This window comes from Streptomyces composti, from assembly GCF_012034205.1.
GTDB lineage: Bacteria > Actinomycetota > Actinomycetes > Streptomycetales > Streptomycetaceae > Streptomyces > Streptomyces composti.
Map to the genome: position 1 here is coordinate 55,301 of NZ_JAATEM010000022.1, position 55,708 is coordinate 111,008.

General features: G+C 72.8%; 51 protein-coding genes, 3 tRNA genes and 1 pseudogene (2 of these 55 cut by a window edge). 27 read left to right on the forward strand and 28 right to left on the reverse strand.

Features of this window, described 5'->3' with window-relative positions; all coding sequences use genetic code 11:
* The 5 genes from HCJ93_RS18905 to HCJ93_RS18925 all read left to right on the forward strand — a co-directional run.
* A protein-coding gene (locus HCJ93_RS18905; RefSeq protein WP_167996964.1) for a lysylphosphatidylglycerol synthase transmembrane domain-containing protein crosses the window boundary here: on the forward strand, positions 1-357 show its final stretch. It extends 543 nt beyond the left edge of the window; only the last 357 of its 900 coding nucleotides appear in the window; its start codon lies off the left edge, out of view; it ends in the stop codon at positions 355-357.
* 103 nt (positions 358-460) lie between these two features.
* The gene (locus HCJ93_RS18910; RefSeq protein ID WP_167996902.1) at positions 461-1,225 is read left to right on the forward strand and encodes a crotonase/enoyl-CoA hydratase family protein; all 765 of its coding nucleotides are present in this window, start codon (positions 461-463) and stop codon (positions 1,223-1,225) included.
* 168 nt (positions 1,226-1,393) lie between these two features.
* Entirely contained in the window at positions 1,394-2,494 is a 1,101-nt protein-coding gene (locus HCJ93_RS18915) for a mechanosensitive ion channel family protein (RefSeq protein WP_167996903.1), read from the forward strand.
* A gap of 214 nt (positions 2,495-2,708) precedes the next feature.
* Positions 2,709-4,928: an NADP-dependent isocitrate dehydrogenase gene (locus HCJ93_RS18920; RefSeq protein WP_167996904.1), complete on the forward strand. Its 2,220-nt coding sequence runs from the start codon at positions 2,709-2,711 to the stop codon at positions 4,926-4,928.
* Between the two features lie 149 nt (positions 4,929-5,077).
* Positions 5,078-5,884 carry an N-formylglutamate amidohydrolase gene (locus HCJ93_RS18925; RefSeq protein WP_167996905.1) on the forward strand — a complete coding sequence of 269 codons (807 nt, stop codon included), beginning with the start codon at positions 5,078-5,080 and terminating at the stop codon, positions 5,882-5,884.
* 29 nt (positions 5,885-5,913) lie between these two features.
* Here the strand turns inward: HCJ93_RS18925 and HCJ93_RS18930 are convergent, their stop codons facing one another.
* From HCJ93_RS18930 to HCJ93_RS18940, 3 genes are read right to left on the reverse strand one after another with little or no spacing between them, the layout of a single operon-like run.
* A complete protein-coding gene (locus HCJ93_RS18930) occupies positions 5,914-6,486 on the reverse strand; it encodes a hypothetical protein (RefSeq protein ID WP_240967694.1) in 573 nt (190 codons plus the stop codon).
* 5 nt (positions 6,487-6,491) lie between these two features.
* Positions 6,492-7,067, reverse strand: a complete 576-nt coding sequence (locus tag HCJ93_RS18935; RefSeq protein WP_167996906.1) for an RNA polymerase sigma factor — start codon at positions 7,065-7,067, stop codon at positions 6,492-6,494.
* A 59-nt stretch (positions 7,068-7,126) separates the two neighbouring features.
* Positions 7,127-8,557 (reverse strand): S8/S53 family peptidase, encoded by a 1,431-nt coding sequence (locus HCJ93_RS18940; protein ID WP_167996907.1) that lies wholly within the window; start codon positions 8,555-8,557, stop codon positions 7,127-7,129.
* 169 nt (positions 8,558-8,726) lie between these two features.
* Here HCJ93_RS18940 and HCJ93_RS18945 point away from each other — a divergent pair, with 169 nt between their 5' ends.
* On the forward strand, positions 8,727-11,294 hold the full coding sequence (locus HCJ93_RS18945) for a CHAT domain-containing protein (protein WP_167996966.1): 2,568 nt from the start codon (positions 8,727-8,729) through the stop codon (positions 11,292-11,294).
* A gap of 193 nt (positions 11,295-11,487) precedes the next feature.
* Positions 11,488-13,197 (forward strand): hypothetical protein, encoded by a 1,710-nt coding sequence (locus HCJ93_RS18950; RefSeq protein WP_167996908.1) that lies wholly within the window; start codon positions 11,488-11,490, stop codon positions 13,195-13,197.
* A gap of 1,452 nt (positions 13,198-14,649) precedes the next feature.
* Here the strand turns inward: HCJ93_RS18950 and HCJ93_RS18955 are convergent.
* Positions 14,650-14,723 (reverse strand) — tRNA-Pro (locus HCJ93_RS18955).
* Between the two features lie 147 nt (positions 14,724-14,870).
* On the opposite strand from HCJ93_RS18955, the gene HCJ93_RS18960 reads away from it, so the two are divergent.
* Positions 14,871-15,221 (forward strand): cupin domain-containing protein, encoded by a 351-nt coding sequence (locus HCJ93_RS18960; RefSeq protein WP_167996909.1) that lies wholly within the window; start codon positions 14,871-14,873, stop codon positions 15,219-15,221.
* Positions 15,222-15,263: 42 nt separating this feature from the next.
* On the opposite strand, the gene HCJ93_RS18965 is transcribed toward HCJ93_RS18960, so the two are convergent.
* Complete coding sequence (locus HCJ93_RS18965) at positions 15,264-16,271, reverse strand: LacI family DNA-binding transcriptional regulator (protein WP_167996910.1); 1,008 nt, start codon at positions 16,269-16,271, stop codon at positions 15,264-15,266.
* A gap of 151 nt (positions 16,272-16,422) precedes the next feature.
* On the opposite strand from HCJ93_RS18965, the gene HCJ93_RS18970 reads away from it, so the two are divergent.
* On the forward strand, positions 16,423-17,583 hold the full coding sequence (locus HCJ93_RS18970) for a Gfo/Idh/MocA family protein (protein ID WP_167996911.1): 1,161 nt from the start codon (positions 16,423-16,425) through the stop codon (positions 17,581-17,583).
* A 3-nt stretch (positions 17,584-17,586) separates the two neighbouring features.
* On the opposite strand, the gene HCJ93_RS18975 is transcribed toward HCJ93_RS18970, so the two are convergent.
* Complete coding sequence (locus HCJ93_RS18975) at positions 17,587-18,198, reverse strand: TMEM175 family protein (RefSeq protein WP_206317631.1); 612 nt, start codon at positions 18,196-18,198, stop codon at positions 17,587-17,589.
* Positions 18,199-18,248: 50 nt separating this feature from the next.
* Entirely contained in the window at positions 18,249-19,295 is a 1,047-nt protein-coding gene (locus HCJ93_RS18980) for a LacI family DNA-binding transcriptional regulator (protein WP_167996912.1), read from the reverse strand.
* Between the two features lie 108 nt (positions 19,296-19,403).
* Between HCJ93_RS18980 and HCJ93_RS18985 the strand changes: the two genes are divergently transcribed.
* From HCJ93_RS18985 to HCJ93_RS18995, 3 genes are all read left to right on the forward strand, one after another.
* Complete coding sequence (locus tag HCJ93_RS18985; RefSeq protein ID WP_167996913.1) at positions 19,404-20,540, forward strand: phytanoyl-CoA dioxygenase family protein; 1,137 nt, start codon at positions 19,404-19,406, stop codon at positions 20,538-20,540.
* On the forward strand, positions 20,540-21,316 hold the full coding sequence (locus tag HCJ93_RS18990) for an SDR family oxidoreductase (RefSeq protein ID WP_167996914.1): 777 nt from the start codon (positions 20,540-20,542) through the stop codon (positions 21,314-21,316). Before HCJ93_RS18985 ends, HCJ93_RS18990 begins: the two co-directional genes overlap by 1 nt.
* A gap of 73 nt (positions 21,317-21,389) precedes the next feature.
* Positions 21,390-22,394 carry a Gfo/Idh/MocA family protein gene (locus HCJ93_RS18995; RefSeq protein ID WP_167996915.1) on the forward strand — a complete coding sequence of 335 codons (1,005 nt, stop codon included), beginning with the start codon at positions 21,390-21,392 and terminating at the stop codon, positions 22,392-22,394.
* 64 nt (positions 22,395-22,458) lie between these two features.
* Here the strand turns inward: HCJ93_RS18995 and HCJ93_RS19000 are convergent, their stop codons facing one another.
* From HCJ93_RS19000 to HCJ93_RS19020, 5 genes are all read right to left on the reverse strand, one after another.
* Positions 22,459-23,478 (reverse strand): Gfo/Idh/MocA family protein, encoded by a 1,020-nt coding sequence (locus HCJ93_RS19000; protein ID WP_167996916.1) that lies wholly within the window; start codon positions 23,476-23,478, stop codon positions 22,459-22,461.
* 91 nt (positions 23,479-23,569) lie between these two features.
* A complete protein-coding gene (locus tag HCJ93_RS19005; protein WP_167996917.1) occupies positions 23,570-24,472 on the reverse strand; it encodes a sugar phosphate isomerase/epimerase family protein in 903 nt (300 codons plus the stop codon).
* A 1-nt stretch (position 24,473) separates the two neighbouring features.
* The gene (locus HCJ93_RS19010; protein WP_167996918.1) at positions 24,474-25,385 is read right to left on the reverse strand and encodes an ATP-binding cassette domain-containing protein; all 912 of its coding nucleotides are present in this window, start codon (positions 25,383-25,385) and stop codon (positions 24,474-24,476) included.
* Between the two features lie 5 nt (positions 25,386-25,390).
* Positions 25,391-26,467, reverse strand: a complete 1,077-nt coding sequence (locus tag HCJ93_RS19015; RefSeq protein ID WP_167996919.1) for an ABC transporter permease — start codon at positions 26,465-26,467, stop codon at positions 25,391-25,393.
* The gene (locus tag HCJ93_RS19020) at positions 26,467-27,486 is read right to left on the reverse strand and encodes a sugar ABC transporter substrate-binding protein (RefSeq protein WP_167996920.1); all 1,020 of its coding nucleotides are present in this window, start codon (positions 27,484-27,486) and stop codon (positions 26,467-26,469) included. Before HCJ93_RS19020 ends, HCJ93_RS19015 begins: the two co-directional genes overlap by 1 nt.
* 341 nt (positions 27,487-27,827) lie before the next feature.
* Between HCJ93_RS19020 and iolC the strand changes: the two genes are divergently transcribed.
* From iolC to HCJ93_RS19045, 5 genes are read left to right on the forward strand one after another with little or no spacing between them, the layout of a single operon-like run.
* Positions 27,828-28,820 (forward strand): 5-dehydro-2-deoxygluconokinase, encoded by a 993-nt coding sequence (gene iolC / locus HCJ93_RS19025; protein ID WP_167996921.1) that lies wholly within the window; start codon positions 27,828-27,830, stop codon positions 28,818-28,820.
* A gap of 13 nt (positions 28,821-28,833) precedes the next feature.
* Positions 28,834-29,709 (forward strand): Cgl0159 family (beta/alpha)8-fold protein, encoded by an 876-nt coding sequence (locus HCJ93_RS19030; RefSeq protein WP_167996922.1) that lies wholly within the window; start codon positions 28,834-28,836, stop codon positions 29,707-29,709.
* A 27-nt stretch (positions 29,710-29,736) separates the two neighbouring features.
* Positions 29,737-30,630, forward strand: a complete 894-nt coding sequence (gene iolB, locus HCJ93_RS19035) for a 5-deoxy-glucuronate isomerase (protein ID WP_167996923.1) — start codon at positions 29,737-29,739, stop codon at positions 30,628-30,630.
* A complete protein-coding gene (iolD, locus tag HCJ93_RS19040; RefSeq protein WP_167996924.1) occupies positions 30,627-32,504 on the forward strand; it encodes a 3D-(3,5/4)-trihydroxycyclohexane-1,2-dione acylhydrolase (decyclizing) in 1,878 nt (625 codons plus the stop codon). Before iolB ends, iolD begins: the two co-directional genes overlap by 4 nt.
* A gap of 32 nt (positions 32,505-32,536) precedes the next feature.
* Positions 32,537-33,322: a GntR family transcriptional regulator gene (locus HCJ93_RS19045; RefSeq protein ID WP_167996925.1), complete on the forward strand. Its 786-nt coding sequence runs from the start codon at positions 32,537-32,539 to the stop codon at positions 33,320-33,322.
* A gap of 30 nt (positions 33,323-33,352) precedes the next feature.
* On the opposite strand, the gene HCJ93_RS19050 is transcribed toward HCJ93_RS19045, so the two are convergent.
* The 3 genes from HCJ93_RS19050 to HCJ93_RS19060 form a co-directional block, all read right to left on the reverse strand.
* The gene (locus tag HCJ93_RS19050; protein WP_167996926.1) at positions 33,353-34,189 is read right to left on the reverse strand and encodes a DUF427 domain-containing protein; all 837 of its coding nucleotides are present in this window, start codon (positions 34,187-34,189) and stop codon (positions 33,353-33,355) included.
* Between the two features lie 86 nt (positions 34,190-34,275).
* Entirely contained in the window at positions 34,276-34,947 is a 672-nt protein-coding gene (locus HCJ93_RS19055) for an NUDIX domain-containing protein (protein WP_167996927.1), read from the reverse strand.
* Positions 34,948-35,049: 102 nt separating this feature from the next.
* Positions 35,050-35,123 (reverse strand) — tRNA-Pro (locus HCJ93_RS19060).
* Positions 35,124-35,235: 112 nt separating this feature from the next.
* On the opposite strand from HCJ93_RS19060, the gene HCJ93_RS19065 reads away from it, so the two are divergent.
* Positions 35,236-35,808 (forward strand): DUF309 domain-containing protein, encoded by a 573-nt coding sequence (locus HCJ93_RS19065; protein WP_167996968.1) that lies wholly within the window; start codon positions 35,236-35,238, stop codon positions 35,806-35,808.
* Between the two features lie 91 nt (positions 35,809-35,899).
* Positions 35,900-36,673 carry a precorrin-6A synthase (deacetylating) gene (gene cobF / locus HCJ93_RS19070; protein WP_167996928.1) on the forward strand — a complete coding sequence of 258 codons (774 nt, stop codon included), beginning with the start codon at positions 35,900-35,902 and terminating at the stop codon, positions 36,671-36,673.
* Positions 36,674-36,697: 24 nt separating this feature from the next.
* Here cobF and HCJ93_RS19075 read toward each other — a convergent pair whose 3' ends face one another.
* On the reverse strand, positions 36,698-37,450 hold the full coding sequence (locus HCJ93_RS19075; RefSeq protein ID WP_167996929.1) for a cobalt-precorrin-6A reductase: 753 nt from the start codon (positions 37,448-37,450) through the stop codon (positions 36,698-36,700).
* A gap of 85 nt (positions 37,451-37,535) precedes the next feature.
* Between HCJ93_RS19075 and HCJ93_RS19080 the strand changes: the two genes are divergently transcribed.
* The gene (locus tag HCJ93_RS19080) at positions 37,536-39,005 is read left to right on the forward strand and encodes a diacylglycerol/lipid kinase family protein (protein WP_167996930.1); all 1,470 of its coding nucleotides are present in this window, start codon (positions 37,536-37,538) and stop codon (positions 39,003-39,005) included.
* 12 nt (positions 39,006-39,017) lie between these two features.
* Here HCJ93_RS19080 and HCJ93_RS19085 read toward each other — a convergent pair whose 3' ends face one another.
* Complete coding sequence (locus tag HCJ93_RS19085) at positions 39,018-39,785, reverse strand: sulfite exporter TauE/SafE family protein (protein WP_167996931.1); 768 nt, start codon at positions 39,783-39,785, stop codon at positions 39,018-39,020.
* A 167-nt stretch (positions 39,786-39,952) separates the two neighbouring features.
* Positions 39,953-41,140, reverse strand: coding sequence for a thiolase family protein (locus HCJ93_RS19090; protein WP_167996932.1), 1,188 nt, complete (start codon positions 41,138-41,140; stop codon positions 39,953-39,955).
* A gap of 149 nt (positions 41,141-41,289) precedes the next feature.
* Between HCJ93_RS19090 and HCJ93_RS19095 the strand changes: the two are divergent.
* From HCJ93_RS19095 to HCJ93_RS19115, 5 genes and pseudogenes are all read left to right on the forward strand, one after another.
* Positions 41,290-42,125: pseudogene (locus HCJ93_RS19095) on the forward strand (alpha/beta hydrolase).
* 56 nt (positions 42,126-42,181) lie between these two features.
* Positions 42,182-42,664 carry a Dps family protein gene (locus HCJ93_RS19100; RefSeq protein ID WP_167996933.1) on the forward strand — a complete coding sequence of 161 codons (483 nt, stop codon included), beginning with the start codon at positions 42,182-42,184 and terminating at the stop codon, positions 42,662-42,664.
* Between the two features lie 50 nt (positions 42,665-42,714).
* Positions 42,715-43,044, forward strand: coding sequence for a DUF3140 domain-containing protein (locus HCJ93_RS19105; RefSeq protein ID WP_167996934.1), 330 nt, complete (start codon positions 42,715-42,717; stop codon positions 43,042-43,044).
* 219 nt (positions 43,045-43,263) lie between these two features.
* A complete protein-coding gene (locus HCJ93_RS19110; RefSeq protein ID WP_167996935.1) occupies positions 43,264-44,091 on the forward strand; it encodes an SAM-dependent methyltransferase in 828 nt (275 codons plus the stop codon).
* Positions 44,092-44,199: 108 nt separating this feature from the next.
* Positions 44,200-44,736, forward strand: a complete 537-nt coding sequence (locus tag HCJ93_RS19115) for an NUDIX hydrolase family protein (protein ID WP_206317632.1) — start codon at positions 44,200-44,202, stop codon at positions 44,734-44,736.
* A 56-nt stretch (positions 44,737-44,792) separates the two neighbouring features.
* Here the strand turns inward: HCJ93_RS19115 and HCJ93_RS19120 are convergent, their stop codons facing one another.
* From HCJ93_RS19120 to HCJ93_RS19150, 7 genes are all read right to left on the reverse strand, one after another.
* Entirely contained in the window at positions 44,793-45,980 is a 1,188-nt protein-coding gene (locus tag HCJ93_RS19120; protein WP_167996936.1) for an ABC transporter ATP-binding protein, read from the reverse strand.
* A gap of 25 nt (positions 45,981-46,005) precedes the next feature.
* On the reverse strand, positions 46,006-46,839 hold the full coding sequence (locus HCJ93_RS19125; RefSeq protein ID WP_167996937.1) for a carbohydrate ABC transporter permease: 834 nt from the start codon (positions 46,837-46,839) through the stop codon (positions 46,006-46,008).
* The gene (locus HCJ93_RS19130) at positions 46,839-47,747 is read right to left on the reverse strand and encodes a carbohydrate ABC transporter permease (RefSeq protein ID WP_309141448.1); all 909 of its coding nucleotides are present in this window, start codon (positions 47,745-47,747) and stop codon (positions 46,839-46,841) included. Before HCJ93_RS19130 ends, HCJ93_RS19125 begins: the two co-directional genes overlap by 1 nt.
* Positions 47,744-48,991: an ABC transporter substrate-binding protein gene (locus tag HCJ93_RS19135; protein WP_167996938.1), complete on the reverse strand. Its 1,248-nt coding sequence runs from the start codon at positions 48,989-48,991 to the stop codon at positions 47,744-47,746. Before HCJ93_RS19135 ends, HCJ93_RS19130 begins: the two co-directional genes overlap by 4 nt.
* A gap of 184 nt (positions 48,992-49,175) precedes the next feature.
* Entirely contained in the window at positions 49,176-49,880 is a 705-nt protein-coding gene (locus HCJ93_RS19140) for a response regulator (protein WP_167996939.1), read from the reverse strand.
* A gap of 16 nt (positions 49,881-49,896) precedes the next feature.
* Positions 49,897-51,126 carry a sensor histidine kinase gene (locus tag HCJ93_RS19145; protein WP_309141449.1) on the reverse strand — a complete coding sequence of 410 codons (1,230 nt, stop codon included), beginning with the start codon at positions 51,124-51,126 and terminating at the stop codon, positions 49,897-49,899.
* A gap of 536 nt (positions 51,127-51,662) precedes the next feature.
* Positions 51,663-51,736 (reverse strand) — tRNA-Pro (locus tag HCJ93_RS19150).
* Between the two features lie 126 nt (positions 51,737-51,862).
* Between HCJ93_RS19150 and HCJ93_RS19155 the strand changes: the two genes are divergently transcribed.
* Entirely contained in the window at positions 51,863-52,570 is a 708-nt protein-coding gene (locus tag HCJ93_RS19155) for a thiamine pyrophosphate-binding protein (RefSeq protein ID WP_167996940.1), read from the forward strand.
* Between the two features lie 68 nt (positions 52,571-52,638).
* On the forward strand, positions 52,639-53,559 hold the full coding sequence (locus tag HCJ93_RS19160) for a transketolase family protein (RefSeq protein ID WP_167996941.1): 921 nt from the start codon (positions 52,639-52,641) through the stop codon (positions 53,557-53,559).
* A gap of 14 nt (positions 53,560-53,573) precedes the next feature.
* On the opposite strand, the gene HCJ93_RS19165 is transcribed toward HCJ93_RS19160, so the two are convergent.
* The 3 genes from HCJ93_RS19165 to HCJ93_RS19175 form a co-directional block, all read right to left on the reverse strand.
* The gene (locus tag HCJ93_RS19165) at positions 53,574-53,954 is read right to left on the reverse strand and encodes an MmcQ/YjbR family DNA-binding protein (RefSeq protein WP_167996942.1); all 381 of its coding nucleotides are present in this window, start codon (positions 53,952-53,954) and stop codon (positions 53,574-53,576) included.
* Between the two features lie 30 nt (positions 53,955-53,984).
* Entirely contained in the window at positions 53,985-54,899 is a 915-nt protein-coding gene (locus HCJ93_RS19170) for a LysR family transcriptional regulator (protein ID WP_167996943.1), read from the reverse strand.
* Positions 54,900-55,023: 124 nt separating this feature from the next.
* On the reverse strand, positions 55,024-55,708 hold the 3' portion of the coding sequence (locus tag HCJ93_RS19175) for a glycine C-acetyltransferase (RefSeq protein ID WP_167996944.1). 512 nt of this gene lie beyond the right edge of the window; 685 of the gene's 1,197 nt are visible here — the last part of the coding sequence; its start codon lies beyond the right edge, outside the window; its stop codon occupies positions 55,024-55,026.

The window sequence follows — 55,708 nt, forward strand, 5'->3', positions numbered from 1 at the left end:
GCACGGTCGGTGCACACCCGGCCGGCCAGGGCGCTGGCGCTGTGGGGCGGGGCACTGGCCTTCCCGGCGCTGCAGGCGACCGCGCTGGTGCTGGTGGGCGTGTCCCTGGGGCTGCAGGTGCCGCCCGGGCACATGGCGCTCGCCTATCTGGCGGCCACGGTGGCGGTCGCGCTGGTGCCGACGCCGGGCGGGCTCGGCTCCGTGGAGGCGGCGCTGATCGTGGCGCTGGTGGCGGCCGGCGGCGCGCCGCCGGTGGCCACGGCGGTGGTGCTGGCCTTCCGCGTCATCACGGTGTGGCTGCCGCTGCTTCCCGGCGCGCTGACGCTGGCGGCGCTGGTGCGGCTGAAGGTGATCTGAGCGTAGGGTGCCCCTTCTCCGCGCCGCGCAGCCGCACGCCTCGCAGAGCCGCGGAACCGCACGCCGCCCAGGACCTCGAAATCACGGAGAGGGGCTACTCGCCATGCCGGTCCGGACCGAACGCCAGGGAGCCGTCACCACCGTCGTCCTGTCCCGCCCCGAGGTGCGCAACGCGGTGGACGGGCCGACCGCCGCCGAACTCGCCGACGCCTTCCGCGCGTTCGAGGCGGACGAGGAGGCGCGGGTCGCGGTGCTGTGGGGAGAGGGCGGCACCTTCTGCGCGGGCGCGGACCTCAAGGCGCTCGGCACGGAGCGCGGCAACCGGGTCGCGCCGGACGGGGACGGGCCGATGGGGCCCACCCGGATGCGGCTGTCCAAGCCGGTGATCGCGGCGGTCGCCGGACACGCCGTGGCGGGCGGCCTCGAACTGGCCCTGTGGTGCGATCTGCGGGTCGCCGAGGAGGACGCGGTGTTCGGCGTCTTCTGCCGCCGCTGGGGTGTCCCGCTGATCGACGGCGGCACCGTCCGCCTCCCCCGCCTGATCGGCACCAGCAGGGCCCTCGACATGATCCTCACCGGCCGCCCGGTGACCGCCGCGGAGGCCCGCGAGATGGGCCTGGCCAACCGCGTGGTGCCCACCGGGCAGGCGCGCGCCGCGGCGGAGGAGCTGGCTGCCTCGATCGCCCGGTTCCCGCAGGACTGCCTGCGCTCGGACCGCGCCTCGGTGCTGGACCAGGAGGGCCTGGACGCCGAAGCGGCCCTGCGCGCCGAACTCCGGCACGGCATGAACGTGCTGACCGGGAGTCTGAAGGGCGCAGCGCGCTTCGCCTCCGGCGCCGGGCGGCACGGCTCGTTCTCGGACATGTGACCGTCGCCGGTGCGAAGTGGCCCCGCGGATACGGCAGGATGATCGATCGTGCCTGACGGCGGACCCCGCCGGGCGGCACGACGTACTTCCCGGAACTTCGAACAGGTGACGAGACGTGACACGACTTCACATACGGTCGTCGGCACAGGTGTTCGGCGGAGGTGAGCGGTGACCCGCGAACTGACCGTGGACGACCTGGTGCGTGCCGGTATCGCCGTGGCCGCCGGCCTGCTGGCGGCCCTGGCGCTGCGCATGCTGCTGCGCTGGCTCGGCCGGAAGGCGGAGCTGACCCGCTGGCGCGGGGACGACGTGATCGTGGACGCGCTGCGCATGGTCGCACCGCTGGCCGCCGTCGCGGGCGGCATCGCCTCGGCGGCCGCGGCGCTGCCGCTGGCCCGCGGGGTGCAGCACACTGTCAACCAGGTGCTCACCGTGCTGCTGATCTTCGCCGCGACGGCGTCGGTGGCCCGGGTGGTGTCCGGCCTGGTGCAGTCCGTCACCCAGTCCCGCTCCGGTGTGGCGGGATCCGCGACCATCTTCATGAACATCACCCGGATCCTGGTCCTGGCCATCGGGATCCTGGTGGCGCTGCAGACGCTGGGCATCTCCATCGCCCCGCTGCTCACCGCCCTCGGCGTCGGCGGTCTGGCGGTCGCACTGGCTCTGCAGGACACGCTCGCCAACCTCTTCGCGGGCATCCACATCCTCGCCTCCAAGACCGTGCAGCCCGGTGACTACATCCGGCTGAGCAGCGGCGAGGAGGGATACGTCGAGGACATCAACTGGCGGCAGACCACGGTCCGCGAGCTGTCCAACAACCTGGTGGTCATCCCCAACGGGCAGCTCGCCAAGACCAACATGACCAACTACATGCGGCCCGAGCAGAAGCTGACCGTGCTGGTGCAGGCCGGCGTGTCCTACGACAGCGACCTGGAGCATGTGGAGCGGGTGACGACGGAGGTCGTCGCCGAGACCATGAAGGAGATCACCGGGGCGGTGCCCGAGCACGAGCCGGCGGTGCGCTTCCACACCTTCGGCGACTCGCGGATCGGCTTCACGGTGATCCTCGGCGTGGGCGAGTTCAGCGACCAGTACCGGATCAAGCACGAGTTCATCAAGCGCCTCCACCGCCGCTACCGCGAGGAGGGCATCCGCATCCCGTCCCCGGCCCGCACGGTCGCCCTCCAGCAGGGTTCGGTGGTCATCCCGCAGCAGCGGGGTGCGGAGAACCCGGATCCGGCCGACATGACGGCCGCCCGGCCGGTCTGAACCCGCCGGGACGGCCGCCCCCGCCCATGAGAGGCGCCCCCGGACGGCCGTTCCCCTCGGTGACCGGCCCGTGCCGGCGTGTGTTCTTCCGCCATCAGCGGTGCCCGCATGGCGGAAGATCACCGCTCATCCGGCGTGGACCCCTGTCGAGCGCGGGTCGATCACGAGATATCTTGATGTCGAGCAATGTTGCAGACGTGGAGCGGAGCACCCGGTGACTGACTCGACCATCATCTATACGCACACTGACGAGGCCCCGGCCCTGGCGACGTATTCCTTCCTGCCGGTGGTCCAGGCGTACGCCTCGCAGGCGGGTGTCACCGTGGAGACGCGTGACATCTCGCTGGCCGGGCGCATCATCGCCGTGTTCCCGGAGTACCTGACCGAGGACCAGCGCATCCCGGACGCCCTCGCCGAGCTGGGCGAGCTGGCCAAGACGCCCGCGGCCAACATCATCAAGCTGCCGAACATCTCGGCCTCCATCCCGCAGCTCAAGGCCGCGATCGCGGAGCTCCAGGGCAAGGGCTACGCGCTGCCGGACTACCCGGACGACCCGAAGACCGACGAGGAGCGCGAGATCCGCGCCCGCTACGACAAGGTCAAGGGCTCCGCGGTGAACCCGGTGCTGCGCGAGGGCAACTCCGACCGCCGCGCCCCGGCCTCGGTGAAGAACTACGCCAAGACCCACCCGCACCGCATGGGCCCCTGGTCCCCCGACTCCAAGACCAACGTGGCGACGATGGGCGTGGACGACTTCCGCTCCACGGAGAAGTCGGTCGTCATCGAGGAGGCCGGCTCGCTGCGCATCGAGCTGAAGGGCGACGACGGCTCCACCACCGTGCTGCGCGAGTCCGTGCCCGTGCAGGCCGGTGAGGTCGTCGACGCCGCCGTGATGCGGGTCGCCGCGCTGCGCGAGTTCCTGGCCGAGCAGGTCGCCCGCGCCAAGCAGGAGGGCGTGCTGTTCTCCGTGCACCTGAAGGCCACGATGATGAAGGTCTCCGACCCGATCATCTTCGGCCACGTGGTGCGCGCCTTCTTCCCGAAGACGTTCGCCAAGTACGGCGACAAGCTCGCCGCGGCCGGGCTGAGCCCGAACGACGGTCTGGGCGGCATCTACAAGGGGCTGGAGAACCTGCCCGAGGGCGAGGAGATCAAGGCCTCCTTCGACGCCGAGCTCAACGAGGGCCCGGACCTGGCCATGGTCGACTCCGACAAGGGCATCACCAACCTGCACGTGCCCTCGGACGTCATCGTCGACGCCTCCATGCCCGCCATGATCCGCACCTCCGGCCACATGTGGGGCCCGGACGGCCAGGAGCACGACACCCTGGCGGTGCTGCCGGACTCCTCCTACTCCGGCGTCTACCAGGCCGTGATCGACGACTGCCGCGCCAACGGCGCCTACGACCCGGCCACCATGGGCTCCGTGCCGAACGTCGGTCTGATGGCGCAGAAGGCCGAGGAGTACGGCAGCCACGACAAGACGTTCGAGATCCCCACCACCGGCACCGTCCGCCTGGTGGACACCAACGGCAACGTGGTCCTCGAGCAGGCCGTCTCGGCCGGCGACATCTTCCGCGCCTGCCAGACCAAGGACGCCCCGATCCGCGACTGGGTGAAGCTGGCCGTCACCCGCGCCCGCGCCACGGGCGACCCGGCCGTCTTCTGGCTGGACGAGACCCGCGCCCACGACGCCAACCTGATCGCCAAGGTCAAGCAGTACCTGCCGGAGCACGACACCGAGGGCCTGGACATCCGGATCCTCAACCCGGTCGAGGCGACCAAGCTGTCGGTCGAGCGCATCCGCCGCGGCGAGAACACCATCTCGGTCACCGGCAACGTGCTGCGCGACTACCTGACCGACCTGTTCCCGATCCTGGAGCTGGGCACCAGCGCCAAGATGCTGTCGATCGTCCCGCTGATGGCGGGCGGCGGCCTGTTCGAGACCGGCGCCGGCGGGTCCGCGCCCAAGCACGTCCAGCAGCTGATCAAGGAGAACTACCTGCGCTGGGACTCCCTCGGTGAGTTCTTCGCGCTGGTGCCGTCCCTGGAGCAGTACGCGAAGGTCACCGGCAACGCCAAGGCCAAGGTCCTGGCGGACGCCCTGGACCGCGCCACGGCGACCTTCCTCAACGAGGACAAGTCGCCGACCCGTCGCCTCGGCGGCATCGACAACCGCGGCAGCCACTTCTACCTGTCGCTGTACTGGGCGCAGGAGCTGGCCCGCCAGACCGAGGACGCGGACCTGGCCAAGGCCTTCGCCCCGCTCGCCGAGACACTCACGGCCAACGAGCAGAAGATCGTCGACGAGCTGATCTCCGTCCAGGGCAAGCCGGCCGACATCGGCGGCTACTACCAGCCGGACCCGGCCAAGGCCTCCGCGGTCATGCGCCCGTCGGCCACCTGGAACCAGGCCCTGGCCTCGCTGGCCTGACGCCGCAAGCCGGTCGTCACACGGGCAGTGACCGGGCGCCCCGTCTCCGTCCCCGCGGAGCCGGGGCGCCCGTCCGTTGCGGCACTGTCAGCGGCGTGTGGCACGGTGATCTTCCGGTGCGGCACCGACCACGACCCTGGAGCGCCCGTATGACCGATGTCCCCCCGTCCTTCGCGTCCTTCGCATTGCTTCCCGGCGCCGGCGACTCGCCCGTGATCCTTCATGTGCCGCACTCGGCGCGGGCGATACCGGACGCGGTCCGGGCCGGGATCGTGCTGGACGATGCGGAGCTGGAGCGGGAGCTGGACCACATCACCGACGCGCACACCGCCCGGCTCGCCGAGGAGGCCGCGAGCGCGGCCGGCCTCACCCCCTGGCGGTTCGAGAACCGGCTGTCCCGGCTGGTGGTCGACCCCGAGCGCTTCCCGGACGAGCGGGAGGAGATGCTGGCGGTGGGCATGGGGGCGGTGTACACGCGGACCACGCACAAGGACATGCTGCGGGACGAGGACTTCGACCCCGCCCCGCTGATCGAGCGCTATTTCCGGCCCTACGCCGAGGCCATGACGGAGGCGGTCGCCGGACGTCTCGCCGCCACCGGCCGCGCCGTGATCATCGATGTGCACTCCTACCCGAGCGCACCGCTCCCCTACGAGCTGCACGGCGACGGACCGCGCCCCGCCGTCTGCCTGGGCACCGACTCCTTCCACACCCCGCCCGAGCTGCTCGACGCCGCACGGCGGGCCTTCGCCCCCTGCGGGGACACGGGCCTGGACAGCCCGTTCGCGGGCGCCTATGTGCCGCTGGAGTTCCACCGCCGGCGGCCGGAGGTCACGGCGCTGATGGTGGAGATCCGCCGGGACACCTACATGACCGAGCCGGGCGGCCCCGCCGGCGGGGGCCTGGGCGGCCTCGTCTCGGCCCTGGCCGAGCTGGTGGACGCGGTCTCGCGCTGACCGGCGGATGAGGCGGGCACGGGCCCGGCTCAGGCCCGCAGCCACTCCGTGGTGATGACGTCCGAGCCGGTGCGCAGACGGAGTGCGAAGGGGCCGGAGGGCGGGCGGTCAATCGTGAAGCGGCCCATCTCGTCGACCGTCACCGGGGTGCCGGGCTGCGGTCCGCTCAGGATCTCGATGCCGGCCGGGCGGGGCGGCAGCAACTGGCCGAGCAGGCCCTCGGAGGTGACCTCGACGTCCACCGTGACCTCGCCCGCGGTGAAGGTGAGCATCCGGGGCGCGTCCGTCACGCCCCTCACCGGCAGCGCGTCGACCAGTGAGTCGAAGGTCAGCTCCGCCACCCGGGCCTCGAGGTCGTGCAGGGCGTAGGCGTCGACCGCGATCTGCAGCAGCTCCGGCGGCATCGGGTCCAGGACCGCGGCGGCCTGCCGCAGCTCCTCCTCCAGCGCCGTCGTGAAGCCGTCGTCCGGTTCCCCGCCGGCGGGTCCGTCGCCGAGTTGCCCGTCGAACGCGCCGCCGGGCTCGCCGTCCGGCTCGCCGCGGACTTCCTCGCCGTGGAGTTCCTCGCCGTCGAAGCCTTCGCCGTTGAGTGCGTCGTCCATGCCGTTCACGCTGTCCCCCGTGATTCGAGCCGGGCCCGTAGCCGGCGCAGGCAGCGCTGGCGCAAGGGTCCGATGCTGCCCACCGCGATACCGAGCGCGGCGGACACCTCCTGATAGCTGGGCGGCGGGGAGGCGATCAGCACCCTGAGCAACTGGCGGCAGCGCTCGCCCAGTTCCTCGAACTCCTGCCACAGCCGCCGCACCCGCTCGTTGCGCGCGGCCGCCTCCTCCTGCTCCAGCAGCGCCTGTTCGGGTACGCCCTCCTCGCTCACCCGGTCAAGCAGCAGCGGATCGTCGGTCAGCGTCAGCCGCCGCTGGTTGCGGATCACCTTCAGGCACTCGTGCCGTGCCGTGCGGGCCAGCCAGGCGCCCGCCTTGTCCGGTTCCCTGAGCCGGCCCAGATGCTGGGCGAAGCGGAACCAGACGGTCTGACTGACCTCGTGCGCGTCCGCCTCGGAGAGCCGATGGGCGCGCACCACCGACCAGACCAGGGGGCCGAGCCCCTCCACGATCGCCTTCCAGGCCGCCGCGTCCCCGTCGGCGGCGGACTGGACCAACGCGCCGACATCAGTACGGTCCACGGTCCCACCCCTCGTGTACGACACGTCATCGTACGCCGCGGAGGGGAGCGTTCCGGTCCTCATGGGCGGGCGGACGGTTGCACGACCGGCGCAGGCCGCCAGGTCGGCGGCAGCAGCGCGGGAACGCGGGCGCCGCGGACCTCGGCGAACTCGGTGACCGCGTCCAGCAGTTGCCGCCGGGCCTTGCGCGGGTCGGTCTCCGCCTGCGCGGTCATGTGCGCCGCGATCAGTCCGGCCACGACCGGGGTCGCGAAGGAGGTGCCGCTCCACTGGGCCAGCCCCTCGAACATCACCTGGTCCGGTTTGGCCGAGCCGTTCTCCTCGCTGAGCACGCCGGTGTGCCGCGGGTGGCTGCAGGTGCAGGCGTAGGAGAAGCCGTAGCGGCACTCCTCGTAGGTGGAGTGCTGGTACACGTACGGCACGGGGGTGTCGAATCCGGTGAGCGGACCGGTCAGGCGCTCGCCCGGCGCGTACACCCGCACCCAGGGGCCGTGGTTGGTGAAGCAGGCGCCGTACTCGCCGTCGCTGCGCAGCGCGCCCACCGACAGCACGGCGTTCTCGTAGCCGGGCAGGGTGGCGTAGGCGGCGGGCCAGAACGGCATGGCGCCGGCGTTGTTGCCCGCGGCGGCGACCAGCAGGGTGTGCCGCTCGCGCAGCTCCTCCATGAACGCGTCGACGCCGAGCAGTCCGTCGGTGCGGCCGTTGGCGGTGCCGGCCGAGAGGCTGATGATGTCGGGCCAGCCGTCCCGTTCGACGGCCTCGAAGAGCTTCTCGCCGAACTCGGACTCCAGGACGGCGCCGGCGTCGTTGAGCGTATTGCGCACCGTGATCTCGGTGTGGGGGGCGACGGCGGCGACGAGACCGGCGATGAACGTGCCGTGGCCGCAGTACTGCCGCAGCACGCCGTCCTCGTCGCACTCCTGGACCTGGGCGTCGCCGCGGGTGTGGGCCAGTGGCGGGTAGGAGCGGTAGTCGTGCATCAGCCCGGTGTCGATCACCAGCACGCCCACGGCGGTGCCGGGGTCGTGCGGGCCCTCCGCGGGGGCCGGGTTGGGCTGTCCGGAGGCGGGGACGGGCACCGGTTCGTCGCCCGGGCAGGCATTGACGGCGATGTGCACCACGTGGTTGCGGCTGATCAGCCGGCGTCCGGCCCGGCCCTCGGTCGCGGTGAGCGCCCGCAGGGCGTTCGCGACCGCCGGGTCGCCGCTGCCGTCGCCCTCCCCCGGGTCGGCGACCCGGATCCGGGTGATGCCGGAGCGGTTGGTCTCCGGGCTCACCCGCTCCACCCGGTCGGCGGGGAGTCCCGCGAACGTGGCGAAGTGCTGCCGCACGGTGTCCTCGACGATGCGGGCGTCCTCGCCGTCGCGGGCGAGCACGACGCCCTTCTCGTAGAAAAACTGGCCCGCGTCGTCGGGGCCGATCGCCAGGGGGACGTCGGGCATCGAGCGCTGGATCTGGGCGAACTGCTCGCGGAATCGCTGTGGTGCCATGAGATGTCCTCCGCAGGGGCGACGGCGGCATGACGGCCGCCGGGCTTTTCGTCAATCAGAGCCGGCGGGCGGCCGTTTGATACAACGTCGAATCTGTGGGCCGCGGTTGCGGAGCACTACCATCCGTGGGGTGACTGCGGGAGACGACGCGGTGCAGGAACTGCTTCCGATGGTGTTCGCCGCGCCCCAGGAGGCCCTGGCCGGGGCACGCCGGGTGCTGGCCGGGCGGCCCGCGCCGCTGCACGCCTCCGTCGCCCACCAGGTCATCGGCATCTGGCAGCGGGACTTCGGCGATCTGCGGCTTGCGCTGCGGCATCTGCGCCGGGCCCGGGACTGGGCGGCGCGCGCCGGTTCCGCCGAGCGGGAGGCGGACGTCCTGGCCACCCTCGGGGTCGCGCTGGTGCACGCCGGGCGGACCCGGCAGGGCATGGACGCCCTCGGCCGGGGCGTGGAGCGCGGCACCGGGCACACCCGGGCGCGGGTGCTGTTCAGGCGGGCGTACTCCTGGTGGGTGCTGGGGCACCACCGGGAGGCCCTGGAGGACGTGCGGCGGGCGATCCCCGTGCTGCGCCAGGCCGGTGACGTGATCTGGACCGCGCGGGCGCTGACCCTGCGGGCGACGGTGCATCTGGCGCTGGGCGCGGTGGACCGGGCGGACGCGGACTTCACCGCGGCCGAAGCGCTGTGGGACACCACGGGACAGGAGCACGACAAGGCGGACGCGGTGGAGAGCCGGGGCCTTGCGGCGTTCCGCGCAGGTGACGTCCCGGCCGCGCTGCGGCTGCTCGACGAGGCGGAGGAACGCTACGCCAAGCTCGGCACGCCGACGTTCATGCTGAGCATCCGCCGCTGCGAGGTGCTGATGGCGGCCGGTCTCGCCGCCGAGGCACTGGCCGAGGCGGACGCCGCGATCAAGGTGCTGGACGGGATCGGCGGGCAGTCCACCCGCAAGGCGGAGCTGCTGCTGGCCGCGGCGCGGGCGGCCCGGCTGGCCGGCGACCCGCACACCGCGACGGACCGCGCGGGGCTCGCGGTGCGGCTGTTCGCCCGCCAGCACCGCGCCTGGTGGGAGGCGCACGCGCGGCTGGTGCTGACCGAGGCCCGGCACGCCGCGGGCCGCCGCTCCGGGCGGCTGGTGGCGGCCGCGGCGGCGGTGGCCGGGCAGCTGACGGCGCTGGGCGCCCCGGCCGCGCCGGAGGCCTATCTGCTCGCCGGACGGATCGCCCTGGAGCTCGGCCGGGCGGAGGAGGCGGAACGGCACCTCGCCGTCGCCGCCCGCAGCCGGCGCGGCGGTCCCCCGCTGGCCCGGATGACCGGCTGGGCGGCGCAGGCGCTGCGCGCCCGGGCGGCCGGCTCCGCACGGGGCGTGCTGGAGGCCTGCCGGCGCGGCCTCGACGTGCTCGACGACCACCGGATGACGCTGGGCGCCTCGGAGTTGCGTGCCCGCGCCACCGCGCAGGGCGCCGAGCTGGCGGCGCTGGCGCAGCAGGCCTGCCTGGCCTCCGGCGGTCCGCGGCGGCTGCTGGTGTGGAGCGAGCGCTGGCGGGCCACCGTCCTGTCCGCCCCGCCCACCCGGCCGCCGGCCGACCCGGCGCTGCTCAGCGGTATGACCGCCTACCGGGAGATCGCCGCCCGCGCCGAGGAGGCCCGCCAGGAGGGCCGGCCCGTGCCCGCGCTGGAACGCGAACAGCGCCGCCTGGAGCGGGAGATCCGCTCCCGTACCCTGCACATGCGCGGCGAGGCGGCGGGCGACGGCGACCGGTTCGACGTGGGCACCCTGCTGCGGCATCTGGGCGACGACAGCACGCTGGTGGAACTCGCCGTACTGGACGGCCGGGTGCAGGTGCTGGTGTGCGCGCGGGGCCGGGTGCGGCGGTTCGAGGCGGGGCTGCTCACGGCGGCGGAGACCGAGGCGGAGCACGTCCAGGCGGGGCTGAGACGGCTGGCGCATCCGGGGGCGGCGGCGCGGCTGCCGCTGGTGGAGGCCGCGGGGCGGCGCCTGGAGGAGCTGCTGCTCGGCCCGGCGGCAAAGCACCTGGGCGGCGGCCCGCTGGTGATCGTGCCGCCGGGGCGGCTGCACCGGGTGCCGTGGGCGCTGCTGCCGTCCCTGCGGGACCGGGTGCTCAGTGTGTCGCCGTCGGCGAGCAGCTGGCTGCGCGCGAAGCGGACGGTGCCGCCGCCCGGGGGCCGGCAGGTGCTGGTGCGCGGCCCGGGGCTCGCGACCGGAGGTGCGGAGGTGCCCGAACTGGCGGACCGCTACGGCGCCGCCACCGTCCTGGAGCACGACGGTGCGACGGTGCCGCGGGTGCTCGCGGAGCTGGACGGTGCGGCGCTGGCCCACATCGCGGCGCACGGCGCGTTCCGCGCAGACGGGCCGATGTTCTCCTCTCTGCGGATGGAGGACGGGCCGCTCATCGTGCACGACTTCGAGCGCCTGGACCGCAGCCCGTACCGCATCATCCTGTCCTGCTGCGACACGGCCCGCTTCGCCGCCGTCGGCGCGGACGAACTCCTCGGGCTGGTCACCGCGTTGCTGCCGCTCGGCACCGCGGGCGTGGTGGCGTGCAGCGCCCCGGTCAACGACGCGGCGGTGGTCCCGCTGATGCTGGCCCTGCACAAGGGCCTCGGCGCGGGCCTGTCCCTGGCCGAGGCCCTGCGCGACGCGCGGGCCGCCCTGCCGGGCGACGCGGTGCACCAGGCGACGGGCTGGGCGTTCACGGCGTTCGGGGCGGCCTGACGCCCCGTCCCGGGCCCCGGCCGCCTCGCGTTGCGGAGGGCGGCGTGCGGGTGAACAGTGGAGATGTAACGGCATTGCGCCGCCCGGCCCTCGTCTCGCGTCCCGTCGCAGCGCCGCCCGCGAAGGCCGACGCCCGCAGGGGCCATCGCCCGCGAGGACGCGCAGCACACCGCAGAACGCATCGGGAACCGCCATGGCCATCTCCTCCCGCCGGCCTGTCACATACCGGGTCTGCGCATCCGCGGTGGCCGCGGTGCTCGCGCTGCCGGCGGGCGTCACGACGGCCCTGGCGGCTCCGGCGGCGGAAGGGAGCGCCGCCGGCGGCGCATCCGCGCGGACGGCGCCGCCACCGTCCGCGGACGAGCCGCCGGCGGAGGCCGACAGCACCGAACCGCCGCCCGCCACACCCTCCGGCACAGCGGATCCGCCGGACACCGACCCCGGCCCCACCAGCCCCTCCGACGGTTCTTCGGACGAGGGCGAGGTCGGTCCGGGGGACGACGGGGGGACCACCGGGGGCGACGGCGACGAGGAGAAGAAGGACGGAGAAAGGGACGGCGGAGGGGACGGGGACAGCGGGGACGACGGAGGGTCCGACGGGGACGATCAGGACGGAAAGAAGAAGGACGGCACGCGGACGGCGGCCGCCGCCGTGGCGGAGCAGAAGCGGGAAGTCGACGAGGTGACCGAGGAACTGAGGAACCTCGCCGCCGAGGCGCCCGGGGAACTCACGGCCAGTGTCGAGCAGTTGACGTCTCTTCTGGAGAAGACCTCGAGCGCCCGCACCTCGCCGCAGGAGCGGGAGGGGATCGTCGGGACCGCCCGGGAACTCGCCGGCGTCCTGAAGACGATCAATGCCTCCGGCATCCCCGGTGACGTCCGCAAGGACCTCGTCGCCGCCGTCAGGCGGCTGGTCTCCGCCCTGGACGTGGCCGGCGACCCCGAGGTGCCGCCCGAGCAGCGGGCCATGGCGGTGGTGGTCCTGCGCCGGTCGGCGGCCGTTCTCGAGCTGATCGCCGATCCCGGCACGCCGGAGGATGTGCGGCAGCGTCTGGCGCGCACCATACGGCAGTTGACCGGCGCTCTGACGATGGACGGCGAGCCGAAGGCGCTTCTGACGGGTGCCCCGAGGCAAGGGCTCCGGCCCGCCGGCCGGATAGGGGTCGGCCTGAGCACCATCGCCCAGTCCGAGACCTCCGACGGGACGCGCAAGGACCTGGCCGACGCCACGGACGAGGGCAGCAGGGCCCTGGAGGAGGCCAACGACCCCACCAGGTCCGGGGAGGAGCGGGCCGAGGCGCGCAAGGAGCTGAACGAGCAGCTGCGCCGGCTGAAGAAGCTGCTCGGGGAGGAGGCCGTGGCCCGGGGTCTGCCCGACACGGGCCTCGGCGAGGCCGCCGAACGGTGCACCGACGCCGTGTTCGCATCGGTCTCCGACCGGAAGCTCGCGGGTGAGCTCGGGCAGATCGGCCCCGCGGGCTGGGCCGAGAAGGGCGTCAAGGACTACTGGAAGTCCGAACGGGCCGAGCCCGCCGCCCTCGAGGTGTACGCCCAGTTGCGCAACGACGAGCACGACGAGGCCCGGTTCGAGATCGCACGGCTCATCAGCCGGCTCGCCGAAGAGGTGGTACCGGCGAGCGATCTCATCGCGACGATCGGCACCCCGGGACTGCAGTGCCTGCAGTCGTCCCGGCTCCTCGACGGGCAGGGGGTCGGGACGGGCACCTGGTTCGCCCTGGCCCAGGAGGTGGCGGCGCAGGGACGGCAGCCGGCGTCACTCACCGGCTCCGCCCAGCAGCTCGACGACGGGTACCGACATGTCGACATGCGTGGTGGCCACGCCGTACCGGGTGTCCTCCCTCCTCTCCTCCGACCGGGCGACCGGCCCCCGGAAGTGGAATGACGAGACGGAGTACCGGGGTGACTGGTCCGGCGCCCAGACCGCCGTCACGTACCTCGGGGTGCGGGTCACATTGATGAGGTTGTTGTTGTGCCGCACCCGGCCGTGGAAGACCAGCTGCTCCCCGCACTCCTCCACCGCGCAGTAGTGCGGGCTGCTCCGGTCCCAGGACCGGTGCACCTGGCGCAGCTCCCGCGCGTCGATCCTGCCCCGGTCCTTCCTCATGAAGGTGACCTGGAGCAAGACGTTGATCTCGTCGAACTCGGCGTTCCTGGGGATCTGGACGACGCGCTGCAGCTCGAACCGCTGCCCCACGTCCAGCGAGTCGCCGGGACGGTAGAAGAGCCCGCTGCTGATCGGGGTGTACTGCAGCTGGTCCACATAGCGCTCGGCCTCGCCGGCCCCCGCCGCGTCCAGGCTCTTGCGCCACTCCCTGACCCGGTCGCTCCCGCTGCCGTACTCGGCGGTCCGCCCGTAGACCGAGTAGTCGTCGATGAGGACGTAGGCCGGGATGCCCCCGTCGTTCTTCATGGAGAGCTTCAGCGGCACGTGCACATAGGGGTGCCTGGGGTCGGGCCGTGGCGTGCCGAACTCGGCCTTCAGGGCGATGTGCACGGGCGCCGACACCGGCTGGTACATGGTCGAGTACGCCAGGCTCACCGCGGACAGCAGCGCCGTGACCACCACACCGGCGGCGAAGGTTCTGGGCCGGGGCAGCGCCTGCCAGGCGCGCTCCCTGACCAGGAGCCACAGCGCCCACATGGCCCAGCACCACAGCGGCGCGAAGATCAGCAGATACGGCGTGAACTCCGTCTCCTCGAACCACATGAACAGCAGCAGGCCGGTGGTGGCCAGCGTGATCAGCGTCCCCAGCAGCACCAGCGCCCCGGAGGCTCTGCTGCGCCGCCGCCCGCAGTGGTCCACCGCCGCCACGGTCGCCGCGCCCAGGACCACGGCGGAGAGCACGAACACGGCTCCGGTGACCCGCTGGGCGAAGGTGAGCGCGCCGAGGGCGTCCGGCCAGCCGATCAGCATGTGCAGGATCGTGGAGGCGAGCATCCCGGCGGTCATCAGGACGGTGGTGGCGCGCCGGCGCCACGGGCGGTCGGGCCAGGTGCTGCTGCCGCCGCCGCTCCAGAACACCTGGCCGGGGTCGTCGAGGTCCAGGTTCTCCGGGTATCCCAGGCGGGTGAGCAGGCGCCGCAGCTCGGTCAGGGACCAGACGCTGCCCACGGTCTCGCTGCCCACGACGATGCGGCGCAGGCCCCGGCTGTCCGGAGGCCCGACCCTCACCCAGGGACGGATGCTCATGATCCCAGGCTCGGTCCGGCATGGGTCCGCTGCATGCGCGACTCCCCCGTCCGGCCCACGGCCGGCCCCGCGGACAGCACGAAGGGCCCGTCTCACCGGAGTGAGACGGGCCCTTCGTCCGAGTTCTGGCGACTCGCTCGCCCGTCGGGACGACAGGATTTGAACCTGCGACCCCTTGACCCCCAGTCAAGTGCGCTACCAAGCTGCGCCACGTCCCGTCGCGCGGCCGGGACGCCCCGGCGAACGCGCAGGTCAACCCTACAACATCCGCGGGAGTGGAACACGACGTTGTGTCGGGCCCCGGCGTCCGATTCCGCGCACTCTGTCGCCCCTGTGTGCGCGCCGGCACCGGTTACCGTCGCCACATGACCCAGTCCAGCTTCATCGTCCACATCCCCGACGCCGAGCTCTCCCCCGAGCCGCTCGCTCCGGAGCAGATCGTCTCCGGCTCGCCGGAGGTGACCGGCAAGGTCGTCTGGGAGTCGCCGGACGGCAAGCGGATCCGGGGCATCTGGCAGATCACCCCCGGGGTCGTCACCGACACCGAGGCGGACGAGCTGTTCGTGGTGATCAGCGGCTCGGCGACCATCGAGGTGGAGAACGGTCCGACGCTGCACGTGGGCCCCGGCGACATGGCCGTGCTGCGCGAGGGCGACCGGACCACCTGGACCGTGCACGAGACCCTGCGCAAGGCGTACGACATCCACTTCGGCTGAGACCGTCCGGGGCCGGCCGCACCGGCCCTTGCCGCGGGGGAGCTACCCCGTACCGCCGGGGGCCGCCGTGGTTCCGCGGATCTGCAGCGCCGGTCCGACCAGGTGGAGTCCGCCCGGCCCGCCGGGTGACTCCAGGCGGTCCAGGAGGCAGCGGGCGGCGCGGCGGCCCACCTCGTGGCTCGCGTTGTCCACGGTGGTCAGCCACAGGTGGCGCAGCCGGGAGAGGCCGGTGTTGTCGTAGCCGGCCACGGAGACGTCCCCGGGGACGTCGAGGCCCAGCTCGCCGGCCGCGGACAGGGCGCCGACGCAGGCGATGTCGTTCACGGCGAGGATCGCGGTGGGCCGGTCGGCGCGGCTCAGCAGCCGGACGGCGGCGCGGTAGCCGCCCTCCTCGGTCATGTCGCCCGGCGTCACCAGCGCCCCGTCGGCCAGACCGTGCCGGCGCATCGTCTCCTCGAAGCTGCGCCGGCGCAGCTCGCCCACGGCCCCGTATCCGGCGATGTGCGCGACGCGCCGGTGCCCGAGCCCGATCAGGTGCTCGGTGACCAGGCGGACGCCGTGCTCGTCGTCGCCGGCGACCACGTCCACGCCGGGCGGCACCTCCTCCCGGGCGCCCGCCAGCACCACCGGGATGCGGGCGGCGACCGGCTCCAGCGCCGCCGGGTCGGGCAGCGTGCCGACCACGACCAGCCCGTCCACCCTCAGATCCAGCAGGGGGTCGGCCGGGTCCTGCCCGGTGCGGCGGTTGAGGCGGGCGTCGGAGAGCAGCATGCGCAGGCCGCCGGCGTGCAGCAGGGAGTTGAGGCCGTCGAGCAGATCGACGAACCAGGGGTTGCGCAGATCGTTGAGGAGGACGCCGACGGTGCGGGTGCGCCGCTCGCTGAGGCTGCGGGCTGCGGCGTTGGGCCGGTAGCCGAGCTCGCGGGCGGCGCGCAGCACGGCCTCGCGCCGTTCCGGGCGCACCTGGTCGGAGCCGCGCAGCACCAGCGAGACCAGCGACTTGGACACCCCGGCCCGTTCGGCCACGTCGCGGATCGTCGGCGGTCTCATGGATGGACCGTTCCATGCCACGGACCGCCCTGTCAAAGCCTCCGCAGGGCCTTGACAGAGCGGCCGAGCGGCCTCCACTGTGGCGTGGACAGCTTCTGGAACGGTCCAAACAGCGGCCCGAGGAAGCCCGGCAAGCCAGGGAAGGCGCTCAATGGTGGATACGCTCGGTGTCGCCGTCGTGGGATTCGGCTGGATGGGGCGGGTGCACACCCAGGCGTACGCGCGGGTGCGGCACCACTACCCGCAGCTCGCCGTGCGCCCGGAACTGGTGACCGTGGCGGAGGAGGTGCCCGGCCGGGCGGAGGAGGCCGCGGCGCAGTTCGGGTTCGCCTCCACGACCCGGGACTGGCGCGAGGTGGCCGCGGATCCGCGGGTGCGGGCGGTCAGCATCACCGCGCCGAACTTCCTGCACCGGGAGATCGGCGTGGCCATGGCCGAGGCGGGCAAGCACATCTGGATCGAGAAGCCGGTGGGCCTGACCAGCGAGGACGCCCGCGCGGTGGCCGACGCGGCGGCGAAGGCGGGTGTGCAGGGCGCGGTCGGCTTCAACTACCGCAACGCTCCGGCGGTGGAAGCGGCCCGGGAGCTGATCGCCTCCGGTGAGATCGGCGCCGTCACCCATGTCCGCTTCCGGCTGTTCAGCGACTACGCCGCCCATCCCGAGGGCGCGCTGACCTGGCGGTACGAGCGGGAGCGGGGCGGCAGCGGGGTGCTGGGCGACCTGGCCTCGCACGGCGCGGACCTGGCCCGGTTCCTGCTCGGGGACATCGAGTCCCTGGCCGCGGACACCGCGGTGTTCGTGCCCGAGCGGGCCCGTCCGGTGGGCGCCACGGCGGGCCACTCCCGCGCCGCGGGCGGCGAGCTGGGCCCGGTGGAGAACGAGGACTATGTGAACTGCCTGCTGCGGTTCGCCTCGGGCGCCCGGGGAGTGCTGGAGGCGTGCCGGGTGTCGGTGGGCGAGCAGAACAACTACGGCTTCGAGGTGCACGGCACCAAGGGGGCGGTGTTCTGGGACTTCCGCCGGATGAACGAGCTGGGCGTGAGCCGCGGGACCTCCTACCAGGACCAGCCGGTGAGCACCGTGTACGTGGGGCCGGGCGACGGCGAGTTCGGCGCGTTCCAGCCGGGGGCGGCCAACGCCATGGGCTACGACGACCTGAAGGTCATCGAGGCCCACCGTTTCCTGCGCTCCGTGGCCGAGGGCACGCCCCACGGCGCCACGCTCGCCGACGCGGTGCACAGCGCGGCCGCGCTGGACGCGATGATCCGGTCGGCACAGCAGGGCGGCTGGGTCGCGGTCGCGGGGGCGTGACGGTCAGCGGGCCTCCTCGGCCCGCTTGCCCAGCCAGACCTTGACGGGGATCAGGACCAGCCACCACCACATGGCCGAGGACCCGATGACCAGCGCCAGCGGGATGGTCACGACGAACACGGCCACCGTCAGGCCCATGTCGAGCGCGGAGATGGTCACATCGCCCCGCTGCTCCTCCTCGTTGCGCAGCCAGGGCCGCCTGCTGATCAGGAGCAGCAGCGCGAGGTGGACGGCGCCGAGGGCGGCGACCACCGCCGAGTAGACGACGACCGAGATGCTCTCGCGGGCGTACTCCGAGACCAGGACGGTCGGGAAGGGCACCAGCGCGGCGAGACCCAGCCCGAGCAGGGTCAGCGTGATCACCTGCGAGTCGACCTGCCGCACGGAGTTGAACAGCATGCGGTGGTCGCGCCAGAAGCCGGCCAGCACCACCAGGCTGATCGCGTAGGCGCCCAGGTTGGGCAGCAGCTCGCGCAGGGCCTCGTGGAACTGCTCGTCGCTCAGGCCCGGCTCCATGGTGAGGTCAAGGACCAGCAGCGTGATGGCGATGGCGAAGACGCCGTCGGCGAGCGCCACCAGTCGCTCGGGACCGCCGTCAGCGGTGCGTTTCCTCATGCGCACGACGTTAAGCAGCGTTTCCCCGCCGAGGCTGGTGTGACACGGCGTCAGACGGCGGGTGTCCGGGGCGGGGCGGCGGGCGGCATGTTGTAGGGCGTCACCACCTGGATCGGGGAGGGCAGGACGGGCCCGGCGGGCGGCAGGGCGCCGTGGGCGCGCATCACCAGGTGGCAGGCCTCGCGCAGGTCGTGCCTGAGGTCGTGGTGGAGGACGGCGGACAGGCGGTGCTCGCGCAGCAGCCGGGTGTTGTCGTGGTCGAGGTCGTGCGCGATGTAGACCTCGCACACGCGCCCGGCGTCCTCGAAGGCGCGCAGGGTCGCGACATTGCCGCCGCCGATGGAGTACACGGCGCGGATGTGCGGGTCCCGGTCCAGGGCGGCGCGTACGAGGTCGTACTGTTCGGCGTCCAGGCCCTGCCCCTCGGCGATCTCGACCAGGGTGTGCTCGGGGTGGCGGGCGCGCATCACGCTGCGGAAGCCCATCTCGCGCTCCTCCTCGTTGCGGAAGAAGCCGCTGCTGAGGCTGGTGAGCACATGGGCGGGACGGCCGCCGAGCCACTGGCCCATGAGGTAGGCGGCGGTGGCGCCGGCCGCGCGGTTGTCGCTGCCCACGTGGCCGACGCGGGCGCTGGCGGGCAGATCGGTCACCAGGGTGACCACCGGGATGCCCGCGGCGGCCAGGCGCGCCACGGCCTCGGACATCTCGGGGACGTCCGGGGCCTTGAGGATGACGCCCTGGGAGCCGCGCCGGGCGATCCGGTCGCAGACCGCGGTCAGCTCCGCCACCGGGCCGGTCTCCCGGAAGTGGAAGCGGGAGCGGACCACGGCCGGGTGCAGCGAGGGGAGTTCGGCCTCCAGCGCGGCCCGTACGGCGGTGGAGAAGCGCTCCGGGGCCTGCATCACGATGTCCACCATGAAGGTGCGGCCGACCAGGCGGACCTGGGTGCGCTGCCGGTCGAGGTCGGCGATCGCCCGGTGCACCTCCCGCGCGGTGCTCTCCCGCACCCCGCCCCGGTGGTTGAGCACCCGGTCGACGGTGGCCTCGCTCAGCCCGGCCTGACGTGCGATCTCCCGGATCGGGAAGGGGTGTCCCATGCGCCGGCTCCCTGAGGGGTTTTTGATGGCTCGCTGCTGGTTGTTCGAGGGGTTTGTACTGACAAGAATGACAGAACCGAGCCACTCCGTGACCCGAGGGGGACGACGATGTCCTTCACCCCTGACCTGGACGCCTTCCGCGCACTCGTCGAGCAGCCGACCGAGCTCACCGCCCATCCCCACGCCACCGAGGTGCGCGACGGGGTGCTCCTCTACGACGCCGGACGGCTGCTCGGCGCCGGCCGGGAGGAGATCAGGGCGGAGCTGGCGGCGGCCCTGGCCGACGGCCCCGGCATCGTGGTCGTCCGCGGCGCCTTCCCCGACACGGCCGTGGTGGACCGGGCCACCGCCGTGTTCGACGCCCTGATCGCCGCCCAGCGCGCCGCGGGCACCGTGGCCGGGGACCACTTCGCCGCGCCGGGCGCCAACGACCGGGTGTGGAACGCCCTGGAGAAGGCGGCCCTGCACGACCCGGAGACCTTCGCCGACTACTACGCCAACGAGGTGGTCGCCCTGGTCTCCGCGGCCTGGCTGGGGCCCGCCTACCAGATCACCTCGCAGATCAACGTGGTCAACCCGGGCGGCGCCGCCCAGACCGTGCACCGCGACTACCACCTCGGCTTCCTCTCCGACGAGGCGGCAGCGGCCTATCCGCCGCATGTGCACCGCCTCTCCCCCGTGCTCACCCTCCAGGGCGCCGTGGCGCACTGCGACATGCCGGTGGAGTCCGGCCCGACGATGTATCTGCCGCACTCGCAGAAGTACGGGCCGGGCTATCTGGCCTGGCGCCGCCCCGAGTTCCAGGAGTACTTCGCCGCACACCATGTGCAGCTTCCGCTCGCCAAGGGCGACGCGGTGTTCTTCAACCCGGCGCTGTTCCACGCGGCCGGCGCCAACCGCTCGGCGGGCGTCCGGCGCATGGCCAACCTGCTGCAGGTGTCCTCCGCGTTCGGGCGGGCGATGGAGACGGTGGACCGCGCGGCGGTGGTGAACGCGGTGTACCCGGTGCTGCTCGAGCGCAAGGCGGAAGGGGCCGGCGAGGAGTGGCTGGAGCGGGTGATCGCCGCGAGCGCGGAGGGCTACCCCTTCCCCACCGACCTGGACCGGGACCCGCCGGTCGACGGTCTCGCCCCGCCCTCGCAGGCGGACCTGGTGCGGCGGGCGCTGCGCGAGGAATGGACTGCGCAGGCGCTCCGGGAGGAGCTGCGGGCGGCCGGTGCACGGCGCGAGAGCCGAGGTGTGTGATGGGACTTCTCGACGACAAGGTCGTCCTGGTCAACGGCGGCAGCCAGGGCGTGGGCGCCGCGGTCGCGCGGGCCGCCGTCCGCGAGGGCGCGGCGGTGGCGTTCACCGGGCGGCGCCCCGGGCCGGGAGAGGCGCTGGCGAAGGAGCTGACCGCCGCGGGCGGCAGGGCGATGTTCGTGCGCGCCGACCTGGCCGACACCGCGCAGGCCACGTCGTCGGTGGCGGAGGTGGTGCGGGCCCACGGCCGGGTCGACTGCCTGGTGAACGCGGCCGGGCTCACCTCGCGCGGCACGCTGCTGGACACCACGCCGGAGCTGTTCGACCAGCACATCGCGGTCAATCTGCGGGCGCCGTTCTTCGCCATGCAGGCTGCCGTCGCCGACATGGTGCGCCGGGAGGCGCCCGGCACGATCGTCAACATCATCACCTCGTCCGCGCACGGCGGGCAGCCGTTCCTCGCCCCGTACGTCGCCGCCAAGGCCGGGCTGATGGGTCTGACCCGCAATGCGGCGCACGCCCACCGGTGGGACCGCATCCGGATCAACGGCCTGAACATCGGCTGGACCGCCACCGAGGGCGAGGACGCGACGCAGCGGACCTTCCACGGGGCCGGGGACGACTGGCGCGAGCGTGCCGCCGCCCGGCTGCCGATGGGCAGGCTCGGGCAGCCGGACGAGATCGCGGACTTCGTGGTGTTCCTGCTCTCGGACCGTTCCGGGGTGGTCACCGGGTCCGTGATCGACTGGGACCAGAACGTGCTCGGCGGTCTCGACTGAGCCCCTCCCCCGCAGCTCCGCGCCCCCCGTTCCAGGGGGCGCGGTTCACACCCCTCTCAAGGAGCAACACCTCATGCGTATCGGAATTCTCGGTCTCGGGCGGATCGGCGCCTTCCACGCCGAGACCCTGCACGGGCTCGGTGCCGTCGAGTCGCTGGTCGTCTCCGACCCGTTCGCGGACGCCGCCAAGGCCGCGGCGGAACGGTTCGGTGCCGAGGTCGCCGACTCCCCCGAGGCCGTGCTCGCGGCCGGGGTGGACGGCGTGGTGGTCGCCGCCGCCACGGACGCCCACCCGGGTCTGATCCGCGCCTGTGTCGCGGCGGGGGTGCCCGTGTTCTGCGAGAAGCCGGTGGCCCGCACCATGGCCGAGGGCGTCGAGGTCCTCAGGGCGGTCGAGGGGCACGACGTGCCGGTGCAGATCGGCTTCAACCGCCGCTTCGACGCCGGCTTCGTCGCCGCGCGCGAGGCGGTGCGGGGCGGGGAGCTGGGGACGCTGCACACGGTGCGCTCCACCACCCTGGACCCGGCGCCGCCGCCCGCCGCGTACATCGCCGCCTCCGGGGGCATCTTCCGCGACTGCGCGGTGCACGACTTCGACATCATCCGCTGGGTGACGGGCCGTGAGGTGACCGAGGTGTACGCGGCCGGCGGCAACCGGGGCGCCGACTACATCGCGGCCGCGGGCGACGCCGACACCACCGGTGCGGTGCTCACCCTGGACGACGGCACCCTCGCGGTGGTGTCCAACTCCCGCCACAACGGCCGGGGGTACGACGTGCGCATGGAGATCCACGGCTTCGAGGACTCCGTCGCGGTCGGTCTGGAGGACAAGCTGCCGCTGCGGTCGGTGGAGCCGGGGGTGACCTTCCCCTCGGGCACCCCGCACGACTTCTTCATGGACCGTTTCACCGAGGCCTACCGCGCCGAACTCGCCGCCTTCACCGAGGTCGTGGCGGGCCGCAGGACCTCGCCGTGCACGGTGGCGGACGCGCTGGAGGCGGGCTGGATCGCCGAGGCGTGCACGCTGTCACTGGCCGAGCACCGGCCGGTGCGCGTCGAGGAGGTCCGCCAGGACTGACGGCCGGCGCAACGGCTCGGGCCCGCTCCCTCGGCCGAGGGGGCGGGCCCGAGTCGTGTACTGCTCAGCGGTAGAGCGGGGGCCGGTCGACGAGGGCGACATCCACCCTGCCGCCCTGCTCCAGCGCCCGCACGCCCGCCTCGCAGACCGCCGCGGCGGCGTAGCCGTCCCAGGTGCCGGGACCTGTGACCTCGCCGCGGCGGGTGCTGTCCACCCAGGCCTGGACCTCGTCGTCGTAGGCCTGGGCGAAGCGTTCGGTGAAGTCCTGTGCGATGATGCCGCCCCAGCGGCCGGCCATGTTGGTGATCAGGGCGTGGCCGTCGCCGATGCGGGCGGTGCCGCGTTCGCAGACCACCTCGGCCTGGACCTGGTAGCCGAAACCGCAGTTGACGAAGATCTCCACGTCGGACAGGGCGCCGCCGGAGGTCTCCAGGATCACGAACTGAGGGTCGCTCAGGCCCTCGGGGGCGCCGCTCGACGGGGTGGGGCGCAGTACGGTGACCGCGGTGATCTCCTGGCCCAGCAGCCAGCGGGTGGCGTCGACCTCGTGGGCGACGGAGTCGCTGATCAGCATGGCGCTGGTGAAGAAGGGCGGGCTGGCCACATTGCGGTGCCGGTTGTGCAGCATCAGCGGCCTGCCAAGCTGGCCGGAGGTGAGCAGCGCCTTGAGTTTCACGTACTCGGCGTCGTAGCGGCGCATGAAGCCGACCTGGACCCGGCGGTGGCCGAGGGCCTGTTCGGCCTCCATCACACGCAGGGCGCCGGCCGCGTCGGGGGTGAGCGGCTTCTCGCACAGCACCGGCAGGTCGCGCTCGAACGCGGCGAGCAGCGCGGCCTCGTGGGCCGGCCCCGGGGAGGCGATGAGCACGGCGTCGACGCCGGCCGCCGCCATCGCGGCGGCCGGGTCGGTGTGGGCGGTGCAGCCGTCGACGGTGGCGGCCACGGCCTTGGCGCGTTCGGCGTCGGTGTCGGCCACGGCCACCACCCGGGCACCGCTGATGACGCGGTCGATGCGGCGTACGTGGTCGGCGCCCATGCGTCCGGTGCCGATGACGGCGACTCCGAGCGGCTCGCGACGGTTCATGGCGTGGGCCTTTCTGGTCGTCGAGCTGTGGTGGGTCCGGGTGGCCCGGCCGGGCTGCGGCCGCGGTCCCGCGGCCGGCCGGGGCCGGCGGTCAGGCGCCGCAGGAGCGGAGGAACCTGCGGGTGCGCACCGCGATCGGCAGCGGCTTGTCCGGGTCGCAGGGGTACATGTCCTGCTCGACGATGGCGAAGAGGTCCACGCCCAGGTTCTGGGCGGCGGTGAGGACGGGGCCCAGCTCGGGCACGCCGCCGGGCGGTTCGCACATCACGCCGCGCTGGACGGCGGGGCCGAACGGGATCTCGTTCTTCACCACGTCGGCCAGGATCTCGGGGTCGACCTGCTTGAGGTGCAGATAGCCGATGCGTTCGCCGTAGGTCTCGATCAGCTTGACGCTGTCGCCGCCGCAGTAGGCGTAGTGGCCGGTGTCCAGGCAGAGGCTGACCAGGTCGGAGTCGGTGGAGTCGAGGAAGCGCTCGACGTGCTCCTCGGTGTCGATGTGGGTGTCGGCGTGCGGGTGGACCACGATGTCCAGGCCGTACCGCTCCCGCACCTCGTGGCCGAGGCGCTCCATGCCGCGGGTGAGGTGGCCCCACTGCTCGGTGGTGAGCTCCGGCGGTTCGAGGATCTCGGCGGTCTTGTCGTCCCGCCAGAAGGAGGGGATGACCACCAGGTGCTTGGCGCCCATGGCCTGGGTGAGGGAGGCGACCCGGCTGACCTGCTCCCAGGTGGAGTCCCACTCGGAGGGGCCGCGGTGCAGCCCGCAGAAGATGGTGCCCGCGGACACCTTCAGGTTCCGCCTGCTCACCTCGTCCTTGAGGCGGGCCGGGTCGGTGGGCAGGTAGCCGTAGGGGCCGAGTTCGATCCACTCGTAGCCGGCCTCGGCGACCTCGTCGAGGAAGCGCTGCCAGGGCACCTGCAGCGGGTCGTCGGGGAACCAGACGCCCCAGGAGTCGGGTGCGGAGCCGACCCGGATGCGGTCGAGCGCGACTGCCATGTCAGGACTTTCCTTCCGGGGTTGCGGCCGCGGAGGCCTTGAGGTCCGTCTCCTCGGGGAGCTCCTCGACGTCGACGCCGCGGACCTGGGCGAGCTCGTGCTTGAGCGCGGCCAGTTCGGCGCCGCCCGCCATGTGGTTGGTCAGCTCCTCGAGGCTGACCTCGCTGCGGTCGGCGGACAGTTCCATGGTGCCCAGGCGCAGCACGCTGAAGTGGTCGCCGACCATGTAGGCGTGGTGCGGGTTGTGGGTGATGAAGATGACGCCGAGGCCGCGGTCGCGGGCGGCGGCGATGTACTTCAGCACCACACCGGACTGCTTGACGCCGAGCGCGGCGGTGGGCTCGTCGAGGATGAGGACGCGGGCGCCGAAGTAGACGGCGCGGGCGATGGCGACGCACTGGCGCTGGCCGCCGGAGAGCGTGCCGATGGGCTGCTCGAGGTCGTCGAGGACGATCCCCATGTTGCGCAGTTCCTCGTCGGCGGTCTTCTTCATCCGCTCGATGTCGAGGCGGCGCAGCGGCCAGGGGCCCTTGGTCATCTCCGAGCCGAGGAAGAAGTTGCGCCACACCGGCATCAGCGGGACGACGGCGAGGTCCTGGTAGACGGTGGCGATGCCCCGGTCGAGGGCCTCGCGCGGGGTGGAGAAGCGCACCGGTTCGCCGTCGACGAGGAACTCGCCCTCGGTGTGCTGGTGCAGCCCCGAGATGATCTTGATAAGGGTGGACTTGCCGGCGCCGTTGTCGCCGAGGACGCAGGTCACCCGGCCGGGGTGGACCTCCAGGTCGACTCCGTGCAGGGCGCGGATGTTGCCGTAGGACTTGCCCGCGCCGCGCAGTTCGACCAGCGGGCGGTCGCCGTGCGCCGGGGTGTCCTGCACGGTGGTCCCGTGGGTGCCGGTGGTCTTGTCGGTCATTGCGGTCACCTCCGGGTCGCCGTGCGCTGGACCCACAGATTGATGAGAACGGCGCCGAGCAGCATCACGCCGAGGAAGGCCTTGAACCAGTCGGGGTTCCAGCCGGCGTAGACGATGCCCTGCTGCACCATGCCGAACATGAAGGCGCCGAAGACCGGGCCGATCGCCGAGCCGGCGCCGCCGGTGAGCAGGCAGCCGCCGATGACGGCCGCGGCGATGTAGATCAGTTCCTGGCCGACGCCCTCGCCGGACTGCACGGTGTTGAAGGAGAACAGGTTGTGCATGCCGACGAACCAGGCGCCGAAGCCGACCAGCATGAACAGCGAGATCTTGGTGAAGGTGACAGGGACGCCGACCGCGCGGGCGCTCTCCTTGTTGCCGCCGACGGCGAAGATCCAGTTGCCGTACTTGGTGCGCAGCAGCACCCAGGTGGCGAGGGCGGCGAAGACCAGCCACCACACGACGGTGATCTTCACCTGGACGCCGGCGACGTCGAAGGTGGAGGCGAAGATCGCCTTGGCCTGCTCGAAGCCGTCCATGTCGCTGATGGAGTCGGTGGCCACGTTGCCGGTGACCAGCTTGGTCACCGCGAGGTTGACGCCCTGCAGGATCAGGAAGGTGCCGAGGGTGACGAGGAAGCTGGGCAGCCCCGTCTTGATCAGCATCCAGCCGTTGAACAGTCCGATGCCGAGGGAGACGGCGAGGGCGACGATCACGCCCACCCAGACGTTCAGGGTGAGCTGGTAGCTGAGCATGCTGGCGGTGAGCGCCGAGGTGATCACCGCGACACCGGCCGACAGGTCGAACTCTCCGCCGATCATCAGCAGGGCCACGGGCAGCGCCATGATCCCGATGGTCGACGACTGGTACAGGATGTTGGCGATGGAGCTGCCGTCGCGCACGGGCGGCGCGGCGAACAGGAAGAAGATCAGTACGACGACGGCTCCGAGGAACACCCCGACCTCGGGCCGGGCGAGCAGGCGCAGCGCCAGGGGGCGCCGTGCCGTCCGGCCGTCGGTTTCCTTCGGGCCGGGAGCCGGCGGTGTGGTCACCGCCGGCTGGGCCTGCTGGGTCATGCTCATCACCGGGTGCCCTTCGCGGCGAACTCGGCGACCGTGTCGACGTTGGACTTGTCGACGAACGCAGGGCCGGTCAGCACCGGCTGCTCACCGCCGCCGCTGTAGTTGCCGTTGTTCTTGTAGAGCCACAGACCGTCGACGGCCAGGTACCCCTGCAGGTAGGGCTGCTGGTCGACGGCGAACGTGATGTCACCGTTCTGGATGGCGCTGGTCAGCTGCTTGTTGAGGTCGAAGGTGGCGACCTTCGCCTTGCTGCCGGCCTCCTCCACGGACTGCACCGCGGTCAGCGCGAAGGGCGCGCCGAGGGTGGCGACGTAGTCGATCGAGGAGTCCTGCTTGAGCTTGGCGGTGATCGTCGACTTCACCGAGGGCATGTCGGTGCCGTTGACGTTGAGGATCTGCAGCTTGCCCTCGAAGGTCTTCTTCACGCCGTCGCAGCGCTGGGTCAGGCCGATGTTGCCCTGCTCCTGGATGACGCAGACGGCGTTCTTGGCGCCGACCTCGTTGAGCTTCTTGCCGAAGGCCTCGCCGGCGACGTTCTCGTCCTGGCCGAAGAACTCCAGCAGGCCGAGATCCTTCCAGTCGCTGACGCCGGAGTTGAGGCCGACGACGGGGATGCCGGCCTTCTCCGCCTTGGCGATGACGCCCTTGAGCGCGTCGGGCTTGGCGAGGGTGACGGCGATGCCGTCGACCTTCTGGTCGATCGCGTTCTGCACCAGGTTGGCCTGGTTGCCGGCGTTCGGGTCGGCGGAGTAGACGAGCTTGACATTGTCCTTGGCGGCGGCGGCCTGGGCGCCCTTGCGGACGATGTCCCAGAAGGTGTCGCCGGGCGACTGGTGGGTGACGAGGGCGACCGTCATGCGGGGCGTGTCGGCCTTGCCCGCCGACGCGTCGGCACCGCCCTCCTCGGCCTTCTTGCCGCCGGAGCTGCTGGAGCAGCCGGCCAGGGTCAGGGCTGCTGCCGCGGCCACCGCGACGAACGGCGCGATTCTGCGGGAGCGGGTGTGAGAAGAGCGGTCCATCTGTCCTGCACCTCACTGTGCTACGCGGGGAAGGGATGACGGGCGGGTCCGGCGGTCCGGACCGGCGCCCTGCGGAGTCCGGATGGAACCACCGGATTCCGGATGTCTGCCAGGGAGAACGGCTGTCGTGCTGGGACCGGATCCAATCCCCTGACGCGCCCTCTGTCAATACTTTGTTAAGACATCATTTCACGAGCTAGTCCGAATGTAAGTACAAACTATTGACAGCGCCACCCCCTGAGACCTACACCTTGGAGGCGGCAGGTTCCCGAGAACCACGCCCCCACCGTGGCAGGGCGCCCAGGGACCCGCATCCCCAAAGCCTCGAGGAGCGTCGCTCAATGGCCGACTCACCACAGTATTTCGACCTGATCACCATGGGACGCATCGGGGTCGATCTCTACCCACTGCAGACCGGTGTGCCGCTGGCGCAGGTGGAGACGTTCGGCAAGTTCCTGGGCGGCTCCGCCGCCAATGTCGCCGTCGCCGCCGCCCGCCTGGGACGCTCCACCGCGGTGATCACCCGCACCGGCGACGACCCCTTCGGCGCCTATCTGCACCAGGCCCTGAAGGACTTCGGCGTCGACGACCGCTGGGTGACCCCGGTCGCCGACCACCCGACGCCGGTCACCTTCTGCGAGATCTTCCCCCCGGACGACTTCCCGCTGTACTTCTACCGCCGGCCCAAGGCCCCCGACCTGGAGATCCACACCCACGAGCTGGACCTGGAGGCGATCCGGGCGGCGGGCATCTTCTGGATCACCGGCACCGGTCTGAGCGAGGAGCCGAGCCGCTCCGCCACCCTGGACGCGCTCCGGGCCCGCGCCAAGGCGGGCACCACCGTTTTCGACCTCGACTGGCGGCCCATGTTCTGGCGCGACCCCGACCAGGCCCGCCCGTTCTACCGCGAGGCCCTGCGGCACGCCACGGTGGCCGTCGGCAACCTCGACGAGTGCGAGATCGCCACCGGGGTGCGCGAGCCCGCCGCCTGCGCCGAGGCGCTGCTCGCGGCCGGCGTGGAGCTGGCGGTCGTCAAGCAGGGGCCCAAGGGCGTGCTCGCCGTGCACCGCGACGGCACCCGGGCCGAGGTGCCCCCGGTGCCGGTGGACGTGGTCAACGGCCTCGGCGCGGGTGACGCCTTCGGCGGCTCGCTCTGCCACGGCCTGCTGTCCGGACGGTCCCTGGAGGAGACCATGCGTCACGCCAACGCCGCCGGTGCCCTCGTCGCCTCCCGCCTCGCCTGCTCGTCCGCCATGCCGACGCAGCAGGAGATCACGGACCTTCTCGCCCGGGCCGCCGCGCCGAGCCCGACGGGCCGGCCGAGCCAGTCCTGAACGGAGCCCTGTCTTGAACCTCAGCATCCCCGACCTCACCACGGTCCGGGCCCGCAACCCCGAGGCCGTCGCCGAGGCCGCCGCCCGCCGGGTGCGCCGCCCGCTGCTCGGCGACAGCGGGCGGCTGATGATCGTGGCCGCCGACCACCCCGCCCGGGGCGCGCTCGGTGTGAACGGCCGGCCGCTGGCCATGGCCAACCGCGCCGACCTGCTGGACCGGCTGTGCCGCGCGCTGTCCCGGCCCGGAGTCGACGGGGTGCTGGCCACCGCCGACATCCTCGAGGACCTGCTGCTGCTCGGGGTGCTGGACGGCAAGGTCGTCATGGGGTCGATGAACCGGGGCGGCCTGGCGGGCGCCTCCTTCGAGATGGACGACCGTTTCACCGGCCACCGCGCCGAGGACATCGAGCGGCTCGGCTTCGACGCCGGCAAGCTGCTGGTGCGCATCGACTACGACGACCCGGGCTCGCTGACCACCCTGGAGTCCACCGCCCGCGCCATCGACGCCATGGCCGCACGCCGGCTGCCGGTGTTCGTCGAGCCGTTCATCTCCCGCCGCGTCGACGGCCGGGTGCGCAACGACCTGTCGGCCGAGGCCGTCACCCGCTCGGTGGCCATCGCCTCCGGCCTCGGCGGCACCTCCGCCTACACCTGGCTGAAGCTGCCCGTCACCGACGACGCCGACGACATGGCGGAGGTGCTGGCCACCTCCACGCTGCCGGTGGTGCTGCTCGGCGGCGAGGTGGGCGACCAGGAGGCGGCCTACGAGCGCTGGGGCAAGGCGCTGCGGCTGCCCACGGTGCGGGGGCTGGTGGTCGGCCGGTCGCTGCTCTACCCGGCGAAGGGCAGTGTGGAAGAGGCGGTGGACACCGCCGTCAGCCTGCTGTGAGACGCCCGTCGTGACGAAAGGGAACCCATGACGTATCACCTTCCCGCGGGCAAGGCGCACGCCGGCCCCTATCTCGTCGACGTCACTCCCGAGTCGGCCGGCTGGGGCTTCTCCAGCCTGCGCGTGCTGCAGCTCGCGCCGGGCGGGACGCACACCTTCGACACCGGCGAGAGCGAGTGGATCGTGCTGCCGCTGGCCGGCGGCTGCACCGTCGCCACCGCCGACGACTTCGGCCACGACACCTTCGAGCTGACCGGCCGCACCAGTGTGTTCGACGGGGTGAGCGACTTCGCCTACCTCCCCCGCGACGCCCGCGCCACCATCACCTCCGTCCGGGGCGGACGCTTCGCCCTGACCGGCGCCCGCTGCACCCGGCGCCTGCCCGCCCGCTACGGGCCGGCCTCCGGCGTCCCCGTGGAGCTGCGCGGCACCGGCAACTGCTCGCGGCAGGTGAACAACTTCGGCGCGGCCGGGGTGTTCGACTGCGACAAGCTGATCGCGGTCGAGGTGCTCACGCCGGGCGGCAACTGGTCCTCGTTCCCGCCCCACAAGCACGACGAGCACCGGCCGGGCGAGGAGTCCGTGCTGGAGGAGATCTACTACTTCGAGTTCGCGCCCCACGGGAACATCCCCGGCCTCGGCTACCAGCGGGTCTCCCCCTCGGGCCCGGGGCGCGAGACGGACGTACTGGCCGAGGTGCGCGACGGCGACGTCGTGCTCATCCCCGACGGCTGGCACGGGCCGTCCATGGCCGTGCCGGGCCACCACATGTACTACCTCAACGTCATGGCGGGCCCGGAGGCCGAGCGCGCCTGGCTGATCTGCGACCACCCCGACCACGCCTGGATCCGCGACACCTGGCCGGACCAGCCGGTCGATCCCCGACTGCCCCTCTACACCGCACCGGAGAGGTCCCTATGAGCCCCGCAACCCGCCGACTGACGACCGCCCAGGCCCTGGTGCGCTTCCTCGCCGCCCAGTACACCGAGCGCGACGGCGTGCGGCGCAGGCTGATCGCGGGCACCTGGGGCATCTTCGGCCACGGCAACGTGGCCGGCATCGGCCAGGCACTGGTGGAGTACGGCGACCTCATGCCCTTCCACCAGGGCCGCAACGAGCAGGCCATGGTGCACGCCGCCGTCGGACACGCCCGCCAGCTCAACCGGCTCTCCGCGCAGGCCGTGACCACCTCCATCGGCCCCGGCGCCACCAACCTGGTCACCGGCGCCGCCCTCGCCACCATCAACCGCCTGCCGGTGCTGCTGCTGCCCGGCGACTACTTCGCCTCGCACTCCGCCGATCCGCTGCTGCAGCAGCTGGAGCACCCGGTGGAGGCCGATGTGTCGGTCAACGACACCCTGCGCCCGGTCAGCCGCTACTTCGACCGGATCACCCGCCCCGAGGCGCTGATCCCCTCCGCGCTGAACGCGATGCGCGTGCTGGCCGACCCCGCCGAGACCGGCGCCGTCACCCTCGCCCTGCCGCAGGACGTGCAGGCGGAGGCGTACGACTGGCCGGAGGAGTTCTTCGCCGAGCGCGTCTGGACCGTGCGCCGCCCGGCGCCGGACCCGGTGGAGCTGAGCGCGGCCGTGGCCGCCGTGCGCGCCGCCCGGCGCCCGCTGATCGTGGCCGGCGGCGGGGTGCACCACAGCGAGGCCGAGGAGGCGCTGCGGGCGCTCGTCGACGCCACCGGCATCCCGGTCGCCTCCACCCAGGCCGGCAAGGGCTCCCTGCGTCACGACCACCCCGCCGACCTCGGCGGCATCGGGCACACCGGCACCGCGGTCAGCGACGACCTGGCCCGCACCGCCGACCTGGTGATCGGCGTCGGCACCCGCTACACCGACTTCACCACCGCCTCCGGCACCCTCTTCCAGAACCCGGACGTCCGCTTCCTCAACCTCAACATCACCGCCTTCGACGCGCACAAGCTGTCCGCCCGCACCCTGGTCTGCGACGCCCGCACCGGCCTCGAGCAGCTGACCCGGGAGCTGGCCGGGTACCGGGTGGACGGGGACTACGAGGCCGAGTACCGGGCGGGCAAGGAGCGCTGGGACCGGATCGTCGAGGACGCCTGCGCCGCGCCCGACGAGCACGCCGTGCCGACGCAGACCCAGGTGCTCGGCGCGCTGGACGGGGTGGTCGGCGACGAGGACGTGGTGATCAACGCGGCCGGTTCGCTCCCCGGTGACCTGCACAAGCTGTGGCGCGCGCGCAGCCCCCGCCAGTACCACCTGGAGTACGGCTACTCCTGCATGGGCTACGAGATCCCGGCCGCCATCGGCGTGCTGCAGGCCGCGCCCGGCACCACCGTGTGGGCGCTGGTCGGCGACGGCACGTATCTGATGATGCCGACGGAGATCGTCACCGCCGTCCAGGAGCGGCTGCCGGTCAAGATGGTGCTGATCCAGAACCACGGCTACGCCTCCATCGGCGGCCTGTCCGAGTCGGTGGGCGGCGAGCGCTTCGGCACCGCCTACCGCCATCGCGCCGCCGACGGCACCTTCACCGGCGCCCCGCTGCCGGTGGACCTGGCCGCCAACGCGGCCAGCCTGGGCATGGACGTGCTGCGCGCCAAGACCGTGCGGGAGCTGCGGCACGCGCTGGCCGAGGCGCGCTCCTCGGACCGCCCGACCTGCGTGTACGTGGAGACCGACCCGGCGCCGACCGCTCCCCCGGCCGAGGCCTGGTGGGACGTGCCGGTCGCCGAGGTGGCCTCGCGCGAGCCCGCCGTGCAGGCCCGCGAGCGGTACGAGGAGCAGGTCGCCGCGCGCCGCCGTCATCTGTCGGCCTGACCGTGACCGCGCGCACGAGGGGAGGAGCGTCCATGGCGAGGACCGGTGGCCCGGCCCGCGAAGGAGCCGTGACGGCGCTGGGCCGGCTGGACCTCGCCGTGGACCGCGCCAGCCCGGTGCCGCTCTACCACCAGCTCGCCCAGCAGCTGGAGGCGGCGATCGAACGGGGCAGGCTGGCGCCGGGCGACCTGCTGGGCAACGAGGTCGACCTGTCGGTGCGGCTCGGCCTGTCCCGGCCGACCGTGCGCCAGGCGATCCAGTCGCTGGTCGACAAGGGCCTGCTGGTGCGCCGCCGCGGGGTGGGCACCCAGGTGGTGCACAGCAAGGTCCGGCGCCCGCTGAAGCTGAGCAGCCTCTACGACGACCTGGAGGCGGCGGGGCAGGCGCCCACCACCGAGGTGGTGCGCAACGAACCGGTGCCGGCCTCGCCGGAGGTGGCCGCCGCCCTGGGGGTGGCCGAGCACAGCGAGGTCGTCCTGCTGGAGCGGCTGCGGCGCACCCACGGCCGGCCCGTCGCCCTGCTGTGCAACTACCTGCCGACGGGCCTGCTGGAGCTGGACGACGCCCGGCTGGCGGCGACCGGCCTGTACCGCATGATGCGCGCGGCCGGCCTGACCCTGCACAGCGCCCGCCAGACGGTGGGCGCCCGCTCGGCCACCGCGGCGGAGGCCGCCCGCCTGGACGAGCAGGAGGGCGCCGCCCTGCTCACCATGCAGCGCACCGCCTACGACGACACCGGCCGCCCGGTGGAGTACGGCACCCATCTGTACCGGGCGTCGCACTACACCTTCGACTTCCAGCTGCTGGTCCGGGCGTGAGGACGTCCTGGTCCGCCGGATGCGCGGGCCTCACCGGTCGGGAAGGGCGCCGGACGGCGCCCCGGGGCGCTCGAGGGAGGCGCTGAACGGCGTCACCGGCCGCTCGAGCCGCTCGCCGTCCACCACCAGGTCGACCGCCTCGTCGTAGAAGGCGAGGTGGTCCTTGATCACGGCCACACCGGGCAGCGGGTCGGGGTAGCTCCACAGGACGTTCGGCGGCACCTCGGCCTCGCCGCGGAAGGACCAGTAGCAGGCGATGCCCTTGTAGGGGCACCGGCTGCTGTGGCCGGTGGGCTCGAACAGCTCCAGGCGCACGTCCTGGGGCGGAAGATAACAGCGAGGCGGCAGGGAGGTCTCGAACAGCAGTACGGGTGTGTGCGTGTCGGCGACCACGATGCCGTCGATCTCCACCACCACGTGCCGGGTGCTGGGCAGCGCGTCCACCCGGCTGTGCGGGTCCCGGGGGTGGACGAAGATCTCCTCGTCCTCCTCGTACCAGTGGTCCAGACCCCGGTGGGGCCGCAGGAACCACTCGAAGGCGAGGTGACCGGCGAGGTCCTCGGCGGGGAACACCCAGGCCGCGTTCGGACGCACCTCACCGCCGGCGACGAGGTCGTAGAACTCCTGGGAGCCGGTGTGCAGTCCGGTGCGCGGCCGCTCGGCCGGGCGCAGCAGATCGGTGCGTACGTCCTCGCGCGGGAAGGCGTACCGCGGCACGGGCAGGCCCGGCTCCCAGACCAGCACGGGGCGGCGGCTGTCGACGACGGTGATGTCCCGCATGCGGCCCCGCACCCAGCGCTCGGAGGGCTCCCACAGCAGGCCTTCGGGGGTGGCGCGCAGGGCTCGGGCGCCGGGGTGGGTGGTCATGGGAGGGCTCCCTCGCGGACGGCTCCGGGTACCCCTCCACGGTCCCACTCCCGGGGCGGGTGGCGCAGCGGACGCGGGCGTGTGCGTCAGCCGGCGCGGCGGGCGAACGGGCCGTCCAGGGCCGCCCACTGGAGCAGCATGATGGTCTTCGCGTCGTTGATCTCGCCGGTTCTGATCATCTCCAGGGCGCGCCGGAAGGGCAGTTCGAGGATCTCGATGTCCTCGCCCTCCTCGCCGAGCCCCCCGCCCTCGTGGGTGCGGGTGGAGGCTCCGTACTCGGCTGCGTAGAAGCTGACCCGTTCGGTGACCGAGCCGGGGCTCATGTAGACGTCGAAGACGTGCTGGACGGGGCCGATGGTGTGCCCGGTCTCCTCCACCACCTCGCGCCGCACGGCGATCTCCGGGTGCTCGTCCTCGTCGTCGAGCACCCCGCCGGGCGTCTCGATCAGCATGCCGTCGGGGTGTCCGTTGACGTACACCGGGAAGCGGAACTGGCGGGTGAGCAGCACCGTCTCGCGTTCCGTGTCGTACAGGAGCATGGTGGCGCCGTTGCCCCGGTCGTGCGTCTCGCGCTCCTGGGTGCTCCAGGTGCCGTCGGCGTGCTGGAAGTCGAAGACGGTGGTCCGCTCCACGTACCAGTGACTGGACAGCAGTCTCACATCCCGGACCTTGACCCGGGGGTTGCCGGTGAGGTCCCGTCCGGCCTGGTCCAGTCCGGTCCGGCCCCGGCGGTCGGGGGTGTCGATCCCGGCGGTCATCTCCGCTGCTCCCCTCCTGTGTGCACGCCCGGCGGGCACGCGCAGACGCGCGAGAACGCGCGAAGGCCCCGCAGGCAGAAGCCCGCGGGGCCGTTCACACCGTCGGGACGACAGGATTTGAACCTGCGACCCCTTGACCCCCAGTCAAGTGCGCTACCAAGCTGCGCCACGTCCCGGTGCTCTCCCACGCGGTGATCCGCGTGATCGCGCGAAGGTCACTTTACCGCACGCCCCCGGCCGCGCCGAAGCGGGCCCGGTCGCGCGACAATCGGCCCCATGAGCAGCTCCATGGGCAGCGAGGACGGCGCACCGGCACATCCGGCCCCGAGACGGACCACTCCGGCGGGTCCGGCAGGCCCGCCGCCGGTCGCCCGGGACCGGGACGGCGAGGGACGGGCGCGCAACGCCCGGCCGCGGGACGGTCTCGGGCGGCCCCTGCCGTACGGGGCGCAGGGGGTGCCCCGGCAGCCCGAGGGGGTGGTGCGGCGGCCCGAGGAGAGCGTGGCGGAGGCGCAGCGCCTGCTGGACGAGGGCAAGCCGTTCCATGCGCACGAGGTGTTCGAGGACGCCTGGAAATCGGGGCCGGAGGAGGAGCGCGAGCTGTGGCGGGGGCTCGCCCAGCTGGCGGTGGGCCTCACGCATGCGGCCCGCGGCAACGCCACGGGCGGGGCGCGGCTGCTGCGGCGCGGCGCCGGTGCGGTCGAGGAGTGGGCGCGGAGCGGCGGCGAGCGTCCGTACGGCATGCATCTGCCGGGGGTGATCGACTGGGCGCGGGCGCTGGCGGCAGAGGTGGAGCGCGGGGAGGCCCAGGGCCCGGTGGACGCGGCGGCCAAGGCACCCCGCTTGGCCGGGGGATCGTAGGCCCGGCTCGGTGGCGGGTCGCAGCCTCCGCCCACGGGCGGTCGCAGCCCCGGCCGACGAGCGGGTCGGGGGCGTGCGGCAGACTCGGGGCGTGCGAACCATTCATGTCATCGGCATCGGCGCGGGCGACCCCGATCAGCTGACCCTGCAGGCGGTCAAGGCGCTGCGGGACACCGACGTGTTCTTCATCCTCGACAAGGGCGAGGTGAAGTCCGACCTCACCCGGCTGCGCCGGGACATGCTGGCGGCGCACGTACCGGAGGGGACGTACCGGGTCGTGGAGGCGCGGGACCCGGAGCGGGACCGCTCGGCCGGCGGTGCGGCCTACTCCCCCGCGGTTGGCGACTGGCGCAGCGCCCGCGCGGACATCTACGAGGAGCTGATCGCCGGGGAGCTGGGCGAGGACGAGACCGGCGCCTTCCTGGTCTGGGGCGACCCGTCGCTGTACGACAGCACGCTGGGGATCCTCCAGGAGGTGCTGGAGCGGGGGAAGGTCACCTTCGAGTACGACGTGGTGCCCGGCATCAGCAGCGTCTCGGCGCTGGTGGCCCGGCACCGCACCGGCCTCAACCGGGTGGCGCGCCCGGTGCAGATCACCACGGGCCGCCGGCTGGCCGAGGGTTTCCCGGAGGGCGTGGACGACGTGGTGGTCATGCTCGACGCCCACCAGGCGTTCCGGCGGTACGCCGATGAGGACATCGACATCTACTGGGGTGCCTACATCGGCACCCCGGACGAGATCCTGGTCTCCGGGCGGCTCGCCGAGACCGCCGAGCGGATCGAGCGGCTGCGGGCGGAGGCCCGTGAGCGCAAGGGCTGGATCATGGACACCTATCTGCTGCGCCGCCGGACAGCGGAGGAGTAGCGGGGCGTCGCCGGCCCGGGCGGGTCAGCCCTCCGGCAGGACCGTCCGCAGGCGGTCCAGGGCCGCGGCCACGTCCGGGACCGCCGTCACCCCCCGCGGCAGGGGCGGGCGGCGGACCACCACCACCGGAAGCCCGAGCTCACGGGCGGCGGTGAGTTTCGCGGCGGTCGCCTCGCCGCCGCTGTCCTTGGTCACCAGCACGTCGATGCGGTGGTCGCGCAGCAGCGCGGTCTCCTCGCCGGGGGTGAACGGGCCGCGTGCGGTCAGGGTGTGCGTGTGCGGCGGCACGGGGGGCTCCGGGGCCTCCACCGACCGCACGAGGAAGTGCAGTTCGGTCAGATGGGCGAAGGCGGCGAGGCCGAGCCGACCGGTGGTGAGGAACACCCGCCGCCCCAGCCGGGGCAGCAGGTCCGCGGCGGCGTCCAGTGAGGGGACGGGGTGCCAGCGGTCGCCCGGTCCCGGCCGCCAGCCCGGCCGGCGCAGCACCACCAGGGGCACCCCGGTCAGTGCGGCGGCCCGCGCCGCGTTGCCGGTGATGGCCGCGGCGAAGGGGTGCGTGGCGTCGAGCACCGCCCGCACCTGATGCTCGCGCAGCCATGCGGCCAGTCCCGGTACGCCGCCGAAGCCGCCCACCCGCACCTCGCCGGGGAGGGCGCGCGGCCGTCCGACGCGTCCGGCGAGCGAGGTGGTGACCCTGGTTCCGGGGCGGGAGTCCAGCGCGGCGGCGAGGGCGCGGGCCTCGCCGGTGCCGCCGAGGACCAGGACATGGGCAGACATGAGTGCGAGCGTAGAGGGCAAGCGGCGGTTGACGTCGGGCCGGGTGCGGGTGCGGCCTACGATGGCGCCGGCGACTGGAGGAGTCATGGCCGTGGACCTGAGCAGGCGGGCCTACCGGGTCCAGCGATGGGCCGCCCGCGCGGCGCTGGCCTCGGCCACGGCCGCGGTGCTGATCCCCCTGGTGTACGGCGGGTGGCGCGGTCTGCTGCTGCTGGTCCTCGGCGTGGCCGCGCTGGGGGTGAGCGCGGTCGCGGTGTGGTGGACGCTGACCCTGCGCGGGCCGCTCAGATGGCTGGCGGCGCTGGTCGCCGTCTGTGTGCCTGCCGCCGTGGTCGCGCTGTTCGCCGCCGCCCTGTTCTGGGCGCTGCTGCTGTCGTTGGCGCTGTGGGGAGTCGCGGTGTGGAGCGGCCGCTTCGCACTGCGCGGCACGGAGGGCTCCGGGCGCTCGGCGCGGGAGCGGCGCGCACCGCCGCCCAGGCGCCCGGTGCTGATCATGAATCCGCGGTCGGGCGGCGGCAAGGTGGGCCGCTTCGGGCTGCGGGAGAAGGCCGAGCGGCTGGGTGCCCGGGTGGTGCTCCTGGACCCGGAGAAGGACGACGTCACCGAGCTGGCGCGGGCCGCCGTGGCGGACGGCGCGGACCTGCTGGGCGCGGCCGGCGGTGACGGCACCCAGGCGCTGGTCGCGGCCGTCGCCGCCGAGCACGATCTGCCGTTCCTGGTGATCAGCGCCGGCACCCGCAACCACTTCGCCCTGGATCTGGGCCTGGACCGCGGTGACCCGGCCTCCTGCCTCGACGCGCTCCACGACGGGGTGGAGCTGCGGGTCGACCTGGGCTTCGCGGCGGACCGGCCGTTCGTCAACAACGCCTCCTTCGGCGCCTACGCGGCTCTGGTGCAGAGCCCCGCCTACCGCGACGACAAGATCGGCACCAGTCTGGAGATGCTGCCGGACCTGCTCACCGGCCAGCAGGGGCCCCGGCTGACCGCCCGCGCCGGCGACACGGTGATCCACGCCCCGCAGGCCGTGCTGGTCAGCAACAACCCGTACCGCACCGACGACCCCTTCGGCCTGGGCCGGCGCGACCGGCTCGACACGGGGGTGCTGGGGGTCCTCGGAGTGAAGCTGGAGGGTGCGGTCGGCTTCGCCGCGCTGCTGTTCGGGCCCGAGCCGAGCGGGCTCACCAAGACCACCGCGCGGGAGGTGGTCGTCGAGGCCGACCGGGAGGAGATCGAGGTCGGTCTGGACGGGGAGGCCCTGGTCCTGCCGGCGCCGGTGGTGTGCCGGATCGCGCCGGGCGCGCTGCGGGTCCGGGTACCGCGCAAGCGGCCGGGCGCCACCCGTCCCACGGGCCTGGACCTGCGGCGCCTGCGCAAACTGGCCGCGACGGTGGGCCGCACGGCCGCCCCGCACCGGCGTCACCGGGAGGCCGCGCCGGCCGGGCCGGGGCAGCCGAACGAGCCGGGCGCATCCGGGCCGTCAGGCCGATCGGGCGCACGGCAGGGGCCGCCGCCGGGGCAGAACAACCCCGCGAGGTCCTCCGGCCGGGACGGCTGACGGGCGGTCGGCTCAGCGCAGCAGCAGCTGCAGCCCGCCCACCACCGTCGCCGCGATCACCAGCTGCTCGAACAGCCGCTGGTCGATCCGCTCCACGGCCCATCTGCCGATCAGCGCGCCGGGCACCACGAACAGCACCAGCACGGCGTCGAGCAGCAGCGACCCGGCGTCGATCAGCCCCAGTCCCGCACTGAACGGCACCTTGGACGCGTTGACGATCAGGAAGAAGAAGGCGGAGGTGCCCAGGAAGCCCAGCTTCCGGAAGCCCGCGGAGAGCAGATACATCGACATCACCGGGCCGCCCGCATTGGCGACCATGGTGGTGAAGCCGCCGAGGACGCCGTAGGAGCGGGCCTTGATCCGGCCCGCCCGGCCGGTGACCGCCTCCGGTTCCTCCTCGCGCTCGGCGCCGCGCCGCCGCCACACCGTCACCCCGGCCATCAGCAGCAGGATCGCGCCGATGGACATGCGGACCGCCTGGTCGTCGGCCCAGGTGAGGAAGAGGGTGCCCACCACGACACCGGCGGCGACGGCCGGGAACAGCCGCCACAGCGTGGGCCAGTGGGCGTGCCGCCGGTAGGTGAGCACGGCGAGCACATCGCCGGCGATCAGGATGGGCAGCAGCACACCGGTGGAGGCCCGGGCGGGCAGCACCGCGGCGAAGACGGCGAGGCTGACGGTGTTGGCCCCGCTGACGGCGGTCTTGGAGAAGCCGACCAGGCAGGCGGCGATGGCCAGTGCGGCGAACTCCCACCCGGTGAGCTGCGTGATCGTGTCCATGCGCGGCTGATGTTATGTCCTGACAAGCAGCCCAGGAAGAGCCGTCTCAGCGGCCGGCCGGCGCCCGCCGGCGCGCCGGGCGTCCGGCGCCGGTGTCCAGGACCTTCGGCATCAGCCGCCCGCCGCATCGGGAGCCCCGGTAACCGGGCCGCCCGCGGGGTCCCGCGTCAGTGACGCTCGACCAGCACCGCGCTGCCCTGTCCGACGCCGACGCACATCGTCGCGAGGCCGCGCTCGGCCCCCGTGCGCCGCATCCGGTGCAGCAGGGTCGTCAGGATGCGCGCCCCCGAGCAGCCCAGCGGGTGGCCGAGGGCGATGGCGCCGCCGGTCGGGTTGACCAGCTCGGGGTCGATGCCGAGCTGGTCCACGCAGGCGAGCGCCTGGGCGGCGAAGGCCTCGTTGAACTCGGCCTCCTGGATGTCGCCGATGCTCCAGTCGGCCCGGTCCAGCACCTTGCGGGTGGCGGGAACGGGTCCGATGCCCATGACGTCCGGGTGGACGCCCGCCGAGGCGCCGGCGACATAGCGGCCGAGGGACTCCAGGCCCAGCTCGTTCAGCGCCTCCTCGCTGACCAGGAGCAGTCCGGCCGCCCCGTCGTTCATCGGCGAGGCATTGCCCGCCGTGACCGAGCCGCCCTTGCGGAACACCGGCTTCAGCCGGGCCAGCTTCTCCAGCGAGGTGTCCTCGCGGATGCACTCGTCGGCGTCCACGACCACCCCGTCCGGGCGTTCGACGGGCAGCAGCTCGTCGTCGAAGACGCCGTTCTTGCGGGCCTCGGCCGCCCGCTGGTGGCTGCGCAGCGCGAACTCGTCCTGCCGCTCGCGGGAGATGCCGTAGCGCTCGGCGACCTCCTCGGCGGTCTCGCCCATGGACAGCAGCCCGTGCAGTTCCTTCATCGCCGGGTTGACCAGCCGCCAGCCGAGCCGGGTGTCGAAGGTCTCCATGCGCGGCGGCAGGGCCTCGTCGGGGCGGGGCAGGACGAACGGGGCGCGGCTCATCGACTCGGAGCCGCCCGCGATCACGATGTCGGCCTCGCCCGCGGCGATGGTGCGGGCGGCGGTGGTGACGGCCTCGAGACCGGAGGCGCACAGCCGGTTGACGGTGGCGCCGGGCACGGACTCGGGGAGCCCGGCGAGCAGTGCGGCCATCCGGGCCACGTTGCGGTTGTCCTCGCCCGCCTGGTTGGCGGCGCCCCAGTAGACGTCGTCCACGCGGGCCGGGTCCAGCGCGGGCACGTCGGCGACGAGACCTCGGACGACGGCGGCGGCCAGGTCGTCCGGACGGACCGGGGAGAGGGCTCCGCGCAGCTTGCCGATCGGGGTGCGGCGGGCGGCCGCGAAGTGGACGGGACGCACGAGGAGGACTCCTGACGGAAACAGAGGGCTGTGCCGTGTCCGGCGCCTTGTTAATTAGCACCGCTAGTTTCGAACTATAGACCGCGGGGCGGTCGGCTGGGAAGATCCCCAGGACTCGGCCGCCTCACACCGGATGATACGGAGGAACCATGCCCCCGGCCCGTGCCCACCACCTCACCGGCACCCGCGGCACGCTGGCGGTCCGCGAGTGGTCCGGCGACCAGCGGTACCTGGCGCTGGTGGTGCACGGATACGGCGAGCACACCGGCCGGTACGCGCCGCTCGCCGAGGTCCTGCTCCGGCACGGCGCCCTGGTCACCGGGCCCGATCACATGGGCACGGCGAGTCGGCGGGCGAGCGGGTGCTGATCGAGGACTTCGAGGAGGTGGTCACCGATGTGCACGCCGTCGCCCGGCGGCTGCGCGAGGAGCACCCCGGTCTGCCGCTGGTGGTGATCGGGCACTCCATGGGCGGGCTGATCGCGGCCCGGTACGCCCAGCGGTACGGCGAGTCGCTCGCCGCCCTGGTGCTCTCGGCGCCGGTGATCGGCGACTGGGAGCTGCCGCGCCGGCTGCTCGCCCTGGACGAGATCCCTCGCACGCCGGTCAGCCCGGCGGCGCTCTCCCGCGACCGGGCGGTCGGCGCGGCGTACGCGGCCGACCCGCTGGTCTGGCACGGCCCGATGAAGCGCCCGACGGTCGAGGCGTTCGCCCACACCCTGGACACCGCGGCCGAGGAGGGCGCCACGGGCCCGCTCCCGCTGCTCTGGCTGCACGACGACGACCGGCTGGTGCCGCTGCCCGGCAGCCGCGTCGGCGTGGAGCGGCTGAGCGGCGGCCGGCACACCGAGCGGGTGTTCCCCGGCGCCCGGCACGAGGTCTTCAACGAGACCTGCAAGGCGGAGGCGTTCGAGACGCTGACGCGCTTCCTGGACGGCGTTCTCGCAGGCCGGGCCGCTGCCACGCGCCCGCCGTCCGGTTTGTGACCGCCGGTTGGGGGCACCCGCACTGCCCGGACCGACGAGTCGAGGAGCACTGACTGATGACTGTTGTGCGCAGCACCCTGCCCGAGGAAGCCCGCCGGGTCTCCTGCGAGGCGCTCCAGGACACCCTGGTGGATCTTCTCGGTCTGTCGCTGATCGGCAAGCAGGCGCACTGGAACGTGGTGGGCCCGCGGTTCCGCTCGATCCACTTCCAGCTGGACGAGGTCGTCACCGCCGCGCGCACCCATGCCGACGCGGTGGCGGAGCGGGCCGCCACGCTGGGCGTGCCGCCGGACGGCCGCCCGGGGACCGTGGCCAAGGTGTTCTCGCTGCCCGCGCCCGACGAGGGCTGGCTGCGCGACACCGAGGCCGTGCGGGTGATGACGGACGCCCTCGGCACGGCCATAGCCCGCCTGCGCGAGCGCGTCGACGCCACCGAGAAGGCCGACCTCGTCACCCAGGACCTGCTGATCTCCGTCACCGCCGATCTGGAGAAGCAGCGGTGGATGTTCGAGGCGGAGAACGGCCCGGACGGGACCTGACCGGGGCGGTGCACAGGCACGACGCGGCAACCGCACGGAAAGGACCCCCGATGGCCGACGCCTTCGAACTCGACGCGCTGTGGGAAGAGTTCCATCGCGTGGTGAACATGACCTCCACGGAGCTCGCGGCCCGGCTGCAGGTGTCCGAGGCCGGCGGGCACGCCGAGGCGCCGCCGCCGGAGGACGAGGCCACCGGGCTGCGCGTCCTGGCCGTCCTGCAGAAGCGGCGCACCGACCTCACCGAGGACGACGCCGGGGTGATGTGGGAGGTCGTGGACGCCGTGGACGCCCAGCGCGGCCCCGGGCACGGGCCGGCCGCCGAGGACCCGGCCCGCCGGCGCCGTCTGATGGCACTCGGCCACGACCCGCTGCGCGCGTGACCAGGAGCGTGACCAGGAGCGGCCACGACCCGCTGCGGGCGTGACCCCGAGCAGCCGGGGCGAGCGCGTCGTGCGGGCGCTCGTCCCGGCGCCGCCTCGGCCTCGTCGACCGAGCCCCGCCCCTCCCCCTCCCTCTCCGTTCCCGGGACAACGTGATCACCGCGCGGCACAATGGCCGCAGGCCGGTCGCGGCCGTACGGGTGAGGGAGAGGAAGAGACGTGAGTGAGAGCCACGCCCCCGAAAGCCACACCCCGCCGAGCGGGTCGGCCAGGCTGAACACCGGTGTGGCGCACAACGCGCGCGTGTGGAACTACTGGATCGGCGGCAAGGACAACTACGAGGTCGACCAGAAGGTCGGCGACCACGTCGCCTCGATCAACCCGATCATCCGGGACATCGCCCGAGCGGACCGGGAGTTCCTGGGCCGGGCCGTGACCTGTCTGGCCGCGGAGCGCGGAGTGCGGCAGTTCCTCGACATCGGCACCGGGCTGCCCACCGCGGACAACACCCATGAGATCGCCCAGCGGATCGCCCCCGACGCCCGGATCGTCTACGTCGACAACGACCCGATCGTGCTGACCCACGCCCGCACCCTGCTCACCGGCACGAGGGACGGCGCCACCGACTACATCGACGCCGATGTGCACGACCCCGACACGATCCTGAGCCGTGCCGCGCACACCCTGGACCTCGACCGCCCGGTCGCGGTGATGATGCTGGGCATCCTCAACTTCGTCCTCGACACCGCCGAGGCCCGCGGGATCGTGCGCCGGGTCATGGCCGCGCTGCCCTCCGGCAGCTTCCTGGTGCTCACCCACCCGACCTTCGATCCCGAGGTCGGCGGTGAACTCCAGGTCCCCGCCATGGAGTTCTGGAACAAGAACGCCACTCCCCCGATCACCGCCCGCAGCGGTACCGAGATCGCCGCCTTCTTCGAGGGCCTGGAGCTGGTGGAGCCGGGCCTGGTGTCCTGCTCCCGCTGGCGCGCCGCCTCCGACTCGGCCGTCGTGGTACCGCAGTACGGGGCGGTGGGCGTGAAACCCTGACCCGGTCCGGCCGGGTCCGCGCCCCGCACCGCCGGCCCGCACCGGCCGGCGGCCGGGTGTACGACCGGCTTCACCGCAGTCCCGCACCGTCGAAAGTATGATCAAGCAATGTCTGACATGACCGAGACCACGCCCGGCTGGCTGACCTCCGACGAGCTGGAGTCGGCCCGCGCCCGCATGCCGATCCTGTACGTCGAGGCCGTTCCGGTGCGGGTGGACGACAGCGGCGAAGTCACCAGCGTCGGGCTGCTGCTGCGCATCGGACCCGACGGAACGGTCAGCCGGACACTGGTCTCCGGCCGCGTCCTGCACCACGAGCGGGTGCGCGACGCCCTGCTGCGGCACCTGGAGAAGGACCTGGGCCCGGTGGCGCTGCCCCGCGTTCCGCCCTCGCTGCAGCCGTTCACCATCGCGGAGTACTTCCCCACCCTCGGCGTCACCCCGTTCCACGACCCGCGCCAGCACGCGGTGTCGCTGGCCTACATCGTGCCGGTGACGGGCGACTGCCGGCCCCGGCAGGACGCGCTGGACCTGGTGTGGTTCAGCCCGCAGGAGGCCGTGTCCGAGGCGGTGCAGAGCGAGATGCCGGGCGGGCACGGGGTGCTGCTGAAGCAGGCACTGGCGCACGCGGGCTGCGTGATCTGACCGCGGTCCGCGCCCGGCTCGGGTCACCGTCCGGCCGGGCGGACTCGCGCGCCGGCTCAGCTCCCGGTCTTCTCCGGGTGCGTGAGGTTGGTGCCGGTGGCCGGGTCGAAGACATGCGCCTTGCCCATGTCCACCCGCAGCTCGATCGGCGCGCCCTCGCGGGCCCGGGTGGCGGCGTTGAGCCGCGCCACGACCTGCTGTGCTCCGCCGGCGCCGGTGTCGCGGGCGCCCGAGTCGGTGGCCAGCTCCTCCAGTTCGGCGGTGCTCACCGGGCCGCCCTCGGCGCTGAAGTAGACGTACGCGTCCGAGCCGAGGGACTCCAGCACGTCCACGCCGGCGGTGATGGTGGGGCCGCCGGTGTCCGCGGCGAGGGCGGCGTCCTCGAAGGCCTCGGGACGCAGCCCCAGGATCACCTCGCGCGGCGCCTTCTGCCGCTCCAGGGCCTGCCGCGCGGCGTCCGGCAGCGGGAACTCGCCGATCGGAGTGCGCAGCCGGCCCGCCTCCAGGGTGGCGTTCAGGAAGTTCATGGCCGGGGAGCCGATGAAGCCGGCCACGAACAGGTTGCGCGGGTGGTCGTAGAGCTCGGCGGGGGAGCCGACCTGCTGGACCACGCCCTGCCGCATCACGACGACCCGGTCACCGAGGGTCATCGCCTCGGTCTGGTCGTGGGTGACGTACACGGTGGTGGTGCCGAGCCGCCGCTGCAGCCGGGAGATCTGGGTGCGCATCTGCACCCGCAGCTTGGCGTCCAGGTTGGACAGCGGCTCGTCCATCAGGAACGCCTTGGGGTCGCGCACGATGGCCCGGCCCATGGCGACGCGCTGGCGCTGGCCGCCGGACAGGTTGGACGGCTTGCGGTCCAGGAAGTCGGTGAGGTCGAGGATCCGCGCGGCCTCCTCCACCTTGGCGTCGATGGTCGCCTTGTCGACCTTGGCCAGGCGCAGCGGGAAGCCCATGTTCTCCCGCACGCTCATGTGCGGGTACAGGGCGTAGCTCTGGAACACCATGGCCACGTCGCGCTCCTTGGGCGGGAGGTCGTTGACGACCCGGCCGCCGATGCGCAGCGTGCCCTCGGTGATGTCCTCGAGTCCGGCGATCATGTTGAGGGTGGTGGACTTGCCGCAGCCGGACGGGCCGACCAGGATCACGAACTCGCCGTCGGCGATGTCCAGGTCCACGCCCTGCACGGCGAGGGACCCGTCGGGGTAACGCTTGCTGACTCCCTCGAGGACGATCTCGGCCATGGGGGGCGCCTCCTTGCCTTCGGACTCATCCCTTGACCGCGCCGGACGTGAGGCCGGCGACGATCCGCCGCTGGAAGAGCAGGACGAACACGATGATCGGGATGGTGATCACCACGGCGGCGGCGGCGATCGACCCGGTGGGCTGCTGGAACTGCGAGCTGCCGGTGAAGAACGCGATCGCGGCCGGCACCGTCCGGGCGGACTCGGTGGAGGTCAGCGAGATCGCGAAGAGGAAGTCGTTCCAGCAGAAGATGAACACGAGGATGGCGGTGGTGAACACGCCGGGCGCCGCGAGCGGCACGATGACCAGGCGGAACGCCTGAGCGGCGGTCGCCCCGTCGACCTTGGCCGCCTTCTCCAGGTCCCAGGGGATCTCCCGGAAGAACGCCGACAGCGTGTAGATCGCCAGCGGCAGCGAGAAGGTCATGTACGGGATGATCAGCCCGGGCCAGGTGTCGAAGATGCCGATGATGCGCTCGATGTTGAACAGCGGCGACACCAGGGAGATCGGCGGGAACATCGCGATGAGCAGTGACATGCCGATCAGCAGCTGCTTGCCGGGGAACCTCAGCCGGGCGACCGCGTAGGCGGCCATGGTGCCGAGGACGACCGCGATCAGGGTGGCGATCAGGGCGATGCCGATGGAGTTGATCAGGGCGCGGGTGAACTCGGACGTCTCGAAGATGCCCTTGTAGTTCTCCAGGGTCCAGTCGGTGGGGATGTAGCTGCCGTCGGTGAGGGTGCTGGGGTCCTTGAACGACAGCGCGGCGATCCACCACACCGGGAACAGGGCGTACAGCACCACGACGACATTGACGATCGCCCATCGCGTGGCGTGGGTCTTGCCGACGGCGGCCATCAGCGCTTCACCTCCGCGCCGGGTGCGGCGGCGCCGAACAGCTTGACGAAGGTGAAGGCGATGATCCCGACGCAGATGAAGATCAGGACCGAGATCGCCGACCCGATGCCGAGGTTCAGCGCGGTGAACAGGTTGTCGTAGCCGAGGATGGACACGGAGCCGGTGTCCTGGGCGCCCGCGGTGAGGATGTAGATGTTGTCGAAGATCCGGAAGGCGTCCAGGGTGCGGAAGAGCAGCGCCACGAGGATGGCCGGTTTCATCAGGGGCAGCATGATCCGGACGAATCGCTGCCAGGCGGTGGCGCCGTCGACCATCGCGGCCTTCAGCGTCTCGTCGGGGACGAGGGCCAGGCCGGCGAGCAGCAGCAGCGCCATGAAGGGGGTCGTCTTCCACACCTCGGCGAGGACGATCAGCCACAGGGCGGGCCACTGCTCGGTCAGCGGGGCGTCGCCCTCGGGCAGCAGCTCGGCGAGGTAGCCGAGGTCGGGTGTCCAGGCGTACTGCCAGGAGAACGCGGCGACCACGGTGACGATGCCGTACGGGATGAGGACGGCGGTGCGGATGGTGCCCCGCCAGAAGAGGGTGCGGTGCATCACCAGCGCGAGGCCCATGCCGAGGACCAGTTCGATGGCGACGGACACGCCGGTGATGAACAGCGTGACCCAGAAGGCGTCCCACCAGAACGGCGAGGACAGCACGGCCCCGTAGTTGTCCAGGCCCACGAACTCGGCCCGGCCGGGGAAGCGCAGGTCGTAGCGCTGGAGGGACAGGTAGACGGCGTATCCGATGGGGTAGGCGGTCACGGCGAGCATGACGATCACGGCCGGTGCACACAGCAGCCAGCCCAGGCGGCGCTCCTGCCGGGCACCCTCCGAGAGCGCATTGCCGCGCGGTGGGCGGTCGGTCACGGGATCACACCCTCGGATCGCAGGGCCTTGTCGATCTGGTCCCGGATGGTGTCCACCGAGCTCTCCGGGTCGATCTCGGAGGGCGGGGAGAGCGTGTGCGAGACCGCGATCGACACGTTCTGGTAGGCGGGGGTCCGGGGGCGCACGCTCGCCGACTGCAGAGCGGCCAGCACCTCCCGGTGGAAGGGGTACTCCTTCTGGAACGCCGGCTCGTCGTACAGGGCGCGCAGGGTGGGCGGCAGGCCGCCCTCGAGCGCCGCGGTGAGCTGGTTCTCCCGGTTGCGCAGGCAGAGCGCGGCCTCGAAGGCGAGGTCGGGGTGGCGGGAGTAGGCGCTGACGGCGAGGTCGATCCCGCCGATGGTGGGCCGGGCGGGCCGGTCCTCGTCGACGCGCGGGTAGGGCGCCCAGGCGAAGTTCTTGAACAGCTGCGGGTTGTTCGCCTTCATCGAGGGATAGACGAACGGGTAGTTGAGCTGGAACGCGGCCACTCCCGCCTCCATGGCGAGGCGGTTGGCGTCCTCCATCTGGTTGGGCAGCGAGGGGTCGGCGGCCGGGGACTTCGCCAGCTCCCGCATGATCGAGGCGGCCCGCACGGCCGGGGCGCCGAGCGAGGGCTCGGTGGCACTGGCGTTGAGGATGGAGCCGCCCGCGCTGTTGATCAGCGTGTTGAACCAGACGGTGAGGCCCTCGTACTGGGCTCCCTGGATCTCCACGTAGTGCGGCTTGCGCTGCCGGGCCAGCTCGCGGGCCTTGTCCAGCATCTCCGCCCAGGTCTTCGGCGGATCGGGCACCAGGTCCTTGCGGTACCACAGCAGCTGGGTGTTGGTGTTGTAGGGGACGGCGTACAGCTTGCCCTTCCAGGTGGCCGTCTGGATCGGCACCCGCAGGGTGCCCTCCATGGCCTGCCGCTTCATCTCACCGGTCCACTCGCGGATCCAGCCGGCCTCGGCGAACTCGGCGGCCCAGGTGACGTCGAGACCGAGGATGTCCAGGGAGTCGTCCTCGGCGGCGAGGCGGCGGACCATCTGCTGGCGCTGGCCGTCGGCGGCGCGGGGCAGCTTGTTGTAGACGATGCGATAGCGGCCGCCGGAGGCCTGGCTGCACCGGTCGGCGGCCTTCTGCAGGGCGCCGGAGTCCTCGGGGAAGTTGTACCAGTTGATGGTGGGCCGGCCGCCGGAGTCCCCGTCGTCGCCGCAGGCCGCGAGCGTCCCGGCCAGCAGTGTCAGCGCGACGACCGCCCGCATCCGCCGCGCCCTCCTGGGGCGTCCGCACCTCGCGTGCACGCGCTCCACACCTCGCTTCCGGGACGGCGGCGCGGGTGTCGGACCCCGCGGTCTGCTTACTCGGCGAACGCTAAACAGGACATAGCGCGACATCAAGGCCAAATGCCTTGGATTCGCCCGAATGCACCTCGGGGCGAGGTTGGTGTCAGCCCGCGGAGCCTCCGGGCACCACCAGGCCGGTCTCGTAGGCCACCACGACGGCCTGGGCTCGGCTGTCCAGGTCTAGTTTGGTCATGGTGCGGTTCAGATGGGTCTTGACCGTGGCCTCGCTGATGAAGAGCTGCTCGGCGATCTCGGTGTTGGACAGTCCGCGCGCGGTCAGCCGCAGCACCTCGCGCTCGCGTGCGGTGAGCGCCTCCAGGGAGGCCGGGGAGTCCGGCACCGGCTCCGCGCGCTGCACATAGGCCTCGATGAGCCGGCGGGTCACGCTCGGGGCGAACAGCATGTCGCCGCGCGCCACGGCGCTGACCGCCTCCAGCAGCCGTTCCGGCCCGGTGTCCTTCAGCAGGAAGCCGGACGCCCCGGCGCGCAGCGCGGCGTACACGTACTCGTCGAGGTCGAAGGTGGTGAGCACCAGCACTCGCGGCAGGCCGGATCCGTCCTGAGGGGTCCCGGTTCCGGGTCCCGCGGCGGCCTCGGCGAGGATGCGCTCGGTGGCGGCGATGCCGTCCATGCCCGGCATGCGGATGTCCATCAGCACGACGTCGGGCCGGGTCCGGGCGGCCAGGGTCACCGCCTCCGCACCGTCGGTGGCCTCCCCGACCACCTCCACACCGGGTGCGGCGCGCAGCAGCGCGACCAGCCCCGCGCGGATCAGGTCCTGGTCGTCGACCACGAGCACCCTGATCATCCGCGTATCGAAGTCCTCATCTCCCGGTGGCCGGCGCCGCGGTGGGGAGGGTGAGGCACACCCTGAATCCGCCCCCAGGGCGCGGACCGATGTCCACGGTGCCGCCGTAGAGCCTTGCGCGTTCGCTCATGCCGATCAAGCCGTGCCCGGAGGAAGGCGGGACATTGGCCGGAAGTGGTCGTTCCCCACGGCGCCCGTCGTCGGTGACGGTGACGGTCAGCTCCCGGGGCCGGTAGGCGACGACGACCGTGGCCCGGGCGGGGCGGGCGTGTTTGATCACATTGGTCAGGGCCTCCTGCACCACGCGGTAGGCGCACAGTTCGACTCCGGGCGCCAGTGGCCGGGGGGTGCCCTCGGTCCGCAGCTCCACCGGGACGCCCGCGGCCCTGACCCGCTCGGCCATCTCACCGAGCCCGGACAGTCCGGGCATCGGCGCGTACGGGGCGCCCCCGGCCACCGTCTCCGCCAGGGCGCCGGACGGCTCGTCCGCGCCGCCGTCGGGGCCGCCGCGCAGCAGGGTCAGCATGCGGCGCAGCTCGCCGAGCCCCTCCTTGCTGGTCTCGGTGATGGTGCGCAGGGCCGCGCGGGCGGTCTCCGGCTCCGAGTCGAAGACATAACTCGCAAGCCCGGACTGCACATTGATCACCGACATGTGGTGGGCGACCATGTCGTGCAGCTCGCGGGCGATCCGCCGCTGCTCCTCGGCGACGGCGCGACGCATCCGGTGCTGCTGCTCGCGCCGCAGCTGCTCGGCGAGTTCGGCGAGCCGGTCGGCGCGGCGGGCGGATATCTGCGCGGCGATCCCGACCCGGCAGCCGACGGCCGGGAAGACGATCGCCTGGGCGAAGACCGCGGGTGTGGCCTGCCCGATGCGCCAGCCGGCGTACACCCAGATCGCGCCCACCGCCGCGGTGCAGACGAGGGCCGGGCGCAGGGGCCGCAGCGAGGCCACCGTGTACAACCCGAGGAACGGGCCCATGGAGTTGACCACGGGCCAGTAGCCGAGGGTGATGAACAGCACCCACGCCGCCCCGCTCACCAGGAAGACGGTGAGCGGGGCGCGCCGGCGCAGGGCGAGCGGGGCATTGACCAGACAGGAGACGGCGATGCCGAGGCCGTCCTGGGGCCGCCATCCGGTCCCCTCGGGATCGCGGCCCACCAGGATCGCCACCGTAGTGAAGGCCAGGGCGATCAGGACGTCGAGCCACGGTTCCCGGCGATCGGTCAGGCGTTTGATCCAGCGCACGGGCGCAGCGTACGGGCATGACCGGGCCCCGGCCGCCGCTTCCCGGCGGCCGGGGCCCGCTGGGCCTGCGCCGTCGGCCCCGCCTCGGATCACTTCAGCCGTCGCCTCCGCCCACGCGGCTCACCTAAGGAAGTGGCCGCAGCACTCGGAGTTCCACCCAGCGGTGCGAGCTGATGCCGTTGTCGACACCGGCGCCACCGTGCTCAGGATCAGTGCCGCGCAGAGCGGGGCGAGCAGTGTCCTCGCCCTGAATCCCCCGTTCCTCTTCACGGTCGAGTCCACGCCCGCCCCCCCTGCGGCCCCCCGTCGGCGAGGTGTTGCCCTCGCTCACCACAGAAGCTACGCCGCCGGCCGTCCCGGGTCGTCAAACCGCCGTTTGATCGTCGGGGTAAACCTTCGCGGTACACCGGCGGGCACGCTCAACCGTGGTGGCAGCGAGCGCGTGCCGCCCGGCAGGGGGAGAGCGAAGGCCGCCGGAACGGCGAAGAGGCCGCCCGGAAGCTCCGGTACGGCCTCTGATCTGCGACTCTCGCAAGTCGGGACGACAGGATTTGAACCTGCGACCCCTTGACCCCCAGTCAAGTGCGCTACCAAGCTGCGCCACGTCCCGTTGCCCGCCTGACCTGGGGATTCCCCCGGCCGAACGCGCACGGAAACCATACCGCACTCGCGGTGGTGATCGCGCACTCCTTTCCCGCTTGACCTCAAGTTCGATCGAGGTTGCAGCATCGTCGGCATGACGACGACCGAGCAGACCAAGCGTGTGTACGGGTACGAGGACGTGCCCGGACTGATGAGCCTCATGACCGGCGACGAGAAACACGGACCGGCCGCCACCTCCACGCTGGACGTGCTGTGGGTGCTCTACGACCGCGTGCTGCGGGTGAGCCCGCAGACGGCCGACGACCCCGGGCGCGACCGGTTCCTGCTGTCCAAGGGACACGGGCCGATGGCGTACTACGCGGTGCTGGCCGCCAAGGGCTTCCTGCCCGTGGAGTGGCTGCCGGACTTCGGCTCCTTCGGCTCCCCGCTGGGTCACCACCCCGACCGGACGCTGGTGCCGGGCGCGGAGATCGGCAGCGGCTCGCTGGGCCACGGCCTGCCGATCGCGGTGGGCACCGCCCTGGGGCTGCGGGCGCGGGGACTGCACGAGCCGCGGGTGTGGACGCTGATCGGGGACGCGGAGCTGGACGAGGGCAGCAACCACGAGGCGATCGCCTACGCCGGGCCGGCCGGCCTGGACCGGCTGCACGTGGTGGTCGTCGACAACTCCTCCCGCAGCCACGCCCGGCCCGGCGGCATCGCGGCCCGCTTCGAGGCGGCCGGCTGGTCGACACGCACCGTCGACGGACGCGACCACGAGGCGCTGTACGCCGCGTTCACCGCACCCCATCCGGGCCGGCCGCACGCGGTGGTGGCCCGGGTCGAGCCGAAATCCGCCTGACGTCCCCACCGCCCGACCGGACCGGCCGAACCGACCAACTCGCCCACCCAGAAAGAGGAGCGCTCCCCGTGGACACCATGCGTGATCGTCTGGCCCCTGTCGTCACCCGGCTGCTCGACGAGGACCCCCGGGTCGCCGTGGTACTCGCCGAGGTCGGCATGGCCGGCTTCGAGACCGCCCGGCGCCGGCACCCCGACCGGGTGGTGAACGTCGGCATCCGCGAGCAACTGCTGGTGGGAGCCGCCTCCGGAATGGCGCTCACGGGGCTGCGCCCGGTGGTGCACACCTTCGCCAGCTTCCTGGTGGAGCGGCCCTTCGAGCAGGTCAAGCTGGACCTGGGGCACCAGGGGGTGGGCGCGGTGCTGGTGAGCGCCGCCGCGTCCTTCGACTGGCCGGCCGGCGGCTACACCCACATGGCGCCGGGCGACGTGGCCCTGCTGGACACGCTGGACGGCTGGACCGTGCACGTGCCGGGGCACCCGGACGAGGCCGAGACCCTGCTGCGGCAGGCGGTGGGCGCCGGGGACGACAAGGTGTACGTGCGGCTGTCGGTGCAGTCCGGCAGCCGGGCCATGCCGGTCGACGGGGCGCGGTTCCTCACGGTGCGCGAGGGCAGCCGAGGTGTCGTCGTCGCGGTCGGGCCGATGCTGGACCAGGTGCTCGCCGCTACGGAGGGCCTCGACGTCACCGTGCTGTACGCCACCACCGTGCGTCCCTTCGACGCCGCCACGCTGCGCTGGGCCACCGGGGGAGCCGCAGCGGACGTGGTGCTCGTGGAGCCGTACCTGGCCGGCACCTCGACCGGGGCGGCGAACGACGCGCTGCCGGACGTGCCGCACCGGGTCCTCGGTCTGGGCGTGGGCCGGGCCGAGCTGCGCCGCTACGGCACGATCGAGGAACATGTGGCCGCGCACGGCCTGGACCCCCGGTCGCTGCGGGAGCGGATCACCGGCTTCCTCGCGGGACGGCGCACCCCGGCGGGCGTGTGAGACGGCTCCTGGCGTCAGGCAGCCCCGCCGGCGGACCGGTCCGAGGGCGGCAGGCCCAGCGTCGGATGGGCCTCCAGGAGGCGGGGCGGGGCCGCCTGGCGCCAGGAGTCGGCGAGGATGTCGCGGAGTTCGGTCTGGTTCTCGAGGGCGGCCAGCCGGACCCGGACCCAGGCGAACTGCGCCTCGTGACCGGCGATCCAGAACTTCTCCGGCTCGGCGAGGGCCAGTTCGTCGCGCTCCTCCTCGGGGCAGCGCACCGCGACGGACGTCTCGTCCTCGGGCAGCGTGGCGAACATCTTCCCCGCGACCCGGAAGGTGGGCATGCCCCAGGCGGTCTTCTCCGCGGTGTCCGGCAGGGACAGCGCGATCCGTCGTACGTCTTCCGCATCCGGCATGGCAGGCACCGTAGCGCCTGCCACTGACCATCACCCGGCGGGAGAGGCGGGGGCGGCTTCCTGGAGCGCGTCGAGGACGGGCTTGATCAGCGGGTGCTCCTCCGCGCCCCGGCGCACGGCGGCGAACACCCGGCGGGTGGGCGCCACTCCGTCGACCGGCCGCACCACCACACCGGCGAGGTCCATGCCGCGCAGCGCGGAGCGCGGCACCAGCGCCACCCCCGCGTCCGCGGCGGCCAGCGCGACCACCGCGCGGAAGTCGTCCGAGGAGTGCTCGAGCCGCGGCTGGAACCCCGCGTTCTCGCAGGCCAGGACGACCACGTCATGGCACGGGTTGCCGGGGTAGGGGCCGATCCACGCGTCCTTGGCCAGCTCGGACAGCGGCACCTCGGCGGTCTCCGCGAGCCGGTGGGTGACGGGGACGACCGCGTCGAACGGCTCCGCGTACAGCGGCACATGGGTCAGCCGGGGGTCGTCGGCGGACGGTGCGCCCCGGTACTCGACCGCGACGGCCACGTCGACCTGCCGGTCCAGCACCATCGGCAGGCTGGCGTCGCCCTCTGCGTCCCGGACGCGGATGCGGATGCCGGGCGCCGACCCGGCGAGGCTCGCCACCGCGGGCGCGACGACCTCGGCGATCCCGGTGGCGAAGGAGGCGACGGTGACCGTGCCGGCCGAGCCGGAGCTGTAGGCGGCCAGCTCGGCGGCGGCCCGCTCCAGCTGGGCGAGGATCGCGTTGGTGTGGCTGAGCAGGATCTCCCCGGCCGGGGTCAGCCGGACACCCTTGGCGCTGCGTTCCACCAGCTGGTGACCGGTCTCCTGCTCGAGGGCGGTGAGCTGCTGGGAGACCGCAGAGGGGGTGAGGTAGAGCGCGGCGGCAGCCGCCGTGACCGTACGGTGGTCGGCCACCGCACGGAGGATGTGGAGCCGCCGCGCCTCGATCATGTGGCCGATTGTCTCAAACGTGACGGAGCACTCCGCCCGGGCCGGGCGAAGTGCTCAGATCGTCACGAGACGCGAAACGCGAACGCGCGACACGAGACGGGGGGGGGCGGGGGCGTCTCCCCGCTCAGGCCGCGTCCAGTTCCGCGCGGGCGGCGACGAAGGCGTCCACGGCGCGGTCGACGTCCTCTGTGCAGTGGGCGGCGGAGAGCTGGACGCGGATGCGGGCCTGGCCCTGCGGGACCACCGGGTAGGAGAAGCCGATGACATAGACGCCGCGGTCGAGCAGCAGCTCCGCCAGGCGCCCGGCCCGTGCCGCGTCGCCGATCATCACCGGGGTGATGGGGTGGTCGCCGGGCAGGATGTCGAAGCCCTCCTCGGCCATCCGGCGGCGGAAGCGGGCCGTGTTCTCGGCGAGCCGGACGCGCAGGTCGTCGGCCGACTCCAGCAGGTCGAGGACCTTCAGCGAGGCCGCGGCGATCACCGGGGCGAGCGTGTTGGAGAACAGGTAGGGCCGCGACCGCTGGCGCAGCAGCGCGACGATCTCGGCGCGGGCGGCCACATAGCCGCCGGAGGCGCCGCCGAGGGCCTTGCCGAGGGTGCCGGTGATGATGTCGACGCGGTCCATCACGCCGTGCAGCTCAGGGGTGCCGCGTCCGCCGGGGCCGACGAAGCCGACGGCGTGCGAGTCGTCCACCATCACCATCGCGTCGTAGCGGTCGGCGAGGTCGCAGATCTCCCGCAGCGGCGCCACATAGCCGTCCATGGAGAAGACACCGTCGGTGACGATCAGCCTGCGGCGGGCGTCCGAG

Bases quoted from the DNA above. Each gene is read 5' to 3' on its own strand.
- HCJ93_RS18970 (WP_167996911.1), top strand. From the start codon at position 16,423: ATGGTGGATACGCTCGGTGTCGCCGTCGTGGGATTCGGCTGGATGGGG.
- HCJ93_RS18950 (WP_167996908.1), top strand. From the start codon at position 11,488: ATGGCCATCTCCTCCCGCCGGCCTGTCACATACCGGGTCTGCGCATCC.
- HCJ93_RS19100 (WP_167996933.1), top strand. From the start codon at position 42,182: ATGACTGTTGTGCGCAGCACCCTGCCCGAGGAAGCCCGCCGGGTCTCC.
- HCJ93_RS19015 (WP_167996919.1), bottom strand. From the start codon at position 26,467: ATGAGCATGACCCAGCAGGCCCAGCCGGCGGTGACCACACCGCCGGCT.
- HCJ93_RS18965 (WP_167996910.1), bottom strand. From the start codon at position 16,271: ATGAGACCGCCGACGATCCGCGACGTGGCCGAACGGGCCGGGGTGTCC.
- HCJ93_RS19075 (WP_167996929.1), bottom strand. From the start codon at position 37,450: ATGTCTGCCCATGTCCTGGTCCTCGGCGGCACCGGCGAGGCCCGCGCC.
- HCJ93_RS18940 (WP_167996907.1), bottom strand. From the start codon at position 8,557: ATGGCACCACAGCGATTCCGCGAGCAGTTCGCCCAGATCCAGCGCTCG.
- HCJ93_RS19170 (WP_167996943.1), bottom strand. From the start codon at position 54,899: ATGATCGAGGCGCGGCGGCTCCACATCCTCCGTGCGGTGGCCGACCAC.
- HCJ93_RS18960 (WP_167996909.1), top strand. From the start codon at position 14,871: ATGACCCAGTCCAGCTTCATCGTCCACATCCCCGACGCCGAGCTCTCC.
- HCJ93_RS19140 (WP_167996939.1), bottom strand. From the start codon at position 49,880: ATGATCAGGGTGCTCGTGGTCGACGACCAGGACCTGATCCGCGCGGGG.
- HCJ93_RS18990 (WP_167996914.1), top strand. From the start codon at position 20,540: ATGGGACTTCTCGACGACAAGGTCGTCCTGGTCAACGGCGGCAGCCAG.
- HCJ93_RS19155 (WP_167996940.1), top strand. From the start codon at position 51,863: ATGACGACGACCGAGCAGACCAAGCGTGTGTACGGGTACGAGGACGTG.
- HCJ93_RS18980 (WP_167996912.1), bottom strand. From the start codon at position 19,295: ATGGGACACCCCTTCCCGATCCGGGAGATCGCACGTCAGGCCGGGCTG.
- HCJ93_RS18975 (WP_206317631.1), bottom strand. From the start codon at position 18,198: ATGAGGAAACGCACCGCTGACGGCGGTCCCGAGCGACTGGTGGCGCTC.
- HCJ93_RS19085 (WP_167996931.1), bottom strand. From the start codon at position 39,785: ATGGACACGATCACGCAGCTCACCGGGTGGGAGTTCGCCGCACTGGCC.
- iolB (WP_167996923.1), top strand. From the start codon at position 29,737: ATGACGTATCACCTTCCCGCGGGCAAGGCGCACGCCGGCCCCTATCTC.
- HCJ93_RS19020 (WP_167996920.1), bottom strand. From the start codon at position 27,486: ATGGACCGCTCTTCTCACACCCGCTCCCGCAGAATCGCGCCGTTCGTC.
- HCJ93_RS18985 (WP_167996913.1), top strand. From the start codon at position 19,404: ATGTCCTTCACCCCTGACCTGGACGCCTTCCGCGCACTCGTCGAGCAG.
- HCJ93_RS18945 (WP_167996966.1), top strand. From the start codon at position 8,727: ATGGTGTTCGCCGCGCCCCAGGAGGCCCTGGCCGGGGCACGCCGGGTG.
- HCJ93_RS19065 (WP_167996968.1), top strand. From the start codon at position 35,236: ATGGGCAGCGAGGACGGCGCACCGGCACATCCGGCCCCGAGACGGACC.
- HCJ93_RS19050 (WP_167996926.1), bottom strand. From the start codon at position 34,189: ATGACCACCCACCCCGGCGCCCGAGCCCTGCGCGCCACCCCCGAAGGC.
- HCJ93_RS19005 (WP_167996917.1), bottom strand. From the start codon at position 24,472: ATGGCAGTCGCGCTCGACCGCATCCGGGTCGGCTCCGCACCCGACTCC.
- HCJ93_RS19125 (WP_167996937.1), bottom strand. From the start codon at position 46,839: ATGGCCGCCGTCGGCAAGACCCACGCCACGCGATGGGCGATCGTCAAT.
- HCJ93_RS19120 (WP_167996936.1), bottom strand. From the start codon at position 45,980: ATGGCCGAGATCGTCCTCGAGGGAGTCAGCAAGCGTTACCCCGACGGG.
- HCJ93_RS18925 (WP_167996905.1), top strand. From the start codon at position 5,078: ATGACCGATGTCCCCCCGTCCTTCGCGTCCTTCGCATTGCTTCCCGGC.
- HCJ93_RS18995 (WP_167996915.1), top strand. From the start codon at position 21,390: ATGCGTATCGGAATTCTCGGTCTCGGGCGGATCGGCGCCTTCCACGCC.
- HCJ93_RS19055 (WP_167996927.1), bottom strand. From the start codon at position 34,947: ATGACCGCCGGGATCGACACCCCCGACCGCCGGGGCCGGACCGGACTG.
- HCJ93_RS19080 (WP_167996930.1), top strand. From the start codon at position 37,536: ATGGCCGTGGACCTGAGCAGGCGGGCCTACCGGGTCCAGCGATGGGCC.
- HCJ93_RS19010 (WP_167996918.1), bottom strand. From the start codon at position 25,385: ATGACCGACAAGACCACCGGCACCCACGGGACCACCGTGCAGGACACC.
- HCJ93_RS18910 (WP_167996902.1), top strand. From the start codon at position 461: ATGCCGGTCCGGACCGAACGCCAGGGAGCCGTCACCACCGTCGTCCTG.
- HCJ93_RS19115 (WP_206317632.1), top strand. From the start codon at position 44,200: ATGTCTGACATGACCGAGACCACGCCCGGCTGGCTGACCTCCGACGAG.
- iolC (WP_167996921.1), top strand. From the start codon at position 27,828: ATGGCCGACTCACCACAGTATTTCGACCTGATCACCATGGGACGCATC.
- HCJ93_RS19105 (WP_167996934.1), top strand. From the start codon at position 42,715: ATGGCCGACGCCTTCGAACTCGACGCGCTGTGGGAAGAGTTCCATCGC.
- HCJ93_RS19045 (WP_167996925.1), top strand. From the start codon at position 32,537: ATGGCGAGGACCGGTGGCCCGGCCCGCGAAGGAGCCGTGACGGCGCTG.
- iolD (WP_167996924.1), top strand. From the start codon at position 30,627: ATGAGCCCCGCAACCCGCCGACTGACGACCGCCCAGGCCCTGGTGCGC.
- HCJ93_RS19165 (WP_167996942.1), bottom strand. From the start codon at position 53,954: ATGCCGGATGCGGAAGACGTACGACGGATCGCGCTGTCCCTGCCGGAC.
- HCJ93_RS19000 (WP_167996916.1), bottom strand. From the start codon at position 23,478: ATGAACCGTCGCGAGCCGCTCGGAGTCGCCGTCATCGGCACCGGACGC.
- HCJ93_RS18930 (WP_240967694.1), bottom strand. From the start codon at position 6,486: ATGGACGACGCACTCAACGGCGAAGGCTTCGACGGCGAGGAACTCCAC.
- HCJ93_RS19135 (WP_167996938.1), bottom strand. From the start codon at position 48,991: ATGCGGGCGGTCGTCGCGCTGACACTGCTGGCCGGGACGCTCGCGGCC.